The sequence below is a fragment of the Pseudomonas citri genome, assembly GCF_025336485.1.
In the GTDB taxonomy this organism is placed as follows: Bacteria; Pseudomonadota; Gammaproteobacteria; order Pseudomonadales; family Pseudomonadaceae; genus Aquipseudomonas; species Aquipseudomonas citri.
Genome location: NZ_JAODAB010000020.1, coordinates 57,672 through 111,893, shown reverse-complemented (window position 1 = coordinate 111,893; position 54,222 = coordinate 57,672). Strand labels below are relative to the sequence as shown.

Below are 54,222 nucleotides of genomic sequence, written 5' to 3'. Positions count from 1 at the left end.
AAGCGGTTTCTTTTTGGTTGGCATACATGCACCTCTTACTCATGTTATGCCCGAACACAAAATTTCTGACACCCTCCCAAATCAGAAAAAGGAGACCATCAACCTCGCTACCAAACGAAGGTGGCGGCCATACGCGGGTTGGTAGACCGGTGACTTGGAGAACCGGCGCGTCCGAAGACGCCCTGCGCATGACCACCATAAAACAGATACCGAAACGGCTTCTGTTACAGGGGGCTGTGCGACAAGTCAAAAGCCGGGCTACCAAACCCGGTCGCTGATTCATCAGCGACCCGGAAACGATAGAACCGGCCTCCCAGACGCACAAGCCGGAGGATTCTGGCGTAGTTGTAGGCAATGGCGCAAGGCAACGTAGCCCGATACAGAGCACTCCTACATCCGGATAAACACCCATTCATTTTGTGAGTGCTTCGCACTGGAGCGCCAGCCCGGTCAAGCGGGAGCAAGCTCCCTCGCCACGGGGTTAGCGCACTTGCCCGAGTTGTATTCATCGCAAGCAAGCCTCCACGATGTTTCCGAGCCGATCACAATTGTGCACACCTGATCAAAATCCCGTTAGTCGCCACCCCCCGCGATGCATTAAAGTATTGCCCCCAGCCCCGGCATTATCCGAACGCCCTGGGCCACCTTTTCCAGGAACAGTCACCGATGGAACATCGTGAAGCGCTGCTGGCGCTGCGAACCTTTCTTTCCACGCAGATTCTCGGCCAGGAAAAACTCATCGAACGCCTGCTCATCGCGTTGCTCGCCGATGGCCACATGCTGGTGGAAGGCGCGCCGGGGCTGGCCAAGACCAAGGCCATCAAGGAGCTGGCCGAAGGCGTCGAAGCGCAATTCCATCGTATCCAGTTCACCCCCGACCTGCTGCCGGCCGACATCACCGGCACGGAAATCTATCGCCCGGAAACCGGCAGTTTCGTGTTCCAGCAAGGGCCGATTTTCCACAACCTGGTGCTGGCGGATGAAATCAACCGCGCCCCGGCCAAGGTCCAGTCGGCGTTGCTCGAAGCCATGGCCGAGCGACAAGTCAGTGTCGGGCGCAGTACCTATGAGCTATCGCCGCTGTTCCTGGTGATGGCCACGCAGAACCCGATCGAGCAGGAGGGCACCTACCCGCTGCCAGAGGCCCAGCTCGACCGGTTCCTGATGCACGTCAAGATCGGTTTTCCCGACGCTGCCGTGGAGCGTCGCATCCTGCAACAGGCCCGAGGCGAGGCGCTGAATGGCGAAGCCCTGCCCGAGCGGCGGGTGAGCCAGCAGGCGATTTTCTCCGCGCGCAAGGAAATCCTCGGGCTGTACATGGCCGATGCGGTGGAGGAGTATCTGGTTCAATTGATCATGGCCACCCGAAATCCGGCCAAGTTCGACCCGGAAATGGCCGAGTGGATCGCCTACGGCGCCAGCCCGCGGGGTTCCATTGCCCTGGACCGCTGCGCCCGTGCCCATGCCTGGCTGGCCGGTCGCGACTTCGTCAGCCCGGAAGACATCCAGGCCGTGCTGTTCGATGTGCTGCGCCACCGCATCATCCTGTCGTTCGAGGCCGAAGCGGCCGGTATCGACCAGGACCGGGTCGTGCAGCGGATCCTCGACGTCGTCGCTGTCGCTTGAGTCATGACGCATGAATAACCCGCTCGCGCCCGCGCCGGGCATCCGCGTCAGCCTTTCGGAGCTGATCGAGATGCGCCACCGCGTGCGCGAAGTGCAGCTGTTCTCCACGCCGGGCCAGCGCAGCCCGTTGATCGGCCTGCACCACTCCAAGCTGCGCGGGCGCGGGGTGGACTTCGATCAGGTGCGGGTCTACCAGGCCGGCGATGACGTGCGCACCATCGATTGGCGCGTCACCGCCCGGACCCAGGAGCCGCACACCAAGCTGTTCCATGAAGAACGGGAACGACCGATCTTCATCATGATCGAGCAAAGCCACCGCCTGTTCTTCGGTTCCGGGCTGATGTTCAAGTCGGTGCTCGCCGCCCAGGCTGCCAGCCTGATCGGCTGGGCCGCCCTGGGGCACAATGACCGGGTCGGCGGACTGGTGTTCGGCAATAACACCCATTACGAGGTCAAGCCCCGGCGCAGCAAGCAGAGCCTGTTGCAGTTGCTCAACCGCCTGGTGCGGGTCAATCAGTCACTGCACAGCGAAAGCGAGCCGGACCGCGATTCGTTCGGCGTCGCCCTGCGCCGGGCCCGAGAGGTGCTGCGGCCGGGCAGCCTGGTGATCGTGATCTGCGACGAGCGCGCGCTGTCCGACAGCGCCGAGCAACAATTGAGCCTGCTGTCGCGCCATTGCGACCTGTTGCTGCTGCCATTGTCGGATCCGCTGGACCACGCCTTGCCCGCCGCCGGCCTGCTGCGCTTCGCCCAGCGTGGCGCACAGTTGGAGCTCGACACCCTGAATTTCGAGCTGCGCCAGGCCTATCGCGCCCAGGCCGAGGCACGCCAGGAGCGTTGGGAACTGCTGGCGCAGAAACTGCGAATCCTGATGATGCCCCTAAGCACCCAGGGCGATATGGTCGAGCAACTGCGCGAGTACCTGAACCCCAAGCGCGTGGGGGCAAGCCGATGAGCAACCTCGACCAATTGCAGCCCTTGATGGCACCGCCCTCCATCGGTTTCTGGCCACCCGCGCCCGGCTGGTGGCTGCTGCTGGTGCTGCTGCCGCTATTGGGGCTGGGCCTGTGGCAGTTGCGTCGGTTCATTCCCGCCCCGCGCAGCGCACCTCGCGCCGAGCAACCGCTGGACCCATTGCGACTGGCCGCCCTGGCCGAACTTGCCCGGCTGCCCAAGCCCTACGACGGCGCACCGGCCGGGGCCTGGCTGCAACAGCTCAACGGACTGCTCAAGCGCCTGTGCCGCAACCATTACCCCTATAGCCAGAGTCACACCCTCAACGGGCGCAAATGGCTGGCGTTCCTGGATAACCGCTGCCCGGCGGCCGGCCTGACCCGTTGGATGGTGCTGGTGGAAGGCGCCTACAAGCCTGAATGCAAGCTCGATGACAAAGCCATCGCCGGCCTGACTCAGGCCGTCGAAATCTGGATTCGCAAACATGTTTGAATTCGCCTGGCCGTGGGTGTTCGCCCTGCTGCCGCTGCCCTGGCTGATGCGCCTGGTGCTGCCGGCAGCCGACAGCGGCGAGCCGGCGCTCAAGGTCAGTTTCCTCGGCGACCTCGAAGGCCTGGTGGGACGTCGCGCCCGGGCCAATTTGCCCACCTGGCGCCAACAAGCGCCCTACATCCTGCTATGGCTGCTGCTCTTGATCGCCGCCGCCCGCCCGCAATGGCTGGGCGAGCCATTGCCCATTGCCGCCAGCGGCCGTGATCTGCTGGTGGCCGTGGATGTCTCCGGGTCCATGGACTTTCCCGACATGCAATGGCAGGACGAAGAGGTCAGTCGCCTGGCACTGGTCCAGCATATGCTGGGGGATTTTCTCGAGAGCCGCGAAGGCGACCGGGTCGGCCTGATCCTGTTCGGCAGCCAGGCCTACCTGCAAGCACCGCTGACCTTCGACCGCCACACCGTGCGGCATTGGCTCGACGAGGCGCGCGTCGGCATTGCCGGCAAGAACACCGCCATCGGCGACGCCATTGGCCTGGCTCTCAAGCGCCTGCGCCAGCGTCCGGCCCACAGCCGTGTACTGATCCTGGTCACCGACGGCGCCAACAACGGTGGCGAGATCGATCCGCTGACCGCCGCCCGCCTGGCCGCCGACGAGGGCGTGAAGATCTATCCGATCGGGATCGGTGCCGACCCGGAGCAAAGTGGCACGGCGGGCTTCCTGGGCGTCAACCCGAGCCTGGACCTCGACGAAGCGATGCTCAGGGAAATCGCCCAGGTCAGCGCTGGCCGGTATTTCCGCGCCCAGGATGGCGAGCAGTTGCAGGCCATCAAGGCCACGCTCGACCAGCTCGAACCGGTGACCCAGCAACCGACCCAGGCACGCCCTGCCCTGGCGCTGTATTCGTGGCCCCTGGGCGTTGCGTTGCTGTTGAGCGTATTGCTGGTGGCACGGGTCCGCTGGCCGGACAACCCGCTGCAACGCTTGTTCACCCAGCCGCTGTTCCAGCCGACCCAACACGCCGATTGGCGCCAGCGGCTCAAGCGCCTGCGCTTGCGGAGGCGTCGATGATCGCCCTCTGGCCGCATTGGTTGCGCCCCTGGTATGTGTTGCTGGTGCCGGTGCTGGGCTGGTTGCTCTGGCAGCTGTGGCATCGGCAGAAACGGATAGGCCGTTGGCAGATGATCCTGCCGCCGGCGTTTCATTCCGCACTGCTCAGCGGCGGCAACGGTCGTGAAAGCAGGCTGCCGTGGGTGGCGCTGGGCCTGGGCTGGTTGCTGATGGTGCTGGCGCTGCTCGGGCCGAGCTGGGCGCGAGTCGAACAGAGCAGCCAGAAACCCGCCGACCCGCTGGTGGTCGTGTTGGAGCTGACCCCGGAAATGCTCGCCACCGACGTCCCGCCCACCCGCCTGGAGCAGGCGCGGCGCAAGGTGCTCGACCTGCTGCATAACCGCAGCGATGCGCAGACCGCGATCATCGTCTATGCCGGCAGCGCCCATACGCTGGTGCCGCTGTCCGACGATCTGTCCACCAGCGCCAACCTGCTCGAAGCCCTCGCACCCTCGATCATGCCCCAGGGCGGGCACCGTGCCGATCTGGCGATCAACAAGGCCATGGCCCTGCTGGACCAGGGCGAACTGGGCCACGGCAAGATCCTGCTGATCGGTTCATCGCTGAACGAGCAGGAGCGCCAAGGTATTCACCAGGCGCTGGATGGAGCGGCCACACAGTTGCTGATGCTTGGCATCGGCACCCCCGAAGGCGCACCGGTGGCCCAGGATGACGGCAGTTACCTCAAGGATGCCCAGGGCGCGATTCTCGTCCCACGCCTGGACAGCCCGAGCCTCAAGTCCTTCGTCAACACGCTGGACGGCCGTTATCGTCCAGTGCGCCTGGACGACAGCGACCTGCGTGGCCTGGGGCTGCTGAACGGCCCACGTCACCTGCGCAGCAATGGCCAGACCTTACGCCTGGACACCTGGGCCGACCAAGGGTACTGGTTGCTCCTGCCCCTGTTGCTGCTCGCCGCCTGCGCCGGCCGCCGAGGCTGGCTGTTCTGCCTGCCGTTGCTGTTGATGGTGCCGCAGACCGGTCACGCTTTCGAATTCCAGGACCTGTGGCTGCGCCCCGACCAACAGGGTCAGCATCTGCTCAAGCAGAAACGTCCGGCCGAGGCCGCGACCCGTTTCGAAGACAGCCAATGGCAAGGTGTCGCCCTCTACGAAGCCGGCAACTACAGCGAAGCCGCCCGGCGTTTTGCCGAAGGCAACGATGCCCGCGCCCATTACAATCGCGGCAACGCCCTGGCCAGGAGCGGGGAACTGGAAGCCGCGCTGGACGCCTATGAGCAGGCCCTTGAGCTGCAACCCGACCTGCGCCCGGCACAAACCAACAAAGCCCTGGTGGAAAGCCTGCTGAAAGAACAGGCGCCGCCCGCGCAAGAGCCGGAGCCTGCCGAGAACGAGCCTGCGCCCACCGCCGAGCCATCACCGGATGCCGAGACGTCGTCCCAGGCGTCCGAGCCGGGGCAACCCGCTTCCGAGGCGACAGCGACGCCAGAGCAGACCCAGACGCCCCAGACCCAACCGGCCACGGCCCAGGACGTGCCAGGCAGCGAGCTGCCCGACGAGCAGACCACCACCCCACCGCTGCGCCCCGCCGCCGGGCAGCGCAACGAAGAAGAACAACGCCAGGCACTGGAACAGTGGCTGCGCCAGATCCCGGACAACCCGGGTGAACTGCTCAGGCGTAAATTCTGGTATGAACAGCAAAGCCATCAGGCCCAGGGAAAAACCCAATGACCCGCTTCACCGCCTACCTCCTCGTGTGGCTGCTCTGGGCCTCTGCAACCCAGGCGGCACAGCTGACGGCCAGTGTCGACCGCAGTCGCCTGAACTCCGGGGAAACCGTGGAGCTGACCCTGGAGTCCAACGACGCCACGCTGTTCGGCAAACCCGACCTGGGTCCGCTGCAGGCCTTGTTCGATGTACGGGGCACCCGCCAGGTCAACCAGTTGACCACCCTGGATGGCGAGAACCGCGCCACCACCCGCTGGATCATCACGCTGTTGCCGCGCCAGAGCGGCACCGTGATCATTCCACCGTTGCAGTTGGGTGAGGTGACCAGCCAGCCGATCACCCTGCAAGTGGTCGAAAGCGAGACCCGCAACGCCTCCGGCACCCTGGCGCCGGTGTTCATCGAGGCCAGCCTCGACCAGACCCACGTGTACGTGCAGGCCCAGGCGATCCTGACCCTGCGCATCTACCACTCGGTGTCGCTGTACGACGACAGCAGCCTGACGCCGTTGCACATTCCCGATGCCCGCACCGAGCAACTGGGTGAGTCACGCACCTATGAAAAGGTCATCAACGATGTCCGCCATGGCGTGATCGAACTGCGTTATGGCATCTACCCGCAGCGCAGCGGCGAACTGACGATCCCGGCCCAGACCTTCAGCGCCACCCTGGTCGAACCGGTGGCCCAGGACGCCGCGCCATCGGGGCCCAAGCCCGGCCAACTGATGCATGTCAGTTCGCCGCAACTGCGCCTGACCGTCAATCCCAAGCCTGCCAGCTACCCTGCCGATGTGCCCTGGCTGCCGGCACGCAGCCTTTCCCTGAGCGAGAGCTGGAGCCCGGAACCGACCCACAGCCAGGTCGGCGACTCCCTGACCCGCAGCCTGACCCTGGAAGCCGAAGGCTTGGCCAGCGCCCAACTGCCACCCCTGCCCGCTACCGAAATCAATGGCCTGCGGCGCTATCCGGACCAACCGGTACTCAGCAGCCGCAACGGCGAACGGGGCCTGGTGGGCAGCCGCGAGGACCGCGAAGCCCTGGTGCCCAACCGCAGCGGCACCATCGAGCTGCCGCCGGTGGAAGTGGTCTGGTGGAACACCCTGGAGGATCACCTGGACCGCACCAGCCTTCCAGCACGGACCCTGCAAGTGGCGAACAACCCGAGCCTGATGGTGGACACACCGACGGGCACGGCACAGATCGTGACGACCGTCGACACTGACAGCCTGTGGTATTGGCAGTTGAGCACCCTGCTGCTGAGCTGCACCACGCTGCTGGGCTTCGGCCTGTGGTGGCGGGCCCGCTCACAGCCGGCCGTACTGCGCGCGACCCAGACCGGACCGAGCCCGCGTACCCTGCTGGACGACCTCAAGCGCGCCTGCCTCGCCAACGACCCCCACGCCACCCGCCAGGCGCTCGACGCCTGGGCCCGCCAGCAACCGGAGACCCTGGCCGACATGGCGGCCCGCTTCGTGCCCCTGTCCGACGCCCTGGACGGCCTCAACGGCGCCCTCTACAGCGAGAGCGGCCAGCACTGGCAAGGCGAGGATTTGTGGCGGGCCATCCGCACCATTCCGCCCACCGAAGGGGCGTTGGAGGCGGGTGGTGAGGCGGGATTGCCGCCGCTTTACCCCAAGTAGCCTGCGCTGTTTTTTGCAGCTTTTGTAAAGACAATATTTGTCTGCAAGCAAAATGGGTGGGAGCAAGGCTTGCCCGCGATGAAGACCATGCGGTCTTTCAGGAATCGAGTCGCCTTCATCGCGGGCAAGCCTTGCTCCCACGTTATCTCCCTCGCCACAGGATCTCGCTGGAGCAGAACCTGCAAAGGGAACAAGTCCTCTCCCCCATTTCCCAGTAAACTCGGTTTCTTTTAGCCGCCTCTCTCTTCACAGCGGCCATCATCTGTTTTCTGGAGTTCGCCTTGCGTCTGTTTCACACCTCCGACTGGCACCTGGGGCAAAACCTGCACGGCCAGGAACGCGACTTCGAGCACGCCTGCTTCCTGGAATGGTTGCTGCGCCAACTGGCTAGCGAAAAGCCTGACGTATTGTTGATCGCCGGCGATGTCTTCGACACCGTGAACCCACCGGTCAAGGCCCAGGAGCGGCTGTACGACTTCATCGTCAGCGCCCACGAACAAAACCCCAGCCTGACCATCGTGATGATCGCCGGCAACCACGACTCCGGCTCGCGGATCGAGTTGCCGGCGCCCTTGATGCGGCGCTTGCGCACCCATGCCCTGGGCCGAGTGCTGTGGCTGGACGACGGTCAGCTGGACGTCGAGCGCCTGTTGCTGCCGTTGCCCGACGCCAAGGGCAAGGTCAAGGCGTGGTGCCTGGCCCTGCCGTTCCTGCGCCCCGCCGAAGTGACCGGCGCGCAGTTGGGAGACGACTACCTGCGCGGCATCGGCCAGGTGCATGAATGGCTGATCGCCGCCGCCCACGACAAACGCAAGAAAGGCCAGGCGCTGATTGCCGTCAGCCATGCACACATGGCCGGCGGCTCGGTGTCCGAGGACTCCGAGCGCAGCCTGATCATCGGCAACGCCGAGGCCCTGCCCGCCAGCCTGTTCGGCCCGAGCATCAGCTACGTCGCCCTCGGGCATTTGCATAAGCCACAGAAGGTCAACGGCGAAGAGCGCATCCGCTACAGCGGCTCGCCGATCCCCCTGTCATTCTCGGAAATCGGCTACCAGCACCAGATCCTCGACATTACCCTGGACGGCGAAACCCTGGTCAAAGTCGAACCGCGCCTGATCCCCCGCGCCGTCAATCTGCAACGTTTGGGTCCCGCGCCGCTGGCCGAAGTGCTTGCGCAACTGAAGGACCTGCCCGACATCGACCTGCTGGCCGACATCCAGCGCCAGCCCTGGCTGGAAGTGCGGGTGCGCCTCGACGAACCGCAGCCCGACCTGCGCAACCAGGTGGAAAGCGCATTGCAAGGCAAGGCCGTGCGGCTGGTGCGGATCGCCGCCGAATATGCCGGCAATGGCGCGGCCAGTACCGATGACAGCGCCGCACTGATCGAGCTGGACCAACTGAGCCCACAGGAACTGTTCAGTCGCGCCTGGCAGGACACTTACGGCAACGATGTGGACGAACAGACCCTCAAGGACTTTGCCGTGCTCTTGCAGGACGTGCAGATGGAGGGCGAGCAGCCATGAAGATCCTCGCGATCCGCCTCAAGAACCTCGCGTCCCTGGCCGGGCCTTTCGAAATCGATTTCACTACCGAACCCTTGGCCAGCGCCGGCCTGTTCGCCATCACCGGCCCTACCGGGGCTGGCAAGAGCACCCTGCTCGACGCCTTGTGCCTGGCGTTGTTCGGCGCCGTGCCGCGCCTCAACAACACCGGCCGGGATGCCAAGGTGCCGGACGCCGACGGCGAAATCGCCACGGGCGATCCCCGCACGCTGTTGCGCCGGGGGACCGGGGACGGTTACGCCGAAGTGGATTTTCGCGGCATCGACGGTCGTCGCTATCGGGCCCGCTGGGAAGCCAACCGCGCCCGGGAAAAGGCCGGCGGCAAGCTGCAAGCCAGCCGCCAGAGCCTGCGGGACCTGGACAACGATCAATTGCTGGCGAGCCAGAAAGGCGAATACAAGACCCAGCTCGAAGCCGCCCTGGGCCTGAACTTCGAACAGTTCACCCGCGCCGTGCTGCTGGCCCAGAGCGAGTTCAGTGCGTTCCTCAAGGCCGACGACAACGACCGCAGCGAGCTGCTGGAAAAACTCACCGACACCGCCCTGTACACCCGCCTCGGTCGCCGGGCCTTCGACATGGCCAAGCAGGCCAGGGAAGCCCACAAACAGTTACAGGACCAGGCCACCGGCATCACGCCGCTGGCCCCCGAGGCCCGCGCCGAACTGGATCAACGTTTCAACGAAGCCCAACAGCAGCTCAGGACCCAACAGGCCCAGCTCAAGCAACTGGAACAGCAACACACCTGGCTCAAGGACCTGCGCCAGTTGCAGGACGAACAGGCCAGTACCGCCGAGCAGTTGCAACGGGCCCAAGCCGATGAAGAGACCCTGGCGGACGAACGGGTGAAACTGGCCCGCCTGGAGCAACTGGCGCCGCAGCGGCATCAGTTCATCCGTCAGGCCGAACTGGCCCGGCAACTCCAGCCCCTGGCCGTGCAGATCCAGCAACTCAGCCAGCAGCAGATCGAGCTGCACGAACATCAGGCCAAACGGGAAAAGGACCTGCAAGCGGCACAACAAGCACTGGCGGCGGCCCGGCAACAGAGCAGCGACAGCGCCCCCCTGCTACGCCAGGCCTTCGAAGAACAAAACACCCTCGCCCGCCTCGCCAAGGAGACCAGCCAGGGCGCCGAACGCCAGGAACAGGCACAACAGGCCTGCCTCGAAGGCCAGCGCACGATTGACATCCTGCTCGACCAAAAAAAGCAGGTGGCCGAACGCCTGGAGCGAATCGCCGGCGCTCTTGAACAAAGCGCCGATCTCGCGCCGTTGAGCGATGCCTGGAACGCCTATCGCGATCGCCTCCAGCAATTGATGCTGATCGGCAATCGCCTGAACCAGGGCCAGGCCGAACTCACCACGCTGGAGCAAAGCGCCGCCCACGCCGCCGAAACGCTGGCCGCCCGCAGGCAGGACCTGGAAGTGCTCTACAAGGAAGCCGGCGCCGAACCCGAGGCGGTGGCCGAGCAGATCCAGTTGCTGGGCAACCTGCTGCACGACAACCGCAAGCAACTGCGCGCGTTCGAAGACCTGTCGCGGTTGTGGGCCAGCCAGCAGCAATTGGACAAGCGCGGCGCCGAGCTGGGGCAGCGCCAGCACCAGGCGCTACAGGAACGCGACCGCCTGATGCGCGAAGGCAGCGAAGCCAAGGCCGAACTGGTGATCGCCGAACAGACCTTGAGCGTCACCCGCGAGCTGTTACAACGCCAACGCCTGGCCCGCAGCGAAAGCGTCGAACAGTTGCGCGCACAATTGCTTGACGACCAACCCTGCCCGGTGTGCGGCAGCGTCGAACACCCTTACCATCAACCCGAAGCGCTGTTGCAAAGCCTCGGGCAACACGATGAAACCGAAGAGGCCAATGCACGCAAAGCCGTCGACCTGCTCAACGAAAAAGTCATCGACCTGCGCACCCAGTACAGTGCGGTCATCGCCCAGCTCAAAGAGCTGAAACAGCAGCAGGAACAACTCGCCGAACAGCACCAGAGCCTGGCACCCAGCCTGGAGGCGCACCCCCTGGCGGCACAACTGCTGGCCCAGGATACGAACCGGCGCGACGCCTGGCTGACCCAACAAGACGACCAGTTGAACCTGCGCATCCGCCAGGACGAGCAACGGCAAGCCGCCCTGCTGACCTTGCAACAGGACGCCGCACGCCTGGGACAACAATTGCGCCAGGCCGAAACAGCGAGCCAGCAGGCGTCACAGCATCTGGACCAGCAACGCCAGTCGCTGGCGCGGGATCGCCAGCGGTTGGACGAAGAACTCGAACACTTCAATGCCCTGTTGCCGGCAGATACCCTGAAGGCCCTGCGTACCGAGCCCGCTGCGACCTTCATGCAGCTCGACCAACGGATCGCCCAACGCCTGGAGCAACTGGAACAGCAACGCGATGAACTGGGCGAACAGCTTCAGCTCCAACAGACCCTGGAGAAAGAACAGGACCGGCAACAGACACGCCTGGAGCAACAGGCGTCGGCGCAACAGCAGCTGCAAACGCTGATCGAACAACAGCAGGCTTGCCAGCAAAAACTCTCGCAACTGTTGGGCGCGCACACCAGCGCCGAACAGTGGCAGCAACAACTCGACCAGAGCTCGGAACAAGCCCGCAGCGCCGAAACGACGGCCAACCAGCAGTTGCAGCAATTGCGTCACGACCTGGTGCAACAGGCGGCCGAACTCAAGGCGCGGTTGGAGCAGAGCCAGTCCCTCGAGGCCGAACATCACGCGCTGGCGGCCGCTATCGGCCAATGGCGGGCGTTGCACCCAGCGCTGGACGACGCTGCGCTCGACAGCTTGCTCGGCCTGGATGAACAGCAGGTCAGCCAACTGCGCCAACGCTTGCTCAACAGCGAAAAAGCCATCGAGCAGGCCCGCGTGTTGCTGGCCGAACGCGAGCAGCGCTTGCACAACCATCAGGCCCAGCACAACGGTAACCTGACACCCGAACAACTCGCCGAAGCCCTCACCGGGCTGCAAGCGCAATTCGCCGCCAGCGAACAACGTTGCGCCGAACTGCGCGCCGAACAGGCCGAGGACCAGCGTCGACAGAACGCCAATCAGGCCCTGGCCCAACAGATCGAACAGGCCTACCTCGAATACCAACGCTGGGCCCGCCTGGACGCGCTGATCGGCTCGGCCACTGGCGATCGTTTCCGCAAACTGGCCCAGGCCTACAACCTCGACCTGCTGGTGCACCACGCCAACGCCCAGTTGCGGCAACTGGTGCGCCGCTACCGGCTCAAGCGCGGTGGCAGCATGCTCGGGCTGCTGGTGCTGGACACGGAAATGGGCGACGAACTGCGCTCGGTGCATTCCTTGTCCGGCGGCGAGACCTTCCTGGTGTCCCTGGCCCTGGCATTGGGCCTGGCTTCGATGGCGTCCAGCACGCTGAGCATCGAATCGCTGTTCATCGACGAAGGTTTCGGCAGCCTCGACCCCGAGTCCCTGCAGCTGGCAATGGACGCCCTCGACGGGCTACAGGCCCAAGGGCGCAAGGTCGCGGTGATTTCCCATGTGCAGGAAATGCATGAGCGGATCCCGGTGCAGATCCAGGTCCAGCGTCAGGGTAATGGGTTGAGTACGGTGCAGGTGAAGTGAGTTGTGCGGGGAGATTCCTGTGGGAGCAAGGCTTGCCCGCGATGGGAGCAATGCGGTCCCCCAGGAATCGAGTCGCCTTCGTCGCGGGCAAGCCTTGCTCCCACAAAGTCTCGCATCGGTCCTTGATGCCGAGCTGATCGATCAGTCGCTAAGCAAGCTCAACAAGCGCTCACGCGCCATGTCAGGCTCGCCGGGAACCGGCTGGGCAGCAGAAACAATCGGGGTGGAATAGAGGAAAAGCAGCATCATCGCCAGACGCATCGCCATGGTCTCGGTCCTTATTGGAGCGGGAGTCAATTAACCAGCGTCAAATTTAAACACATGGCGATGTGATATTACAGCGCGATTTTCACAAGTACCGGCGAAGCCTGCGATCTTTTCTCTCTCACCAGGGGACTGTGGAGATGAAAAGATCGCAGGCTTCAGGCGTCTTGAAGGTTTTCAGTGTGGGATCTTGTGATCCAGCGCCGCATAGAAGTTGGCGCTTTGTTGCAGGTATTTTTCGGTGTAGCTCTGGGTGCGGTTTTTCTTGTCGCTGATCTCGATGCTGGCACTGGCAGGCAGCGCCACGGTGGCAGAGATAGCGGACGCGGCGATCACGGAGAAGAGATTCAGGTTCATGGCGGTAGACCTCGGATTCAGTTGGCTGATTTGCCCGGTTGGGCCGTGAAGCAAACTTACGCGCCGAGGCGTCCTGCCTTGAAATGCTTTGCACTGCTAGCGAATATCAGTCCCGTTGATACAACGGCGCAGCCCTCGGAAAACGAGGGCTGCGGGTCTATTGACGGAGCATGAACTTCAGATCGCTGGGTGCGTCCATCGACACTTTCTGCACGGTTTTACCCAGCAGGCCGGTCTTGGGATCTCGGGCAACCACCACGATCTGGTTGCTCTTCTGGTTGGCGATCAGCAGGAATTTCCCGCTCGGGTCGAGGCTGAATTCCCGTGGGTGGTCACCGTCGACGGAACGGCGCTGGAGCTCCTTCAGCGTGCCCGCCGCCGGGTCGATGGCAAACACCAGTACTTCGTTGGTGGTGCCACGGTTGCTGACATACAGGAGCTTGCCGTCGCTGGAGGCATGCAACGCCGCTGCCGCCCTGCCCGGCTGCGGCTTGCCGGCCGCCAGATCGACCAGTTGGCGCTGGGTCAGGCGCCCGCCCCGATAATCGAACACCGCCACCTGGGCGGCCATTTCCAGCGTCAGCCAGGCGTGCTTGCCGTCAGCGCTGAACAGCAGGTGACGCGGGCCACTGCCGGGCGGCAGTTGCACGAAGGCAGGCTCGGCGGCAACCAGCGGTCGCTCGGGATTGGCCTTGGGGTCGTAGCGATAGACGAACACCTTGTCCGCCCCCAGGTCGTTGGCGAACACGAACTGGCCATCGGGCGACGACACGGCGGCGTGCACATGGGCCGACACCTGCCGTTCGGGGTTGACCCGGCTCGGCTGATGGCTGCTCAACTGCACCGGGGGCGACAGCTTGCCATCGGCGCTCACCGGCAACACCGCGAGGGTGCCGCCGGGGTCTTCCACCACCGAATAGTTGCTGACCAGCAGATGCCGGCCGTCGCCGCTGAGGCTGGAGTGGGTTGGCTCGTTGCCCAGGGATTGCACCTGGTTGATCAGGCTCAGCGCGTGAGTCTTCGGGTCGATGGCGTAACTGCTGACCTTGCCCACCGGATCTTTCTGCCCGGGGCCGTTTTCGTTGACCACGAACAACCGGCTCATGTCCTTGGATAGGGTCAGCCATGACGGGTTATCGGTCTTGATCACTTGCAAAGGGTTGGTATCGAGCTGGCCGGTGTGGCTGTCGAATTGCAATCGGTAGATGCCTTGGCTCTGGCCCGCCGTGTAGGAGCCCACCAACAATTGATGACGGTCTTCAGTGCCCGCCTGGACACCCATGGCGGCCACGCTGGCGGCCATCAACAGCGGCCAGACACTGCGCATTTTCATTGTTCGTCATCCTCATCGTCATGGCCGCTGACCGCCTCCACGCACTCCAAGTGGTGAAGTCCCGAATCACTGGCAATGACCCAGTGATTCAGGGCCGGATCGAACGTCGCGGCCTGCATTTGCGCCGGGGTAAAACGCCAACGCTCGAGGGTGCGGCCATTCATGCATTCGATGTGCAACTGATCCTGCTCATCGAGGGAAAAATCGAAGGCGTGCAGACCGTCGATGATCAGCATGTCGCAGGTTTCCAGGGCGTGCAGCAAGGTGTCGGTGGTCATGGCGGTCATACCCCCTCACGCCCCGGTACCCCGTCCACCAGCCGCAGGACTCCCAGCGGGTTGGCGTTCTTCAACGGCTCCGGCAGCAGGTTGTCGGGGTAGTTCTGGAAGCACACCGGGCGCAGGAAGCGATCGATCGCCAATGTGCCCACCGACGTGCCGCGGGCATCGGACGTCGCCGGGTACGGCCCGCCGTGGACCATCGAATCACACACCTCGACACCGGTCGGGTAACCGTTGAGCAGGATGCGGCCGACCTTCTGTTCCAGCAGCGGCGTCAACTCGCCGAAGCGCTCGAAATCCTCCGGCTCGCCGATCATCGTCGCGGTCAACTGGCCGTGCAGGCCGTTCAGCGCGGCGCTCAGTTGCGCCTGGTCCGCCACTTCGACAAACACGGTGGTCGGGCCGAAAACTTCTTCTTGCAGCGCCTCGTCGCCGTCGATCAACAGGCTGGCATCGGCCTTGAACAACTGCGGCTGGGCCTGGTTGCCCTGCTGCTCGCGCCCGGCCAGGTGCTCGATGCCCGGATGAGCCAGCAACTTGCTCAGGCCCTTGCCGTAGCTTTGCAGTGTGCCGGCGTTGAGCATGGTCTGCGGGGCCTGGTCGCCGATCAGCGCGGCGACCCGCTGGGTGAAGGCGGTGAACTGCGGCGAACGAATACCGATCACCAAACCCGGATTGGTGCAGAACTGGCCGCACCCCTGCACCACCGAGGCAGTCAAGTCGCGAGCGACGCTGTCAGCGCGTTTTTCCAGCGCGTGCGGCAACACGATCACCGGGTTGATGCTCGACATCTCGGCGAATACCGGGATCGGCTGGGGCCGTGCGGCGGCCATGTCGCACAAGGCACGTCCGCCCCTCAGGGAACCGGTGAAGCCGACGGCCTGGATCGCCGGATGCTTGACCAGCCATTCGCCGACGCCACCGCCATAGATCATGTTGAACACACCGGCTGGCATCGCGGTTTTCTCCGCGGCGCGGATGATCGCGTCGGCCACGTGCTCGGCCGTCGCCATGTGGCCACTGTGGGCCTTGAACACCACCGGGCAACCGGCGGCCAGCGCCGAAGCGGTGTCGCCGCCGGCCGTGGAAAACGCCAGGGGGAAGTTGCTGGCGCCGAAGACGGCCACTGGGCCGACACCGATGCGGTACTGGCGCAGGTCCGGACGCGGCAGCGGCGTGCGCTCGGGCAACGCCCGATCGATGCGCGCGCCGTAGAAATCACCGCGCCGCAAGACCTTGGCGAACAGGCGCATCTGGCCACTGGTGCGACCGCGCTCGCCCTGGATCCGCGCGGCCGGCAACGCCGTTTCACGGCAGACCACGGCCACGAACTCATCACCCAGTGCGTCCAACTCGTCGGCGATGGCCTCGAGGAACTCGGCCCGGCGCACGGCGCTCAGGCTACGGTAGGCCGGGTAAGCCGCCGCGGCTGCCCGGGCGGCGGCGTCGACTTCTTCCGCCGTGGCCTGAATGAACGCATGGGGCAAGGCTTCGCCGGTGCTGGCGTCGACGCTTTGCAGGCGAGTCTGGCCCGCTGCGCTGCGCGTGCCAGCGATGTAGTTGTGGCCAAGGATCTGGTTCATCGCAAGTCTCCTTTAAAGTGTGCCGATAGTACCCGGTTTGAACACCGCGTCCACCGGGGCTATGCCGTTGACCAGCGGTGCGCCGAATTCAGCCTGGCTGATTTCGAACACGTCTCCCGGCTGGGTGCGGATGCCGTCGGCGAACGACAGCGTGGCGGTGCCAAAGAAGTGCACGTGTACATCCCCCGGACGCAGGAACTGACTGTACTTGAAATGGTGGAATTCCAGGTTTTCGAGGCTGTGGCACATGTTCGCCTCGCCGCTGAGGAATTCGTTCTGCCACAGCACTTCACCGTTGCGCAGAATACGACTGGTCCCGGACAGATGTGGAGGCAGTTCACCCAGGCGAAGTTCCGGGCCAAAACTGCAACTGCGCAGTTTCGAATGGGCCAGGTACAGGTAATTCTTGCGCTCCATCACGTGATCGGAGAATTCGTTGCCCACCGCAAAGCCCAGGCGATACGGCTTGCCGTCGTGGCCGATGACATACAGGCCGCTGATTTCCGGCTCTTCGCCGGCATCCTCGGCGAACGGTGGCAGCGGGAACGGATGACCCGGAGGCACCACGATGCTGCCGTCGCCCTTGTAGAACCACTCCGGTTGCACGCCGGCCTGCCCGGCCTGGGGCTTGCCGCCCTCCACGCCCCATTTGAAGATGCGCATGGTGTCGGTCATGGTCGCTTCGTCGCCGGCCTGCTGGTGCATCTTGTCCCGCGCCGAGGCGCTGCCCAGGTGCGTCAAGCCGGTGCCACTGACCAACAGGTGCGCCGGGTCCGGGTGATCCAGCGGCGGCAGGATACGCAGCTCGCCGAGCAATTGCGCGTAGTCATGGCTCGCCCCCAGGCCCAGGTCGTTGACCTGCCGCTCCAGCTTCACGCCGGCTTCGATGGCCGCCAGCGCCAGGTCCCGCACGGTTCCGGCGCCCTGTACTTCACGCACCTGGTCGCCGTCGACCACGCCAACGCGGCGCTCGCCGTTTTGCAATTCGAACTGAACTAGACGCATGGATTTCTCCCTGTAAACAAAACTTGAATAGGCGTAGCAGGCTTTTGTGGAATGACCTCAGGTCCGCGTCGCACCCCGGGCACTGGCCGCGAACTGATCCGCCGGCAGCACATGCTTGCGCTCCAGCAAGCGATAGACCACGCCGGTCAACACCAGGCCGAACACCATCACACAGGACAGGAAATACAGCCCCGAGGCCAGGTTGCCGGTGTATTCCTTCAGCGCGCCGATCACGAACGGGCCGATGTAGCCACCCAGGTTGCCCACCGAGTTGATCAGCGCAATGCCCGCCGCCGCGCTGGCACCGGCAAAGAACCGCCCCGGCAAGGTCCAGAACACGGCAGTGCAGGAAAACAGCGCGAACGCCACCAGGCACAGCGCCGCCAATTGCAACACCGGCACCGACAACCAGGCACTGAAGAACAGGCCCAGGGCACCCAGCACGTACAACACGGCCAGGTGACCGTAGCGATCGTTCAAGCGGTCGGAACTGCGGGGGATGATCAACAGACCGATGATGCCGAAGATGTAGGGCACCGAAGACACGAAGCCAGTCACCAGGTCGCTGCCGCCGAACTGTTTGATCAGCGTCGGCAACCACAGGCCCAGGCCGTAGATGCTCAAGGTCACCGGCAGGTAGAACAGCGCCAGCAACAGGACACGCTTGTCCTTCAAGGCATGCAGCGGGTTGCCATGACGGGTCTGGCCGTATTCCTGCAAATCTTTCTTCAGCTCACCGGCTAGCCAGTCCTTCTCGGCCTGGTCCATCCATCGCACCTGTTGCGGGCCATCGGGCAGGTAGCGCAGCACCGGCCAGGTCAACAGCACGGCCGGCAGGCCGATGACGATGAACAACCACTGCCAGCCATGCAGGCCAAGCACGCCATCCATGCCCAGCAAGCCACCGGACACAGGGCCGGTGATCATCATCGCGATGGGTTGGGAAAGGATGAACAGGCCGAGGATCTTGCCGCGATGGCGCACCGGGAACCATTGGGTGATGTAGTACAGCACGCCAGGAAAGAAGCCGGCTTCGGCGGCACCGAGCAAGAAGCGCATCACATAGAAGCTGTAGGGCCCCTGCACGAACGCCATGCCGATGGTGATGGCGCCCCAGGTGATCATGATCCGGGCGAACCAACGGCGCGCACCGAAACGTTCGAGCATCAGGTTGCTCGGGATTTCCAGCAGGAAATAGCCAATGAAGAACAACCCGGCCCCCAAACCATAGGCCGCGTCGCCAATGCCGATGTCGGCGCCCATGTGCAGCTTGGCGAAGCCCACGGCGGAGCGGTCCACGTAGGCGATCAGGTACAGCAGGATCAGGAAGGGAATCAGTTTCAGCGTGATGCGACGAATCAGCCGCAATTCCTGGCTCATGGGACCGGTCTCCGATTGTTTTTATTATGGAACCTGAGGGGGATTTCTCTGGCGAATGACCACCAGGACAATCCCTCCGTTGCACCGGACTATATAGTAATACTATTTATGCAACAACACTTCCAAAGCACACAATTTGCGCTTATGTTACCCTCAAGCTAGAACAATATAGTCATACAATAAGAGAATCGATCATGTCTGATAAGAAACCCTCCCTGCGCTCGGCCCAATGGTTTGGCACCGCCGACAAGAACGGCTTCATGTACCGCAGCTGGATGAAAAATCAGGGCATCGCCGACCATCAGTTCCATGGCAAGCCGATCATCGGCATCTGCAACACCTGGTCGGAGCTGACGCCGTGCAACGCGCATTTCCGGCAGATCGCCGAGCACGTCAAGCGCGGTGTGATCGAGGCCGGGGGATTCCCGGTGGAATTCCCGGTGTTTTCCAACGGTGAATCGAACCTGCGCCCCACGGCCATGCTGACCCGCAACCTGGCGAGCATGGACGTGGAGGAAGCGATTCGCGGCAACCCGATCGACGGCGTGGTGTTGCTCACCGGTTGCGACAAGACCACCCCCGCCCTGCTGATGGGCGCGGCCAGTTGCGACGTGCCGGCCATCGTCGTCACCGGCGGGCCCATGCTCAATGGCAAGCACAAGGGCCAGGACATCGGCTCGGGCACCGTGGTCTGGCAACTGAGCGAACAGGTCAAGGCCGGCACCATCACCCTCGACGATTTCCTCGCAGCCGAGGGCGGCATGTCCCGCTCCGCCGGCACCTGCAACACCATGGGCACGGCCTCGACCATGGCCTGCATGGCCGAAGCCCTCGGCACTTCCCTGCCCCACAATGCCGCGATCCCGGCGGTGGATGCGCGGCGTTATGTGCTGGCCCACATGTCCGGCATGCGCGCCGTGGAAATGGTCCGTGAAGATCTCAGGCTGTCGAAGATCCTCACCAAGGAAGCCTTCGAAAACGCCATTCGCGTCAACGCCGCCATTGGTGGCTCGACCAACGCGGTAATCCACCTCAAGGCCATTGCCGGACGCATCGGTGTGCAACTGGAGCTGGACGACTGGACCCGCATCGGTCGTGGCATGCCGACCATCGTCGACCTGCAACCCTCCGGGCGTTTCCTGATGGAAGAGTTCTACTATGCCGGCGGCCTGCCTGCGGTGTTGCGTCGTCTCGGCGAAGCCAACCTGATTCCCCATCCGAATGCCTTGACCGTCAACGGCAAGAGCCTTGGCGAGAACACCCGGGAGGCACCGATCTACGGCCAGGACGAAGTCATCCGCACCCTCGACAACCCGATCCGCGCCGACGGCGGCATCTGTGTGCTGCGCGGCAACCTGGCGCCGCTGGGCGCGGTGCTCAAGCCGTCCGCCGCAACGCCTGAACTGATGCAGCACCGTGGTCGCGCGGTGGTGTTCGAAAACTTCGACGAGTACAAGGCGCGGATCAACGACCCGGAACTGGACGTCGACGCCGACTCGATCCTGGTGATGAAAAACTGCGGACCGAAGGGTTATCCGGGCATGGCCGAAGTCGGCAACATGGGTTTGCCGGCCAAGCTGCTGGCCCAGGGCGTGACCGACATGGTGCGGATTTCCGATGCACGCATGAGTGGCACCGCGTACGGCACCGTGGTCTTGCATGTAGCACCGGAAGCCGCCGCTGGCGGCCCCCTGGCAGCGGTGAAGGAAGGCGACTGGATCGAGCTGGACTGCGCCAGCGGTCGCCTGCACCTGGACATTCCCGACGCCGAACTCGCCGCCCGCCTGGCCGACCTCGCACCGCCGCAAAAACTGCTCGTGGGCGGCTACCGCCAGTTGTACATCGATCATGTGCTGCAAGCGGACCAGGGCTGTGACTTCGACTTTCTGGTGGGCTGCCGCGGCGCCGAAGTACCACGACATTCCCACTGATCCCAGAGGTGTTCGCAAATCCGGTGTTCAGCTCAGATCCCTGTGGGAGCTGAGCTTGCTCGCGATGGCGGTGGATCAGCTTGCCTCGATGTTGAATGTTCCGCCGTCATCGCGAGCAAGCTCAACTCCCACAGAAGGTCTGCATGACTCTAACGCCCACCCTCGCCGCGCCTGCTATCATGCGCATCATTCCCCCCGCACAGGATCGCGCCGCGTCCCATGGATTACCGTAGACCTTCCGACCGCAAAAGCATGCACGCCCGCATCGTCCAGGAGCTGGGCATGCAGATTGTCTCAGGTCGGTTCCAGCCCGACGATAAGCTCCCAGCCGAAGCCTTGCTGTGCGAAGAGTACGCGGTCAGCCGCCCGGTGCTGCGCGAAGCCACGCGGGTGCTGGTCGCCAAGGGCCTGGTGTATTCGCGCCCGCGCGTGGGCACGGTGGTCAAGCCACGTCGCGAGTGGCACATGCTCGACCCGGACGTGCTGCACTGGCTGATGCAGAGCAGCCCGCAAAATGAGTTCTTCGGGTTGCTGACCAGCGTGCGCAGCATCATTGAGCCAGCGGCAGCCGCCCTCGCCGCGCAATTCGCCACCGACAGCGACATCGCCGCCATCCGCGAAGCCTACCAGCGCATGGAAGCGGCACCGACCCCCGAGGCCGTGCTGCAACCGGACCTGGACTTCCACAGCCGCATCGCCGACGCCACTCACAACGACCTGCTCGCCAACCTGTGCAACATGTTGTCGGTGGCCATCGCTGAAGCGCTCAAGCACTCCAATCAACGCCCCAACCTGCATGAACTGGCGATGCCGCGGCACAAGGCGATCCTCACCGCCATCGAGAACCGCGACGCCCTCGGCGCCCGCCATGCCACGCTGGTGCAACTGGACGATGCCCGCAGCGCATTGAATGTGGTACTGGGTTCCGATCCCACCTGACACAAACGCCATCCGCCGCGGTGGTATCTATGTACCACCCGCGCGCACCCCAGAGGTCGATACTTTTCCAGGCGTCATTCAGCGCCCCATGAAAAGGATTTCCCATGACCTCGCCCTCTCCGGCTGACAGCCCCTCTGCGCTGGCACAAAGCGTCAGCCTGCAATTTGCCGATCGCCCGACCTTCGAGCAGTTCGTATCACGCATGCTCGAACAAGCGATCACGGAAAAGTACCCCTCGCTCACCTTCGACCTCTCCAAGACCCGGCTGGCGACGCCCGATGAGGCATCCAGCGGCTACCGGCTTGAACCGTTCATGTCGCGGGTCCTGGATTACCTGGCCCTCGGTATCCCCGTGCAATTCAAGGATCGCAACGGGCGGCGCAGCTTTCTGTCCGACGCGCCACCGCGCCTGCTGTCGCCAGACAACGGAAAGCTGGACATGAAGGTCATCGAAAAACTGTTGCTGGAACTGCCCTGGAGCGTGCCGATCGGGCTGGAGGATGCGCTGACCCGTTATTGGAACGCCAGCATCGACACCGGCCCACAAACCGACAAGCAGCTCGGCACCAACCGCTGGCAGTGGCTCAGCGATGTGCTCAGGAACCTGTTGCATATCCGCAGCCTGCAGCAAGACCTCCCCAGACAGGCCCAGGACGCCCTCGATCAGATGGTCCGGTGGCCCGACCGCGAGCAACGTTTTGGACGCCATGGTCAATCGGGCGTCTATGCCTACAGCCTGCAGACCCGGCTCACCCGGGACGGCGCCAGCAGGGTACTGACCGGCAGCGAGATTCTGCTGATCCACCACAAGAAAAACACGGCGGTGGTGCTGCTGTGCAGTCCTGCCGGCGCTGTCCAGGCCTTCGAATCCCTGGAGGCTTTCACGCGGGACTGGGGCGCCCGGATCGCCCGCCGGTACGTCGTCGACACCGTGACTTGCCAGCGTTACGAGATCGATGGCAATGCCTTCGAGACCCAGGCGGCCATGATCCTGGAGCAGCAGTTGGGCGACCTCGATGCCGTGCAGTTGCCCTCGTCCATTGGCCTGCCAGGCCTCAGGGCACTCTATGACGAGTTGAGCGACCCCGCCCGCTACCTGCTCGACGCGCCGCGCCCGATGCCGGCCGAGTCGACACGGATCGCCCCGTTGATTCCCGAGTGGCTGCAACAAGCCTCCATGCTCGACAGGACGAAGCTCCAGCAATACACCCTGGCGTTGGCCAGCGCCAAGAAACGCAATCAGGGCCGCACCTTCCTCAGCGACATCCAGGACATCAAAGCCTTCACCGCCGACGCCTTGCTCAAGCACCTGCGCCAAGCCAACGACAGCAGCCCCGCCAAGGCCCAAACCAACCAATTCCAGCCTGACGATGTGGAGCTGACCTTCAGCGTGGCGGCGGGCTACCCCGGCACCATCGGGCTCATCGAGAAAAGAACGATGAGCCTGACCGAACTGGCCATCCACAACCTCGTCGCCCGACCTGGCGCCGGTCCGGTGCTCAGCCATCGCCTGGGCTTGGCGCTTCCGCTGTGGCTGACGGCGGACGTCATCACCCGCCAAGGCGGGCTGATCGAACAGGTGGACATCGGCACCACCTACCCACGCTATCTGCAACAAAAACTGCTGGACGATGCATCTCAAGCCCATGAACGCCAGCGCATGTTCGCCGAAGCGCTTCCCGCGCAGCTACCGCTCGAGGCCCTCAAGCAACTGCTCAATCACGAAAATGGCATGACCCGCCAGGGCCTGGCCCTGATCGAAGCCCTCCTCAAGCCCAACGCCGACGAACAACGGGTCGCGGGCCGCTCCGTGGTCATGCGTCACCTGGCGTTGCTGCGCACGCCCCAAGCCCACCCCGATACCGTGACGAACATATTCATCATCGAGCCGGAGGACGTCGCGGCGGGCCCGCATGTGCTGTATCGCCCGCTCTACACGCCGTCATTGCAGGAGTATCCGACGCGCGAGGCATTGTTGCAGGCCATCGTCGCGCCGGGGGACTTGCAGCAAAGTGTCCTGACCTGGATGTCCGACGCCGCCCGTCCGATCTACGCCAATGGCGGCTTCCAGGAGCCACATATCGTGCGTTTCTACCAGGGCGATGAGTTCAGCCTGCCCGCGAAACCGACGCCGGCCACCCTGGCGGTCGACAGCGTCAACGACGAACTGCGGCAGTTCCTGCACAACGGCGAGCTGATGCAGTATCTCTACGGCAGCAACGCGAGGGCCCTGGTCACCCAGGCGGACCGGGGCTCGGTTTCCAACAGCGAAAGCCGTTGGGCCGTCCTGCTCCATGGCGGCAGCCTGCTGTTCAACACGTTGCTGTTGCCTATGCTGCGCGGTCCCGCCATGGCCACGGCCTGGCTGTGGAACCTGATGGCCAGCGCCAACCAGGACATCCCGGCCCTGAGCAGCGAGGACCCCGTGACTCGGGAGCTCGCCGCCGTCGATCTGCTGCTCAACCTCGGCATGCTGCTGGTCCAGTTCCCCTCTATCAGCGCGCCCCCTCGCCCCCCCTTGTCCGAAGCGCTCAAGGAACAGGCGATGCGTCCTCCGGTGCCGCGCATCGTCCCGGAACAGTGGCCCGCGCCCGCGCCGCCGAGCATCCATGAAGGGCCCGTGGCCTTGCCAGGGAAACACTTCGAGAACAGCGGCGCGAACCTTGACCTCAGTTTCGCCAGCGCGCGCCGTCGCCTGACGCCGGAGCAGCTCGCTCGTCTGCAGCGCTTCGAGGTAAGCCCTCCGGCATCCCTGCCCGAACCGATAGAATATGGCCCTTATGCGGGCCTGTACGTCATCCGGAACACATGGCATGCCTTGGTGGATGGAAAAACGTACCAGGTGACCCCGGAGTCGGACGGCACCGCGATCATCGTCAACCCCCTCGCCCCAAGGGATCCGACCCAGAACGGTCCGGTGCTGCAACCGGATGCCCGAGGCAACTGGTCCATCGACCTGCGCCTTCGCCTGCGCGGGGGCATGCCCCCCAAGCGCCTGGCCGAGATGCGTCGCCTCAAGACCCAGCGTGCGGCCGAATTGAGCCAGCACCTGAAGGACTACTACGCACAGGAAGCCGATCAACAACGGGCGCTGGACATTGCCCAACAAGTGATGACCAAGGCCCAGGAAGGCAACTTTACCCAGGAGCAACGCGCGCAAAAACGGGCGCAGTTCTACTCGCTGCTCCAGGCGCAGACGGATGACTATTTGAAACTGCTGGACGCCGTGACCGAATATGCCGGCCTCGATATGCAGCTACCTCCCAACATCATTCGTCTCTTGATGGAAAATGTGGTCAACAACGCCCGCAAGGCTTTCTTGATCAACGAATTCGAATTAACCGCCCTGGATGCCACCTATAGCCAATTCACCCAAAGTGCCTCGGCCCTGGAAGCGACGGTCGCCAGCAACATTCCCGCTTACTTCAAATACCTTGACGCCTTGAGCGACATCAACGATCGCGCGATCCATTGGCTGGAACTCAAGGACCGCTACCTGGACGCGCTACTGAACCTGGATGCCGCCGGCGCGCAAGCATTCGAGCGCCTGACCCGGGACCGCCCATTGGGGGAGCGAACAGCACTGGCCACCAAGGCCTTGCAATTACCGACGCTGGCGGCGCTGATATTCAAGGACCCCGACTCGGACCTTCCCGCCAACTTGCACAACATCACCAAGTTATTGATGGAGCAGGCACGCTCGCAATCCGACCTGAGCACGTACGAGTTGCCGCCATCGGAACAGCTTGAGGTACTGGAAAGCCTGACCGAGCACTATGGCGCAGCCCTCGACGCCATGCAGGGCATGAAAGCCCTCAATGCCGATAACATGGACACGTCCTATTTCGGCAGGCTGTTCCGACTGGTCGAGAGCCTGTACGAAGACGCATCTGCAAAGCTGGCGGCCGAGATCAAGCCCGAACCGCAACCGCGCAAGCGCCCGCCCAAACGCAGCAAGGCACCCGCTGGACGTCCGCAGAAAAAGGTGATCAAGACCCGCAAGAGCGGCGTGCTGATCGGCGACCTGAAGCCGGCCGGCACTTCGCTGCCGATCGACGTCGTCGAGCTGCGCTCCGAAGTCGACGACAAGTTGCTCGCCACGTACTCACAACATGGCGACGTCTGGGACGTGGTGGAAGTACAGCGACCGGCACCGCAACCCCGAACCCGGTCGGTCAAGGCAATCAAGGGTGATGCGCGAACACTGCTCGGACAGTTGGAAAACAGCCTGCTCAACACCGAGCACTACAAGACCCGGTGTCGTTTCCCGCAGGAAATCGAGGAAATCCTGAACAACGAGGCGAACCGCTTTCGTAAGCTCAATGAGGAACTCGACAGGGCTCTGCAGGCCTCACAAAAACCGGCCACGACAGCCGAACAGGCCTTGATGGCCCAACTGTCAGAGGCTGTCATCCGCCTGAGTACCCAAGGCAGTGCCCTGCGCACCGAATTGAGTTTCAAATTGCCGCCCACCGACAGCAACCTCCGCTATCTGTTCGAAAAGAACCTGATACAGGTCGCGCGACTCGGCGAACGCAAGGCCTTGAAAGGCGAACGCAAGGATTTCCTACAGGAATATGCCGTCAACGACCGCGACGGCTGGCCGCTCTGGTATGCGCATTTTCACTACGAAACGGCCGACACGCCGAAAGCCGATTTCAGCGTCGCGCACCTGAAAACCAGGGAGCAACGTCGGGAACACTACTATTCCATGCTGGCCAAGGCCAAAAGTCCCTACGCGGTTGTGGATGTGTATCGCGGGCAGATCGGCAAGTCCCTGGCACAGAGCAGGTTCTTGCCGCTGGCGCCCTGATTGCATCACAGCATCCCGTGGCGAGGGCGCTTGCTCCCTCGCCACAAGGTTCTGTAATGCTCCACTCCATCAATGAGCAAACAACGAATTGCCCTTCTGCCCCGCCAGCTTCTCCGGCCTGATCAGGAACCGCGCCAGCGCCGGCAGCAGCCAGAGTGCGCCGAACATGTTCCACAGCAGCATGAACGTCAGCATCAGGCCCATGTCCGCCTGGAACTTGATGGCCGAGAAGATCCAGGTGCACACACCGATGGCCAGGCACAGGCCGGTGAACAGCACGGCCTTGCCGGTGGACTTCAGCGTCTGGTAGTACGCTTCCTGCAACGGCAGCCCGGCCCGCAGGAAACTTTCCAGGCGGCTGTAGATATAGATGCCGTAGTCCACGCCGATCCCCACGCCCAGGGCCACCACCGGCAGCGTCGCGACCTTCACACCGATGCCCATGAAGGCCATCAGGGCGTTGCCCAACACCGAGGTCAGCACCAGCGGCAGCACGATGCACAGCGTCGCCGCCCAGGAGCGGAAGGTGATCATGCACATGGTCGCTACGCAGATGTACACAAGAATCAGGATCGTCAGCTCCGAGGCCTTGATCACCTCATTAGTGGCCGCCTCGATACCGGCGTTACCGGCGGCCAGGATGAATTCCAGGCCGTCCCGATTGTTTTCCTGGGCGAATGCCTGCACCGCCTTCACCGCCCGGTCCAGGGTCTCGGCCTTGTGGTCGTTGAGGAACACCAGCACCGGCGCCAGCGAGCAGCTGTTGTTGTACAAGCCGTCCGCCCGGGCGATGGAGTTGTTCAGCACGTCAGGGTTGCGCGACAGGGTCTCCCACTTCAGGTTGCCCTCGTTCATGCCCTTGATCATCTGCTTGGACACGGTCACCAGGGAAATCGCCGACTGCACGCCCTCGGTGTTCTGCATCTTCCACATCAGCTCATCGATGGGCGCCATGGCTTCATAGCGCGAGCAGCCTTCGGCCTTGGTCTTGACCATCACCACCAGCACGTCGGAACTGGTGGAGTAGTTGCTGATGATGAAATTGTTGTCCTGGTTGTAGCGCGAGTCCGGACGCAGTTCCGGCGCGCCCTGGTCCAGGTCGCCGATCTTCAGGTTCTGGCTGTACCACAGGCCACCGCCAAAGGCGATCAGCGCCAGGGCGATGGACACCGGCGCGACCTTGGCGCTGGCGAAGTTCGACAGTACGCGCCAGAACGGGTGCTCGCGGGTCGCATCTTTCTTACTGCGCTCGATGGCCCGCTTGCTGATGCCGACGTAGGAAATCGCCACCGGCAGCAGGATCAGGTTGGTGAACACGATCACCGCCACGCCGATGGACGCGCCGATGGCCAGTTCACGGATCACGCCGATGTCGATGATCAGCAAGGTGATGAAGCCAACCGCATCCGCCAGGATCGCGATCATCCCCGGCAGGAACAATTGGCGGAAAGTCCGGCGGGCCGCGGTCAGGGCGTTGTCCGCCTCGCTGGATTGCAAGGCGATGCCGTTGATCTTCTGCACGCCGTGGGAAATACCGATGGCAAAGATCAGGAACGGCACCAGCATGGAATACGGGTCCAGGCCGAAACCGGCGGCATGCATCAGCCCCAGTTGCCAGACCACCGCCACCAGCGTGGTGCTCAGCACCGCGATGGTGCTGCGCATGCAGTGGGTAAACCAATACAACAGCACCAGCGTGATGACAAAGGCCACGCCGAAGAACAGCACCACCATGATCAGCCCGTCGATCAGGTCACCGACCTTCTTGGCGAAGCCGACGATGTGGATCTGCACGTTGGGGTTCTGGGCTTCGAACTTGTTGCGGATCTTGTCTTCAAGTTCGTGGGAGAACTTCTGGTAGTCCAGGGCGAGCAATTTGCCCTGGTCCTGCGGGTCCGGGTAGGACTCCAGCAGCGGGATGTCGATGATGCTCGACTTGAAGTCGTTGGCCACCAGGCGCCCGACCTGGCCGGACTTGAGCACGTTGTTGCGCAACAGCTCCAGGCTGTCCGCCGAGCCGTTGTAGCTCTGCGGGATCACCTCACCGCCAGCGAACCCCTCTTCGGTGACTTCGGTCCAGCGCACGCTCGGGCTCCACAGCGACTTGAGCCCGGAGCGGTCGACCCCGGAAATATAGAAAACTTCATCGTGGATCTGGCGCAGGGTCTCCATGTAGTCCCGGGAGAAGATGTCGCCGTTGGTGGCCTCCACGGAAATGCGCACCGTGTTGCCCAGGTTCGTCAGGTCGTTGCGATGTTCGAGCATCTTCTCGATGAAAGGATGCTTGAGGGGAATCATCTTTTCGAAACTGGTGGACGGTCGGATCAGCGTGGCCTGCCAGAACAGGAACAGGCTGACCAACAGGCAAATGACGATCACTGCCGGGCGGTTGTTGAAAATCAGGCGCTCGAGGAACGTCGCCTTGTCTTGGTGATGACTGCTCATGGGGGTCCGCCTTCTTGTTATTGTGCCCGGCTCACTTGCTCAATTCGGCGCCGGTGGGCGTCGTGGCGCGCACGCCACCCTGCCCGGCCAGGATCAGGTTGCCGTTGCCTGCCGCCGTGACGGCCGATACCGAAATCCGATCCGGGCGGTTGAACACGCTGAAGGTCACGCCGTCGTCGGTACTGCGGATGACGCTGCCGCCATTCCCCACGATCACGATGGAGCCATCCGGCAACAGCGTGGCCCCGGACAGGCCGAATTCCAGGGTGCCACGGGTGGCCTTGAGCTCGACCGGCTCCCACGTGCCGCCAAAATCGGTGGAACGATACAGGTTGCCGCGCAGGCCGTAGGCCAGCAGGGTCGAAGGCTCGGCGGTGCCGATGACCCCGAACAGCGAGCCTTCGTACGGGCCTTCGACCTTTTCCCAGGTCTGGCCCCAGTCGGCGGAGCGGAACATGCTGCCAGCCTCGCCGACGATGAACAGCCCGGCGTCCTTCACGGCAGCGATCGCGTTGAGGTGGAACTGGTCTTCGTTGTCGAGACGATCGCTGGCGTCTTCCCAGTGCTTGCCGCCGTCGGTGGTCTGCAACAACACGCCATAGGCGCCCACCGCAAAGCCGTTGCTGGCATCCTTGAACCAGACGTCCAGCAGCGGTGCTTCACGGTTGAGGTCTTCGAATTGCTTGGTCCAGGTACGACCGCCGTCGTCGCTGGCAAGGATCTGCGCATCATGCCCCACGGCCCAGCCGTGCTGCTCGTCGACGAAAAACACTGCGGTCAACAGCTGGCGGGTCGGCACCTTGGCCTGGATCCAGGAACGGCCCTGGTCGTCCGAATAGACAATGTGCCCGCGATCACCGACCGCCACCAGGCGCTGACCGGCATGGACGACATCGAGCATCAGGGTCTTGCTGGCCTTGGCCGATTCGACGGCATAGATGACATCGGACGTCGACGCTGCAACGGCCATCACTGGCGCCGACAACCCGGCAGAGCCCAGCAGCAGCGAAAGCGCCGAGGCCAGCAACGCCGCCCTGCGCAGCATGGGCGGGCGACAGCGGCCCACCGCCATGACCGGCTCATTCATAGACCATTCCCCCATTATTATTGTCAGGTCATTCAACCCTTAAGGGCACCGCAAGCAGGCTCCTGCAGATTACGGGTGATCGGGCATGGCCCGAAAACATGGCCCGCAAACCTGCAATCTAGAGCCTCTTGCAAGCGGACCTATCCTATCGGGCTTTCGAAAGGTCTGACAATCGACGGCACGTTATCTTTTGTTAACCATAGGGGGATCGGCCAAAGGTGAATCAGCAGACATTCGCGGGAATGATAAATGTGGCGAGGGAGCTTGCTCCCTCGCCACGACGGGTTATTTACGCCAGGCTTTTGCTCACCACCTCGAACACATCGCTGGACAGCCCGCCGGACGCGAGGATGCGCTCCAGCTCGGCTTTCATCAGCGCCTGGCGGGCGCTGTCGTATTTGCGCCAGCGGGTCAATGGCGCCAGTTGCCGCGAGGCGATCTGCGGGTTGAAGCCGTTGAGCTGGATGACCAGGTCCGCCAGGAAGCGATAGCCCGAACCGTCGGCCGCGTGGAAGTTGATCAGGTTCTGCCCGGCGAACGCACCGATCAGCGCCCGCACCTTGTTCGGGTTCTTGATGTTGAACGCCGGGTGCTCCATCAGCGCCTTGACCCGCGCCAGGCCGCCCGGCAACGGGCTGCCGGCCTGCACGCTGAACCACTGGTCCATGACCAGCGGGTTGCTCTTGAAGTGTTCGGCGAACGCTTCCAGGGCCTTGGCTTTCTCGGTTTCGAACGGCGAGTTGACCAGCACCGCCAGCGCCGTGAGGCGCTCGGTCATGTTATCGGCGCTGTCGAACTGGTCCAGGGTCGCGTTCAACACTTCAGGCTTGTCGGTGAGCATCAGGTACGACAGCGCGATGTTTTGCAACGCGCGGCGGGCGAAATGCTCGGCCTCGGCCACGTACGGCGTGCGCTTGGACAGGTCGCGGTTGGCCTCGTAGCGCAGCCACAGGGCTTCGAACAGGTTGTCAGCCAACTGCTGGCGAGCGAACTCGCGGGCGGCATGGATCGCCTCGACGTCCGCCACTTCGCTGATTTCCGTCAGATAGGCTTCGCTTGGCAGCGAGAGCATTTCCGCGACCATGGCCTGGTCGAGGGATTCGTCCGACAGCACAGTGCGCAGCGCGCTGACCAGGCGCGGGTCCAGCACCAGCGGCTCGCCCTGCTGATGCTGGGCGATCAATTCTTGCAGTACCTGCACCGACAACTGTTGGCCGGCGTCCCAGCGGTTGAAACCGTCGCTGTCGTGCTGCATGAGGAACATCAACTGGTCGAGGTTGTACGGGAAGCTCAGCTTCACCGGCGCCGAGAAACCGCGCAGCAACGATGGCAACGGTTTTTCAGCGATGTCGACGAAGGTGAAGGTCTGCTCGGCCTCGGTCACCGAGATCACCCGCGACGTGCAGCTGGCCGCCGTTTCACCGGCCAGGCGCAGCGCGATCTCCGCGCCTTTGCCATCCAGCAGGCCCAGCTCCACGGGAATCACGAACGGCAGTTTTTCCTGCTTGTCCGGGGTCGGCGGGCAGGTTTGGCTGAAGGTCAGGCTGTAGGTCTTGGCCGCGGCGTCGTAGGACTCGGTCACTGCCAGTCGTGGCGTACCCGCCTGGCTGTACCAGCGCTTGAACTGGGACAGGTCGACCCCGTTGGCATCTTCCATGGCCTTGACGAAGTCATCGCAGGTCACGGCCTGGCCGTCATGGCGCTGGAAGTACAGGTCGCTGCCCTTGCGGAAACCTTGCGGCCCCAGCAGCGTGTGGATCATGCCGACCACCTCCGAACCCTTTTCGTACACGGTCAAGGTGTAGAAGTTGGAGATCTCGATGAAGCTGTCCGGGCGCACCGGGTGGGCCATGGGACCTGCGTCTTCGGCGAACTGGTGGGTGCGCAGGTAGGCCACGTCCTGGATGCGCTTGACGGTGGCAGAGTTCATGTCGGCGGAGAAACCGGCATCGCGGAACACCGTGAAGCCTTCCTTGAGCGACAGTTGGAACCAGTCGCGGCAGGTCACGCGGTTGCCCGACCAGTTGTGGAAATATTCGTGGGCAACGATGCCCTCGACGCGCTGGTGCGCGGCGTCGGTGGCGGTTTCGGCGCGGGCCAGCACGGCGCTGGAGTTGAAGATGTTGAGGCCCTTGTTCTCCATGGCGCCCATGTTGAAGTCGTTGACCGCGACGATCATGAAGATGTCCAGGTCGTACTCGCGGCCGTACACCTGCTCGTCCCAGCGCATCGACTTCTTCAGGCTGGTCATGGCGTGCTGGCACTTGTCGATGTTTTCCGGCTCGACGTAGATGCGCAGCGCCACGGTGCGTTCGGTCAGGGTGGTGAAGGTGTCTTCGACGCACCACAGGTCACCGGCCACCAGGGCGAACAGGTAGGCGGGTTTCTTGAACGGGTCTTCCCAGGTCGCCCAGTGCCGGCCATCTTCGCCGGGACCGCTGGCGATCGGGTTGCCGTTGGACAGCAGCACCGGGTAGCTGTGCTGCTCGGCCACCACGGTGGTGGTGAATTTGCTCATCACGTCCGGGCGGTCGAGATAGTAGGTGATCTTGCGGAAGCCTTCGGCCTCGCACTGGGTGCAAAACATGCTGCCGGACTTGTACAGGCCTTCCAGGGCGGTGTTGGTTTCCGGGTGGATCCGCACGCTGGTGTCAACCGTGAAAGCCTGGGCCTTGGGCTGCAAGGTCAGGTGGTTGGCATCCAGCAGGTAATCGCCCTGCGCCAGGTCGACATCGTCGAGCTTGACCGAAATCAGCTCCAGGTGCTGGCCGTCGAGCACCAGCGGCGGCAGCCCGGCGCCACGCTCGGGATTGCGGCGCATCACCAGTTGCGCGTGGACCAGACTATGGTCCTCGAACAACTCGAAGGTCAGGTGCGTCTCGTCGATCAGGTACTCGGGCGCCTGATAGTCCTTGAGGTAAATCATCTTCGGTTGTTCGGTGCGCATGGGTCGAATCCTTCTACTGATGCACGGCGAGCTGGTAGGCCGTGTACTTACGAATGTTGATCACGCCGGTGTCGAAAATCAGGTATTGGCCCTTGATTCCCAGCAGCGTGCCTTCGGCGATCGGGTGCTTGTCCAGGTTGAAGCTGACGATCTTGGTCGGGTAGCGCTCCACCGGATAACGGATCTCGATGGGCTCGACGTCCGCCAGGGTCTGGATCGCTTGCAGGCCGAATCGTTCCTGCAAACCCTGCAATCCCTCGGCGCAGCTTTCGAACAGCGCGTCGCGGATCGCGGGCAGGTCCACCGCCTCGGCGTCGCCCTTGAGCAAGGCGCGCCAGTTGGTCTTGTCCGCCACCTGGCTGCGAAACAGGTCTTCGACGAACCCCGACTGCTGGCGCGTGCCGACCCGCAGGATCGGCAACGCCTGGCTGGCACCCTGGTCCAACCAGCGGGTGGGCAGTTGCGTGGCGCGGGTGATGCCGACTTTCACGCCCGAGGAGTTGGCCAGGTAGACCACATGATCGGTCATGCAGAACTGCTCGCCCCACGCCGGCTCACGGCACGTACCCGCGTCGAAATGGCAGCGCTCGGGGCTCATGATGCACACATCGCATTGGGCCAGCTTGGTCATGCACGGGTAGCAATAGCCCTGGCTGAAGCTGGTCTTGGTCCGCCGCCCGCAATGGGTACAGTGGATCGCACCGAGAAACTCCAGGCGCACCGTGCTACCGATCAACGGGTTGACCGGCACCTCGGCATCGCCCAGGCGAAAAGCGTACTGAACGGTTTGCCCATCCAGGCGCGCCGACATCTTGCTGATTGCACCGCGACCAAGCTCGATCAATGGACAGCATCCGACTTGAACAGGACGTTCGGCACTTCGATCGACTTCGAATGGCACTCCTGGGTGCCCATATAGCCGGTGCGTTCGTCTTCGGGCAGGTTCTGGATCTCCCAGGCGATCATTGCCTGCAACGACAGCTCACGCTGTTCGGCGGTGAGCTTGTTGCCATCGGCCCATTTACCGATTTCCACCGCCAGTTTCAGGTTGCGGTAGATGTCGGGGGTGATGTTGTTGATCATTTCGTTGAACGAGGACATGGATTCTCCGCGCAATCGCGCATTTTCAAAAGGCACAGGCGCCAGTCAAGGGGCCATTCTACGGCGGGCGAACAGCCCGCCCAACAAGCCCGTGAAGCAACCGACGAGCAACCCGCCGACGTGGGCCGCATTGGCAATTTCACCAAAGCCGATCATCGAGACCAGCCCGGACAGACACAAAAGCAACCACACCAGCATCATCACCAGCACCCCTCGGGGCAAGTGATAGGCCGGGTTCGGCGCCAACAGTTGATAGATCCAGCAATGCCCCAGCAGGCCGTACAGCACACCGGACAAGCCGCCGAACAGGGTCGCGCCGCTGAAGACATACTGGGCGAAATTGGACACAAGGCTGAACAACAACGTCAGCCCCAGCAGGTTGATGCCGCCCTGGCGCGCCTCGATCCGCCGCCCCAGCTCCCAGTACCACATGCCGTTCATGGCGATGTGCAGGAAACCGAAGTGGATCAGCATCGGCGTCACCAGTCGCCACCACTGGCCGGCCGCCAGGCTGTCGGCCAACGGCGTGAACTGGATGTAGTCGCCGACGACGCGAAACTCCAGGAAGGTCAGCCAGCGCAGGGTTTCCAGGTTTTCCCCCAGCAGCGTCACGGCGCCCACGACAAGGCTGAGCAACAACACCAGCGCGGTGACCGGGCTGAGCCGTAACTGCTCGACGAAACCGGGGCGCCGGGATGTGCTGCCGATAGCCGGCAATTCCAGTTGCTGCTCGGGATCGCCGTGTGGAAAACGTGCGTACAGCGAACGCACGTCCTCGCTGATTTCGTCGGGCACCCAAAGCACCTGCTCGCCCGCCTCTTCGCTGACCCGATGGGGCACCTGCATGCGCTGCAACAGCTTGACGAAACCGCTCAGATCCGCCGCCAAAGGCAGGCGCAAGGCCGCGACGGCGCTCACCGCACCACCTCCGGCCGCTCGACATCGACCCAGACGAATTTGTGCGGGTCCAGACGGGTTTCCTGATCGAGGCGATAGGCCACCAGCTTGCCGTAGAGCACCGCGCTGTAGTCCAGGCAGGCCAGGTTGGAGCGGATCGGGGCGGGCTTGCCGTTGCGCCAATAGTGGCCGACAAACAGCATCGGCTCATGTTCGCCGTAGCGCAGCAGGTTGTTCTTCTCGTCCGGCGACAGCGGCGTGCGGGCCACCGGCTCCGGCAAGGCGTCGGGCTGGAACACGATGTCGCCATAGGTCTGCGGGTCGTCTTCCCAGAACTTGGTGCGGAAGAACGAACGGGTCAGGCCATCGCCGCCAGTCAGGGTCATGCCGTGAGGCAAGCGCATGTCCGTGCCGCGCAGCAAGCGGTCGAACACCGTGCAGGCGAAGCTGCCCGACTGCGCCGAGGCCTGGAGAAAATGCTCATCGACACAACCGTTCGGGAACAGGCCGCGCAACGGTTCGATCAGGCTGGCGTCCCAACAGGCGTGCACCACGCGGAAACGACCGGCATCGACAAACAGCGGCAGTTCGTAGAACCACTCGAGGAAGTCGTGCCAGTCGCCAGGGTGCTGCTCGAATTGGGTCAGGGTTTCGTGGAGCAGGCGGGCATGGCGCGGCGTGTGTTCGCGCACGTAGCGCTGGCCGCTGCCGGGCAAGGCCGGCGTGCTCCAGCCCAGGGCGTTGAACTCGTGGTTGCCCATGATGCACAGCGCCTGGCCGGCCACGACCATGTCGTGGACGATGTGCAGCGCCTCGCGGATGCGCGGGCCACGGTCGATGATGTCTCCCAGGAACACGGCCATGCGCGACGGATGCCGCCAGACCCCACCCTGCTTGTGGTAACCGAGCCGCTCCAGCAAGTGTTCCAGGGTCAGGGCGCATCCGTGCACATCGCCGATCAGGTCGTAACTGCGCGCAGGATCGAGCATCAGTCGCCTCCACCCCCCAACCGGCTGCCCCAGCCAAGCTTGGTCCGGCAGACTTCGTAGTAATTGTGATCCAGCGGATGGATCAGGCGCAGCTTCTGCGCTTTTTTGCTGACGGTGATGGTGTCACCCGGCGCGCAGGTGAAATGGTTCTGGCCGTCACAGGACACTTGCGGGTAGATCTGCATATCCTTGGACACGACGATTTTCAGCTCACTGTTGCCATCGACCACGATCGGTCGCCCAGACAAGGTATGGGGATACATGGGCACAACTACAATAGCGTCGAGCTTGGGGTGCATGATCGGGCCACCGGCGGAGAGCGCGTACGCCGTGGAGCCGGTGGGCGTGGCGACGATCAGGCCGTCGGCCTTCTGGCTGCAAACGAACTGACCGTCGATGTACAGCTCGAACTCGATCATGCGCGTGGACTTGCCGGGGTGCAGCACCACGTCGTTCAGCGCGTCGCCCTGGCCGATGGCCTCGGCATGGCGGCGGACCTCGGCTTGCAGCAGGAAGCGGTTTTCCACCAGGTAGTGGCCGTCCAGCACCTCGGCGACCTTGGTCTCCAGCTCGTCGGGGCGGATATCGGTCAGGAAGCCCAGGCTGCCGCGGTTGATCCCCAGCACCGGGATGTTGTGCCGCGCCAGGGCCCGGGCCGCGCCCAGCAGGCTGCCGTCGCCGCCGACCACGATCACCATGTCGCAGACTTCACCGAGCATCTTGCGCGACGACGTCTGCAGACCATGGCCCGGCAATACTTCGGCGATGGTGTCTTCGAGGATCACATGCAGGTGCCGCTCCAGGAGAAAACGTTTGAGACGGCGAACGGTCTCCAGCACCTGGGAACTGCCCAGGCGACCGATGATGCCGATATTGCGAAATTGCTCCATGAGGCTCCTGCGAGGGTCTGCGGCGGGCGAAAAACACGATTATGGGCGAAAGCGCTCCATAGACAAAATTCTTTAAGCCTTGCGCGTAACAGCTATGCTCGGCACATGATCCTGTTCCCTGATTTGCTGGACCTACCCCGCCGCCTGCGCCATCCCGCCGTGCGCGACCTGGCGTGGGCGATACTGGCCCCGCCGATGCTCATCGACACGCCCTGGCCGCAGCGGCATCCCTTGAGCGGCAGCACCTGGATGCGCGAGCCGGATCGCCTGGAACACTGGCTGCGACAATTGGACCGCGACAGCGACCCGCTCCTGCATTGGCTGGCCCAGGGTCGGACACGACGCCTGGGCCTGTATTACGAAAAACTGTGGCAATTTGCCGTGCAGCACGCACCGGGCATCGAGCTGATCGCCGCGAACCTGCCGATCCGGCACCAGGGGCATACGCTGGGCGAGCTCGACCTGCTGCTGCGCGACGGCGAAGGCCTCCATCACCTTGAACTGGCGATAAAGCTGTACCTCGGCCCCCAGGCGGGTAACGGACAGGATGCCGCGCAATGGCTCGGCCCCGGTTGCCATGACCGGCTCGACCGCAAGTTGGCGCATCTGCGCGAACACCAACTGCCGATCTCGGCCCGCCCGGAGAGCCGCGAGGTCCTGGCGAGCCTGGGCATCGAGCCCGCGGGCCTCGAACAGCTGCGCTCCGAACTCTGGCTCGGCGGGTATTTGCTTTATCCCTGGCCGGGCCTGGCCGAGCCGCCGGCCGGCGCACACCCCAGGCACCTGCGTGGCAGTTGGCTGCATCAACGCGATTGGCCGGCGTTCATTGCCCAGCGCCCGCCCGGTCGCTGGCAACCCCTGCCCCGCGCCGCCTGGCTGGCCCCGGCACATTACCCGGCGGAACAAACCTGGAACGCCGCGCAACTGGAGGCCTGGCGACAAGCCCTCGACCCTTTGGCGCCGGCGCAATTGATGGTGCGCCTGACGGAAAATGCCGACGGTGAGTGGGAAGAGGCGGAGCGAGTGTTCCTGGTGGCGGATCGTTGGCCGGATGTGCCGGGGAATCCCTGAGCTTTAGGCTCTGTACGAAATGTGCCTGCACGACGACTTTAGAAAGACAACCGCAAAGCCAACGCCGCCAACGTCACCAGCAACACCGGCACCGTCAGCACAATCCCGACCTTGAAGTAATACCCCCAACCGATCCGGATGTCCTTGCGCTCCAGCACATGCAGCCAGAGCAAGGTCGCCAGGCTGCCGACCGGGGTGATTTTCGGGCCCAGGTCGCTGCCGATGACGTTGGCATAGACCATCGCCTCCTTCACCACGCCGGTGGCCTGGCTGGCGTCGATGGACAGGGCACCGACCAGCACCGTCGGCAGGTTGTTCATCGCCGACGAGAGCAACGCCGTCAGCACCCCGGTGCCCATGGCCGCGCCCCACACACCATATTCGGCGAAAGCGTCGAGCCAATGCGCCAGGTAACCGGTGAGCCCGGCGTTGCGCAGACCATAGACCACCAGGTACATGCCCAGGGAAAAAATCACGATCTGCCACGGCGCTTCCTTCATCGCCTTGCGGGTGGAGATCTTGTGCCCGCGGGCTGCGACAGCCAGCAGCAGTGCCGCGCAAACCGCCGAAATCGCGCTGATGGGGATGCCCAGCGGCTCAAGGGCAAAGCATCCCAGCAACAAAATCACCAGCACCACCCAGCCGGCGTAGAAGGTGGCCGTGTCGTGGATCGCACTGGCCGGGTCATCCAGTTGATGCGGGTCGTAGTCACGCGGAATATCGCGCCGGAAGAACCACAACAGGATGGCCAGGCTGGCGGCGACGGCCACCAGGTTCACCGGCACCATGACCGCCGCGTAGCGGTTGAAGCCGATGCCGAAGAAATCCGCCGAGACAATGTTCACCAGGTTCGACACCACCAGCGGCAGGCTCGCGGTGTCGGCGATGAAACCGGCCCCCATGACGAAGGCCAGGGTGGCCGCCGGAGAGAAACGCAAGGCCAGCAACATCGAGATCACGATGGGCGTCAGGATCAGCGCAGCCCCGTCATTGGCGAACAGCGCCGACACCAGGGCGCCCAGCAATACCATGAACGCGAACAGCTTGTGCCCGCTGCCTCGGCCCCATCGAGCCACATGCAGCGCGGCCCAGGCGAAGAACCCCGCCTCGTCCAGCAACAGACTGATGATGATCAACGCGACAAATGTACCGGTGGCATTCCAGATGATGTGCCACACCAAGGCAATGTCACTGACCTGCACCACCCCGCTCAGCAGGGCCAGCAGTGCGCCGAGCGTCGCACTCCAGCCCACGCCCAGCCCTTTGGGCTGCCAGATCACCAGGGTCATGGTCAGCAGGAAAATCAATGACGCGATCAGCATTTACGGCAGCCTTGAAGACATCGACGCGCTATCAGGGCGTCGAAGACGGAGAACGGAGGTGTGGTCAAGCGCAGGAAGATAGGGATTTTCGATGGTCGGGTAAAGCCCCGGGGCTGCTTACCCGTGCGGGGACGGGCCATGGCAAGAGAATCCCGCCCTCTCGCCATGGCCCTTTGCCCGACGATTCGGGACCTCAACTCTTCTTGTGTTGCTCGACCCACTTGGCATAGGCATTGATGAAGGTCTGCAAAAACGGTTTCACCGTGTCCGACGGATTGCCGGCTTCGTCGAACGCCGTTCCGGCACCGCTGAGATAGGCTTCCGGCTGCTGCATGCAAGGCACATCGAGGAACACCAGCGACTGGCGCAGATGATGGTTGGCGCCAAAGCCGCCGATGGCGCCCGGAGAAGCACTGAACACCGCGCCCGGCTTGCCGCTCAGGCAACTCTTGCCGTAAGGGCGCGAACCGACGTCGATGGCATTTTTCATCGGCGCGGGTACCGAGCGGTTGTACTCGGGGGTGACAAACAACAGCGCGTCCGCCGCACCGACACGCTGGCGGAATGCGCTATAGGCCGCAGGAGGCGAGACATCGAGGTCTTCGTTGTAGAGCGGCAGCTCGCCGATTTCGACAATTTCCAGCTTCAAGTTAGACGGTGCCAGCGCGGCCAGCGCCAACGCCGCCTTGCGGTTGATCGAGGCCTTGCGCAGGCTTCCCACCAAAACGGCCACCGTATAGACATTACTCATGGGCTGCATCTCGACTATGGATTCAAGGGAGCCTGTAGGCTCTGTACGAAAAGCCTTGATACTCGTTCATGCTGCGTTGAAAACAGCCTCGCAATGCTCATGTACTCCAGTACACTGCGCTTGCTCGGCTGTTTTCGCCTTGCCTGACCTTCGTCTCAAGACTTTTCGTACAGAGCCTAGTTATAGATGATCGGCTGGACTATTGGACCAGCGGAACGCCGAAAACCCATCCGCTGGACTATTTTTTTCTTGTAGGAAAACTTACCGCGCTTGGACAGGGTCTACAGAACCGCAAATCGAGTGATCTATTTCCAGAGGTTCTAAGCAATGGCAGCAGTACTTGTCGGACAATTTCATGCGCGGGATGCCGAAGGTCGCGTCTATTCGGTGCATGAATTCCAGGAATCGACGCTGGACGAACACGGCAAGGAGCCTCTCACCACCTATCGACTGGCTATCGGCGACCGGGTCAGCAAGCTCGACGAAGAGCGGTTCCTGCTGGTGCAATCAGGCATCGAATTGATCCGCGAACCTGAAACGCAGATCGCCTCGTAACGGTGGTTATGAGCAGAAGTCAGACTTGGGTTAGGATTCGGCCACTCAATGGCTCATCCGCCGAACATGGACTTCTCGCATGCGTTTACGCCACATCGAAGTGATCCAGGCGTTGCTGCAGACCGGGCACCTCGGCACAGCGGCCGAATGGCTGCAACTACCAGTGGCGGAGGTCGAGGCGATCCTGCGCGATGCCGAGACTCAACTGGGCTTCATGCTGTTTGCCAGCGTGCGCGGGCGTTTGCAGGCCACGCGGGAAACCCTTGAACTGCGCGACGCCATGACGCGGGTGTACGACGCCCTCGAACCGGTGCAACGACTCGCCAGCAGCCTCAGGCACTACCAGGCACCGCCCTTGCGCATCATCTGCGCCCCACCCCTTGCCCAGCACTTGCTTCCCCGGAGCATCACGGCCCTGCGTCGACGCTGTCCGGATGTGCCTTGCACCCTCCTCAGCCAACCGACTCGCCACATCGTCCAGAGCCTGCTGTTGCGTGAAAGTGACCTGGGGCTGAGCCTGCACGACCCCGAACACCCCGACATTCACTGCCAGGTCATCGCCCAGGGCAAGCTGCAATTGCTGGCGCCCCACGGCTGGCTGCAACCCCGGCAGAAATACATTTCGCTTCAGGACCTGGCCGGCCAGTCGCTGTTGGGCCTCGAAGGCCATGACCCGTTGAGCCCCGCGTTCGACCACAAACTGGCAGCGCTGCGTCCGGCCCCCGTGGTCCAGATCCGTGTGCAGACCCATCAGATGATGCGCGCCATGGTCGAGGCCGGCGAAGGCCTGGCCATCGTCGACCCGTTCACCGCCTCGGGCGCCAAGGGTGGCGGGCTGGACGTTTGCCCGGTGTCACCCGCCGTGCCCATCAACCTCTACGCCTTGAGCCTGAAGGGTACGCCTGCGGCGCCCGCCATCCAGTCGCTGCTGGAGTTGGTTACGGAACAAGCCGAGGCGTTGCTGAGCCACTGATCGACATCCCCAGCGGATCGTCGAACAACCGGTACCAGAACAACGCCACTTCAGCGGTATGCCGGTCAATGCCGCGATAACGCAGGTGGTCGATACCGCCCAGCACATAGCCACAGCGCTCATAGAGCCGACATGCCCCCAGATTATTGTTCTGGGTTTCAAGCATGATCCCCGGCAACTTTTTCTTGCGGCTCCAGAACTGGGCTACGTCGAGCAGGGCCTTGGCCACCCCATGGCGACGGGCCGGGGCATGCACCGCCAGCTCGTCGATGTGGGCGAAACCGTTCCAATTGGTGCTGACCACCAGATGCCCGACGGGCAGGTCGTCGAGGTAGGCCATGAAAATCTCGCTGTCGGGCGCACCGTGGAAGCTGCTGAACTCCTCGGGATCGATGCCGTAGCACTTGCTGTACGGGACAATGGGCGTGACTGGCCATTGATTCACGGGCTTGCCGATCTGTGCCGCGCCATAGGCGTTGACCTCGAAACTGAAATCACTGCCCCAGATGTAATCAGCGAAGCCATCATCGACGACGCGCACCGACAACCCGGGGTGCTTGGGATTCATGACCGGCTGCATACTGGAAAAAATCCTCACTCCTTGAGGCAACCAACGGCAGGTTGCCCTCCATTGCCCTTTCTTCACATCAGATGCCTTCGGATATCGAGCGGCATCCGTTGGCCTGCCACCTCAGGTTAGAAGGTCGTGGCGATTGTCGCGAGAAATGAACACTGGATAAAAGGTTTCGCCCTCAAGGGTCTCAGCCATTCGTGCCGGCCTGCGCCTCGGCCAGTTGTGTCCACAATGCCGGGGCGCCGGCGGACTTGGCAATGGCCTCAAGACGCGCGACGTGGTCGGCCAGCTCGCTTTCGCTGGCGCGGATGATCCGCGAAGGCTGGCGCCCAGCCGGCAAGCGGCGGATTTCCGAAGCCTGGTTGCTCGAGCCTTCGCTCGCGCCATCCGAAGCATTGCCAGCCAGTGACAGGCTGGTCTGGCCGCCCGTCATCGCCAGGTAGACGTCAGCCAGGATCTCGGAGTCGAGCAACGCGCCGTGCAGTTCGCGACCGGAGTTATCGACGCCGTAGCGCTTGCACAGTGCGTCGAGGCTGTTGCGCTGCCCCGGATGCCGCTCCCGGGCCATCATCAGGGTATCGAGGATGCTGCAATGTTCGGTGATGTCGGCCCGGTGCTGCTGGCCCATCAAGGCGAATTCGTTGTTGATGAACCCCACGTCGAACGCCGCGTTGTGGATGATCAACTGCGCGCCCTGGATGAATTCGAAGAACTCATCGGCCACTTCGGCGAAACGCGGCTTGCCCACCAGAAACTCGTTGGTGATGCCGTGGACACCGATCGCGCCCTCATCGCTTTCGCGATCAGGTTGCAGGTAGACGTGGAAATGGCGGCCGGTCAGGCGCCGACCGATCAGTTCGACACAGCCGATTTCGATAATCCGGTGACCATCGGTCACCGGCATGCCGGTGGTTTCGGTATCCAGTACGACAGATCTGTTGGCCATCAGTGTTCAGCTCTCAACGGGCAGTCATGCAAAGGCGCGGATCTTAACACGCTCTGGTGGCAAGTAGATTTACCTGGGAACCATGCTTGTGCAAGCGAATGAAATGTGAAGGTAAACACTGTGGGAGCAAAGCTTGCTCGCGATGAAGCAATGCGCCCCCCCAGGAAAACCAAGGCGCCTGTGTCGCGAGCAAGCTTTGCTCCCACACAAGCGCCCTCACCCCAAGGACAACCTGAACTGAATCAACCCTGCTTGAAGCCACGCACCTCATCCACCCCACGGTTGGCCAGCTGGTCGGCCCGTTCGTTGCCGTGATGGCCGATATGGCCACGTACCCATTTCCAGGTAACGTTGTGACGGTTGACCTGTTCATCCAACTGCATCCACAGATCGGCGTTCTTCACCGGTTCTTTCGCGGCAGTCTTCCAGCCACGCTTCTTCCAGTTGGCCATCCACTCGTTGATGCCCTTCATCACGTACTGCGAGTCGGTCACCAGCAGCACATCGCAAGGCCGCTTGAGTTCTTCCAGGCCACGGATGGCGCCCATCAATTCCATTCGGTTGTTGGTGGTGTTGGCTTCGCCGCCCCAGAGCTCCTTCTCCACGCCCTTGTAGACCAGCAACGCGCCCCAGCCGCCCGGGCCAGGGTTGCCCTTGCAGGCGCCGTCAGTGAAGAGTTCTACGCTATCGCTCATGCCAGTCCATCCAGAAAAAATGCACAAGCCTGCCGGGCGGGACCGACAAGCCCGAAGCCGAAATGCCGGCCAGATTCAGAAAAGGGTTACGGCTCGATGTGGCGACGATTGACCTTGGCCATCGGCAAGGGAATCAGCTTGCCCATCGGCTCGCGTCGCGCCTGACGCACCGGGCGCAGGCCGACCGCGATCTTGCGCGCCACCAACAGGTAGAAACCGCCACCGGACAATTGCCAGTCGCCGGCCCTGCGCTCCCAACCAGCCAGGCGGGCCTGCCACCGGGGTGATGCAAGCGGCGGACGATAGCACCCGAAGCGGCGTTTCTCCAGCGCGAAACCCAGCAGGTTGAGCCAGTCGCCCACCCTGGAGGCCGAGATGCAACGGGCCTGGCGCAAGGCGTCATGGGCGAATACATGCCGCAACCCCCAACTGCTCCAGGGGTTGATGCCGATGATCAGCAGATGCCCGCCGGGACGCACGCTACTGGCAGCCTCTCGCAGCAGACCGTGGGGGGACAGGCAGAAATCCAGGCCATGCTGCAGCACCACCACGTCAGCGGCATGCTCGCTCAATGGCCAGGCCTGTTCCTCGCAGACGATCTCGACGCCCGGCAGTGGCGCCCCCAGCCGTACATTGCGCTGGACTTGCGGGGCCGCCGGCGGCGTCTGTGCCGAGGGCCCGTAATGCACCAGGTAGCCACCGAAGAAACGCCCCAGCTCGTCCTCGAGCATGCGCCGTTCTTCCTCCAGCAAAAATTGCCCGATGGGGCCGGACAACCATTCACGGGCCGCACTGATCAACGCCAGCCAGTCAGGATCAGCCTGAGCGAACGCTTCATCGGTCATTGCATTCTCCAACGCGCCAGGAAGTTCTAAGATGCGCCTTTGTTTTGAGCTTGGCGAATTTTGCGATGATACAGATCAGTGCCCTGCCCGCGTTCACCGATAACTACATCTGGTTGTTACAGGACCACTCGACCCAGCGCTGTGCCGTGGTCGACCCGGGTGACGCCGCCCCGGTGCAAGCCTGGCTCGAAGCCCATCCGGGCTGGGTCCTGAGCGACATCCTGGTCACCCACCATCACCATGATCACGTAGGCGGCGTCCAGGCGTTGAAAAACGCGACGAACGCCACCGTCTACGGCCCCGCCAGCGAGAACATCCCGGCGCGGGACCGGGCGCTCGGAGACCACGACCGGATCGCCGTGCTGGGCCTGGACTTCGATGTCCATGCCGTGCCCGGCCACACCCTCGGGCATATCGCCTACTACCATCATGGCCTGCTGTTCTGTGGCGACACCCTGTTCGCCGCCGGTTGCGGCCGCCTGTTCGAAGGCACACCCGGGCAAATGCACCATTCCCTGAGCCGACTCGCCGCCCTGCCGGAAGACACCCTGGTCTACTGCACCCACGAGTACACCCTCAGCAATCTCAAGTTCGCCGCGGCGGTGGAACCGGACAATCGGGACATTGCCGCTCGTCTGGAAAAAGTCAGCCGCCAACGCAGTGAGGGGGTCATCACCCTGCCGTCGACCCTGGCCCTGGAAAAGCTCACCAACCCCTTCCTGCGTACCGCTGAAACATCCGTTAAACAAAAAGCAGACGAACGGAGCGCCAAGCGTAACCAGACGCCGAGTGAGGTTTTTGCGGCCTTGAGGGCTTGGAAAGATAAATTCTAAGACCGCTATGGACTGATACAAAATTTCTGAATGGTTGACCTGTTGGGGTGCGCTTTCTAGAATCGCCCGACATTTTTGCCCGGAACTTACTTCCAGCCAATGTCGTCCTCTATACGCAGGTCCGCCCAGTCCGACACATTGACCCGCCTGGCTCAAGCCATCGCGGTGGCTGTGTCCGCCACGCTGGCGGGTTGCCAAAGCACGAGCCAGGTGTCGCCCGACGCGGCCCACACGCCCAATATCGCCGCTCGCGCCAAGCAGAAACCTGTGTGGCTCAGCCAGAAGCCCAGCCCCCAGGCGCCCCAGGATATCTGGGAGCGCATGCGCCAGGGCTTCCAGCTCCAGGAGACGGCCGGCGTCAACCCACGCATCGAGCAACAGCGCCTGTGGTTCGCCAGCAACCCGTCCTTCCTGGAAAACGCCGGCGAGCGCGGCAGCCTGTACATCCACTACATCGTCGAGCGCCTTGAAGAGCGCAACATGCCGCTGGAGCTGGCCCTGCTGCCGGTGATCGAAAGCGCCTACAACCCCATGGCCTATTCCCGGGCCAACGCCGTAGGCCTTTGGCAGTTCATCCCGTCCACGGGGCGCTACTTCAACCTGCGCCAGACCCGTTTCTATGACGGGCGTCGCGACATCACCGCCTCCACCACGGCCGCCATGGACTACCTGACGCGCCTGCACGACATGTTCAACGGCGACTGGCTGCTGGCCCTGGCGGCCTACAACGCCGGCGAAGGCACGGTCAGCCGGGCCATCGAACGCAACGAGAAACTCGGCCTGCCCACCGACTACTGGAACCTGCCGCTGCCCGCCGAGACCCAGGCCTACGTGCCCAAGCTGCTGGCGCTGTCCCAGGTGGTGCTCGCCCCCGATGCCTATGGCGTGAACCTCAACCCGATTGCCAACGAACCCTACTTCCAGGTCGTCGAGATCAACCAGCGCATGGACCTGTCCAAGGTCGCGGCGGTGGCCAACATCGACGAGGACGAGTTGTTCCAGCTCAACCCGGCCTTCAAGCAGCGCACCACCATCGACGGCCCGCAACACCTGCTGGTGCCCACTTCCAAGGCCCAGTTGCTGACCGCCAGCCTGTCGACCATGCGTCCGGAAGAACTGATCAGCCCCCGCTCGCTCAAGCCGGTGTTCGAAACAGCCGACGACAGCGAACCGGAAGACGTCAAGCGCACCTACCGGGTCAAGCGCGGCGACAGCCTGGCCCAGATCGCCAAGGCCAACAAGGTCGAGACCAAGGACCTGCAACGCTGGAACAAGCTCAGTGGCAACAAGCTCAAGGTCGGCCAGACCCTGGTGATGCAGGACACCAGGGCGCCAAAGGCCAGCGGCAAGCGCATCAACACCGTCGTGGCCGCCAACAGCAAGGCCAGCCAAACGAAACAAACCCAATACAAAGTCCAGCAGGGCGACTCGCTGTACGTCGTGGCCAAACGCTTCAACGTGGAAATGCAGCACCTCAAGCGCTGGAACCCACGGATGGGCAAGGCCCTCAAGCCTGGGCAGATGCTGACGGTCTACTCCCCGCACTGATCGGCCATGATCTGTAGGAGCAAAGCTTGCTCGCGATAGCGGTGCAGCAGCCAATAAAGTTGTCGACCGCCCTCCCCAAATCGCGAGCAAGCTTTGCTCCCACAGGTTTGCGGCTTAACTGACCGGCATACACCCCAGGCCTCCTTTTTCCTGCCGATACAAGCTGTTACTGTACAGGCCATAAAGCCCAAGCCGCCTGGATCGGATCCCAGATTTGATACGCTCCCTCCTCCTGCTCCTGATCAGCCTGGCCTTGAGCTCTCCCGCCAGCGCAACCATCAGCGAAAGCCATGGCTATGCGCAATTCGGCACGCTCAAGTACCCGGCCCGATTCACCCACTTCGACTGGGTCAACCCGCAAGCGCCCAAGGGCGGCGTCTTGCGGGTCATGGCATTCGGCACCTTCGATACGCTCAACCCTTATACCTTCAAGGGCAGCAGCCCGGTGTCCACGCCGAACTTCCTGCAGTACGGCATCAATGAGCTGAACGAGCCGCTGATGGTCGGCACCGCCCAGTACGCACCGTCCGGCGATGAGCCGACGTCCAGCTATGGCTTGATCGCCCAGTCGGTGGAGTACAGCGAAGACCGCAGCTGGGTGGTGTTCAACCTGCGACCCGAAGCGCGGTTTCATGATGGCGTGCCCATCACCGCCTATGACGTGGCCTTTTCCTACCGGACGCTGCTCAAGGACGGCCACCCGCAATACCGCACCAGCTTGCAGGAAGTGCTGCGGGTCGACATCCTCAACCCGCTGAGAATCCGCTTCGTCTTCAAGCGCGCGGGCAATCCGCTGTTGATCTTGCGCCTGGGCGAGTTGCCTGTCCTGCCCCAGCATTACTGGAAGGACCGTGATTTCAAGGCGACCACGTTCGAGCCGCCCCTGGGCAGCGGGCCCTACCGCATCACCAAAGTGCAGCCGGGTCGCCAACTGGTGTTCGAACGGGTCAAGGATTATTGGGGCAAGGACCTGCCGGTCAATCGCGGCAAGTACAACTTCGACCGCATGGACGTGGAGTTCTACCGCGACAGCGACGTGGCCTTCGAAGCCTTCAAGGCCGGTGAATTCGACATCTATATCGAACACCAGGCCAAGAACTGGGCCAATGGCTACGACTTCCCGGCAGTCACCCGTGGCGATGTGATCAAGGCGCAGATTCCCCATCAGATCCCGACCCAGACCCAGGGCCTGTTCATGAATACCCGACGCAGCACCTTTGCCGACGTCAAGGTGCGTGAAGCCCTGGGGCTGATGTTCGATTTCGAGTGGACCAACCGCACCCTGTTCAGCAGCGCCTACAAGCGCACCCTCAGTTACTACCCCAACAGTGAATTCTCCGCCAGCGGCGTGCCGGTGGGACACGAGTGGTTGCTGCTCAAGCCGTACCGTGACCAATTGCCGCCCCGTCTGCTCACGGAACCCTTCAGCCTGCCCGCCACCGACGGTCGCGGCATTCCCCGGGAAACCTTGCGCAAGGCCCTGGGCTTGTTGAAAGAAGCGGGCTGGACCCTCAATGGCCAGCGCCTGTTCAACGCCGACAGCAAGCCCCTGAGCTTCGAGATCCTGCTGGTGAACCCGAACCTGGAGCGCATCCTGCAGCCCTACGTGGAGAATCTCGCCAGCATCGGCATCCAGGCCCGGCTGCGCACGGTGGACCGCGCCCAATACAAACAGCGGCTGGACCAGTTCGACTTCGACATGATCCTGTTGACCTTGAACCAGACCCTCAGCCCGGGCCTGGAGCAATGGCAGTACTTCCACTCCAGCCAGGTCGCCGTCAAGGGCAGCAAGAACTACGCAGGCATCGCCAATCCCGTAGTCGACCACTTGCTGGACAAACTGCTGGCCGCGCAGACCCGCGACGAACAGGTGGCGGCCGGCAAAGCCCTGGACCGCGTGCTGCTCTGGCAGCATTACTGCATTCCCAACTGGTACCTCAATTATCATCGCCTGGCGTACCGCAACCGGTTCGCCTTCGTCACCACGCCGCCCTACACCCTGGGCTTGAGCGCATGGTGGCTGAAATCTTCGGAGAAAGATCAATGACGCCTTTTCGCGCCCTGCTCCTGCAGGCCAGCGGCCTGTTATTCGCCGGGCTGGCCTGTGCCGCACCGCAGCACGCGGTAACGCTGTATAACGAACTGCCCAAGTACCCGGCCGACTTCAAGCATTTCGACTATGTAAACCCCGACGCTCCCAAGGGCGGAATATTCCGCCAAGGCGGGTTTGGCGGATTTGACAGCCTCAACCCGTTCATCAGCAAAGGCGTACCGGCCGATGACATCGGCCTGATCTATGACACGCTGACCAAGCAAGGCCTGGACGAGCCCTTCACCGTGTACGGGCTGATCGCCGAAAAAATCGAGAAGGCCCCGGATAACAGTTGGGTACGCTTCTACCTGCGCCCCCAGGCCCGCTTCAACGACGGTCACCCGGTGCGCGCCGAAGACGTGGTCTTCAGTTTCCAGACCCTGACCAAGGACGGCGCCCCGATGTTCCGCGGCTACTACAACGACGTCGCCGAAGTCATTGCCGAAGACCCGCTCAAAGTCCTGTTCAAGTTCAAGCACACCAACAACCGCGAATTGCCGTTGATCCTCGGCCAGATCCCCGTCCTGCCCAAGCACTGGTGGGCCAACCGCGATTTCAGCAAAGGCAACCTCGAAATCCCCCTGGGCAGTGGCCCCTACAAGGTCACCGAAGTGAAGGCCGGACGTTCGATCCGCTATGAACGGGTGAAGGACTACTGGGGCAAGGACCTGCCGGTCAACCGTGGCTTCTACAATTTCGACGTGCTGACCACCGACTACTACCGCGATAACACCGTGGCAGTGGAAGCGCTCAAGGCCGGGCAGTTCGACTACTGGCTGGAAATGTCCGCAAAGAACTGGGCCAACGCCTACAACATCCCGGCCGTCACCGAAGGCCGGTTGATCAAGGAACAGATCCCCAACGGCAACCCCACCGGCATGCAGGGTTTCGTCTACAACCTGCGTCGGCCGATCTTCCAGGACGTGCGGGTGCGCAAGGCCCTGAGCCTGCTGCTGGATTTCGAGTGGACCAACAAGCAACTGTTCAATGGAGCCTACGCCCGCACCCGCAGCTATTTCGAGAACTCGGAAATGGCCGCCACTGGCCTGCCGGGCGAAGACGAACTGAAGATCCTCGAGCCCTTGCATGGCAAGATCCCCGAGCAAGTATTCAGCGAAGCCTTCCAACCCTCGATGTGCGATGGCAGCGGCATGATTCGCGACCAGCAGCGCAAGGCTTACCAACTGTTGCAGGAGGCCGGCTGGCGGATCGTCGACGACAAGATGGTCGATACCCAGGGCAAACCGGTGGTACTGGAGTTCCTGCTGGCCCAGACCGAGTTCGAGCGGGTGCTGCTGCCGTTCAAGCGCAACCTGAGTGACCTTGGCATCGATCTGGTGATCCGCCGCGTGGACGTGTCCCAGTACATCAACCGCGTACGCTCCCGGGATTTCGACCTGGTGGTTGGCAGCTTCCCGCAGTCCAGCTCGCCGGGGAACGAACAGCGCGAGTTCTGGATGTCGGCCGCCGCCGACAAGCCCGGCAGCCGCAACACCATGGGCCTGAAGGACCCGGCCGTCGACCAGTTGGTGGAAGAACTGATCAACGCCGATTCGCGCAAGAGCCTGGTGGCCCACGCCCGGGCGCTGGACCGGGTGCTGCAATGGGGCTATTACGTGATCCCCAACTGGCACATCAAGACCTGGCGCGTGGCCTACTGGAACCACATCGGCCATCCGAAGGTGACGCCGACCTATGACATCGGCACCAACACCTGGTGGGTCAAGCCGGAGATCAAGCCGGCCGATGAAGTAGTGAAGCAGGTCATCGAGCAGCAAATCGCCGCCCCTGCGAGCGTGGAGTAACAAGATGCTGGCTTATATCTTCCGGCGGTTGCTGCTGATCGTCCCGACCCTGTTCGGCATCCTGCTGATCAATTTCGTCATCATCCAGGCCGCGCCCGGCGGGCCGGTGGAGCAGATGATCGCCAAGCTCGAAGGCTTCGAAGGAGCCACCAGTCGCATTGCCGGCGGTGGCGCCGAGGTCTCGGTGGCCGGCTCCTCCTATCGCGGCGCCCAAGGCCTGGACCCGGCGCTGGTCAAGGAAATCGAGCGCATGTATGGCTTCGACAAGTCGGCGCCCGAACGCCTATGGATCATGATCAAGAACTACGCCCACCTGGATTTCGGCGACAGTTTTTTCCGCGACGCCAAGGTCATCGACCTGATCAAGGAAAAGCTGCCGGTGTCCATTTCCCTCGGGCTCTGGAGCACGCTGATCATGTACCTGGTGTCGATCCCGCTGGGGATCGCCAAGGCCACCCGGCACGGCAGCCACTTCGACGTATGGACCAGCTCGGCGATCATCGTCGGCTACGCGATCCCATCGTTCCTGTTCGCCATCCTGCTGATCGTAGTGTTTGCCGGCGGCAGTTATTTCGACTGGTTCCCGTTGCGCGGGCTGACCTCCAACAACTTCGACGAACTGACCCTGGGGGGCAAGATCCTCGATTACTTCTGGCACCTGGCCCTGCCCGTGACTGCCCTGGTGATCGGCAACTTCGCCACCATGACCCTGCTGACCAAGAACAGCTTCCTCGACGAAATCAACAAACAGTACGTGGTCACCGCCAAGGCCAAGGGCCTGACCCGCAATCGCGTGCTCTACGGCCACGTGTTCCGCAACGCCATGCTGCTGGTGATCGCCGGCTTCCCTTCGGCGTTCATTGGGATCTTCTTCACCGGTTCGTTGCTGGTGGAAGTGATCTTCTCCCTCGACGGCCTCGGGCTGATGAGTTTCGAGTCGGCCATCAACCGTGACTATCCGGTGGTGTTTGGCACCTTGTTCATCTTCACGTTGCTGGGACTGGTGGTGAAGCTGATCGGCGATTTGACCTACACCTTTGTCGATCCGCGCATCGATTTCGAAAGCCGGGAGCATTGAGATGAACCTGTCCCCACTCAATCGCCGGCGTTTCGAACTGTTCAAGGCCAACAAGCGCGGCTGGTGGTCGCTGTGGCTGTTCCTGGTCCTGTTCATCCTGAGCCTGGGCGCCGAACTGATCGCCAACGACAAGCCACTGGTGGTGCATTACGACGGCGGCTGGTACTTCCCGGCCCTCAAGCGCTACCCGGAAACCACCTTCGGCGGCGAATTCCCGCTGGAAGCCAACTACAAGAGCCCGTACATCCGTGAGCTGCTGGCCGCCAAGGATGCCTGGGTGGTGTGGGCACCGATTCCGTTCAGCTACCAGAGCATCAACTACGACCTGAAAGTCCCGGCGCCCGCCCCGCCCTCGTCAGTGAACTGGCTGGGCACCGACGACCAGGGCCGCGATGTCCTGGCACGGGTGATCTACGGCTTCCGGATTTCGGTGCTGTTCGCCCTGACGCTGACCCTGCTCAGTTCGATCATCGGCGTGATCGCCGGCGCGCTGCAGGGCTTCTACGGCGGTTGGGTCGATCTCGCCGGGCAACGCTTCCTGGAGATCTGGTCCGGCCTGCCGGTGCTGTACCTGCTGATTATCCTGGCCAGTTTCGTGCAGCCCAATTTCTGGTGGCTGCTGGGCATCATGCTGCTGTTTTCCTGGATGAGCCTGGTGGACGTGGTCCGTGCCGAGTTCCTGCGCGGGCGCAACCTGGAATACGTGCGCGCCGCCCGGGCGCTGGGCATGCAGAACGGAGCGATCATGTTCCGCCACATCCTGCCCAATGCCATGGTCTCGACCATGACCTTCATGCCGTTCATCCTCACCGGTGCCATCGGCACCCTCACCGCCCTGGACTTTCTCGGCTTCGGCTTGCCACCTGGCGCGCCGTCCCTGGGCGAGCTGGTGGCCCAGGGCAAGTCCAACCTCCAGGCCCCGTGGCTGGGCATCAGCGCGTTCGCCGTGCTGGCGATCATGCTGAGCCTGTTGGTGTTCATCGGCGAGTCCGCTCGCGACGCGTTCGATCCGAGGAAGTGAAATGAACCAGGACAATCTGATCGAAGTACGCGACCTCTCGGTGGAATTCATCGTCGGCGAACGCCGCCAACGGGTGGTCGAGGGCGTCAGCTTCGACATCAAGCGCGGCGAAACCCTGGCCCTGGTCGGCGAAAGCGGCTCGGGCAAATCGGTGACCGCCCACTCGATCCTGCGATTGCTGCCCTATCCGCTGGCCCACCACCCCACCGGGAGCATCCGCTACGCCGGGCAGGATTTGCTGGGGCAGAAGGAAAAAACCATCCGTCATATCCGCGGCAACCGGATCGCGATGATTTTCCAGGAGCCGATGACCTCCCTCAATCCGCTGCACTCCATCGAAAAGCAGATCAATGAAGTGCTCGGCATCCACAAGGGCCTGAGCGGCAAGGTCGCGACCCGCCGCACCCTCGAGCTGTTGGAGCTGGTGGGGATTCCCGAACCGCACAAGCGCCTGAAAGCCCTGCCCCATGAGTTGTCCGGTGGCCAGCGCCAGCGAGTGATGATCGCCATGGCCCTGGCCAACGAACCGGAACTGCTGATCGCCGACGAGCCGACCACCGCCCTGGACGTCACCGTCCAGCTGAAAATCCTCGATCTGCTCAAGGATCTGCAGGCCCGATTGGGCATGTCGCTGCTGCTGATCAGCCACGATTTGAACCTGGTGCGAAGAATTGCGCATCGCGTATGTGTCATGCAGCGCGGTTGCATCGTCGAACAAGCATCGTGCGCAGAGCTGTTCCGCGCGCCGCAGCATCCGTACACTCGCGAACTGCTGGGCGCCGAGCCCAGCGGCGGCCCGGCGAGCAACGTTGCCGGCCCGCCGCTGTTGCAGGTCGAGGACCTGAAGGTCTGGTTCCCGATCAAGAAAGGCCTGTTCAAGCGCACGGTGGACTACGTCAAGGCCGTGGACGGTATCCGCTTCAGCCTGCCCCAGGGCCAGACCCTGGGCATTGTCGGCGAAAGCGGTTCCGGCAAATCCACGCTGGGGTTGGCGATCCTGCGGTTGATCGGCAGCCAGGGCGGGATCCGCTTCGAAGGCAAACAGTTGGACAGCCTGTCGCAGCAGCAGGTCCGGCCGCTGCGCCGGGAGATGCAAGTGGTGTTTCAGGACCCGTTCGGCAGCCTGAGCCCACGGATGTGTGTGAGCCAGATTGTCGGCGAAGGGCTGCGGATCCATAAGATCGGCAGCCCAGCCGAGCAG

Annotated in this window: 42 protein-coding genes (1 of these 42 cut by a window edge); 21 read left to right on the top strand and 21 right to left on the bottom strand. The window is 63.0% G+C overall.

Annotated features, from left to right (window positions below; genetic code table 11):
- Window positions 1–666: 666 nt before the first annotated feature.
- From N4Q37_RS20330 to N4Q37_RS20295, 8 genes are all read left to right on the top strand, one after another.
- Window positions 667–1,626, top strand: coding sequence for an AAA family ATPase (locus N4Q37_RS20330; protein WP_260961365.1), 960 nt, complete (start codon window positions 667–669; stop codon window positions 1,624–1,626).
- Between the two features lie 10 nt (window positions 1,627–1,636).
- Window positions 1,637–2,581: a DUF58 domain-containing protein gene (locus N4Q37_RS20325; RefSeq protein WP_260961364.1), complete on the top strand. Its 945-nt coding sequence runs from the start codon at window positions 1,637–1,639 to the stop codon at window positions 2,579–2,581.
- Window positions 2,578–3,072 (top strand): DUF4381 domain-containing protein, encoded by a 495-nt coding sequence (locus tag N4Q37_RS20320; RefSeq protein WP_260961363.1) that lies wholly within the window; start codon window positions 2,578–2,580, stop codon window positions 3,070–3,072. The genes N4Q37_RS20325 and N4Q37_RS20320 overlap by 4 nt, the downstream gene beginning before the upstream one ends.
- The gene (locus N4Q37_RS20315; protein WP_260961362.1) at window positions 3,065–4,144 is read left to right on the top strand and encodes a vWA domain-containing protein; all 1,080 of its coding nucleotides are present in this window, start codon (window positions 3,065–3,067) and stop codon (window positions 4,142–4,144) included. The genes N4Q37_RS20320 and N4Q37_RS20315 overlap by 8 nt, the downstream gene beginning before the upstream one ends.
- Window positions 4,141–5,874, top strand: coding sequence for a tetratricopeptide repeat protein (locus N4Q37_RS20310; RefSeq protein WP_260961361.1), 1,734 nt, complete (start codon window positions 4,141–4,143; stop codon window positions 5,872–5,874). The genes N4Q37_RS20315 and N4Q37_RS20310 overlap by 4 nt, the downstream gene beginning before the upstream one ends.
- Window positions 5,871–7,508, top strand: coding sequence for a BatD family protein (locus N4Q37_RS20305; RefSeq protein ID WP_260961360.1), 1,638 nt, complete (start codon window positions 5,871–5,873; stop codon window positions 7,506–7,508). Before N4Q37_RS20310 ends, N4Q37_RS20305 begins: the two co-directional genes overlap by 4 nt.
- A gap of 281 nt (window positions 7,509–7,789) precedes the next feature.
- The gene (locus N4Q37_RS20300) at window positions 7,790–9,031 is read left to right on the top strand and encodes an exonuclease SbcCD subunit D C-terminal domain-containing protein (RefSeq protein ID WP_260961359.1); all 1,242 of its coding nucleotides are present in this window, start codon (window positions 7,790–7,792) and stop codon (window positions 9,029–9,031) included.
- Complete coding sequence (locus N4Q37_RS20295; protein ID WP_260961358.1) at window positions 9,028–12,669, top strand: SbcC/MukB-like Walker B domain-containing protein; 3,642 nt, start codon at window positions 9,028–9,030, stop codon at window positions 12,667–12,669. The genes N4Q37_RS20300 and N4Q37_RS20295 overlap by 4 nt, the downstream gene beginning before the upstream one ends.
- Window positions 12,670–12,810: 141 nt before the next feature.
- On the opposite strand, the gene N4Q37_RS20290 is transcribed toward N4Q37_RS20295, so the two are convergent.
- From N4Q37_RS20290 to N4Q37_RS20260, 7 genes are all read right to left on the bottom strand, one after another.
- A complete protein-coding gene (locus N4Q37_RS20290) occupies window positions 12,811–12,936 on the bottom strand; it encodes a hypothetical protein (protein ID WP_260961356.1) in 126 nt (41 codons plus the stop codon).
- Between the two features lie 174 nt (window positions 12,937–13,110).
- Entirely contained in the window at window positions 13,111–13,290 is a 180-nt protein-coding gene (locus tag N4Q37_RS20285) for a hypothetical protein (RefSeq protein ID WP_260961355.1), read from the bottom strand.
- 157 nt (window positions 13,291–13,447) lie between these two features.
- Window positions 13,448–14,623: a lactonase family protein gene (locus N4Q37_RS20280; protein WP_260961354.1), complete on the bottom strand. Its 1,176-nt coding sequence runs from the start codon at window positions 14,621–14,623 to the stop codon at window positions 13,448–13,450.
- Window positions 14,620–14,910 (bottom strand): DUF5629 family protein, encoded by a 291-nt coding sequence (locus N4Q37_RS20275; RefSeq protein WP_260961353.1) that lies wholly within the window; start codon window positions 14,908–14,910, stop codon window positions 14,620–14,622. The genes N4Q37_RS20280 and N4Q37_RS20275 overlap by 4 nt, the downstream gene beginning before the upstream one ends.
- A complete protein-coding gene (locus tag N4Q37_RS20270) occupies window positions 14,907–16,487 on the bottom strand; it encodes an aldehyde dehydrogenase (NADP(+)) (RefSeq protein ID WP_260961352.1) in 1,581 nt (526 codons plus the stop codon). The genes N4Q37_RS20275 and N4Q37_RS20270 overlap by 4 nt, the downstream gene beginning before the upstream one ends.
- A gap of 12 nt (window positions 16,488–16,499) precedes the next feature.
- Window positions 16,500–17,492: an AraD1 family protein gene (gene araD1 / locus N4Q37_RS20265; RefSeq protein ID WP_260961351.1), complete on the bottom strand. Its 993-nt coding sequence runs from the start codon at window positions 17,490–17,492 to the stop codon at window positions 16,500–16,502.
- Between the two features lie 57 nt (window positions 17,493–17,549).
- Window positions 17,550–18,872 (bottom strand): MFS transporter, encoded by a 1,323-nt coding sequence (locus tag N4Q37_RS20260; protein ID WP_260961350.1) that lies wholly within the window; start codon window positions 18,870–18,872, stop codon window positions 17,550–17,552.
- A gap of 194 nt (window positions 18,873–19,066) precedes the next feature.
- Between N4Q37_RS20260 and N4Q37_RS20255 the strand changes: the two genes are divergently transcribed.
- The 3 genes from N4Q37_RS20255 (at window position 19,067) to N4Q37_RS20245 (ending at window position 26,556) form a co-directional block, all read left to right on the top strand.
- Window positions 19,067–20,803: an IlvD/Edd family dehydratase gene (locus N4Q37_RS20255; RefSeq protein ID WP_260961349.1), complete on the top strand. Its 1,737-nt coding sequence runs from the start codon at window positions 19,067–19,069 to the stop codon at window positions 20,801–20,803.
- 219 nt (window positions 20,804–21,022) lie between these two features.
- Window positions 21,023–21,742: a FadR/GntR family transcriptional regulator gene (locus N4Q37_RS20250; protein WP_260961348.1), complete on the top strand. Its 720-nt coding sequence runs from the start codon at window positions 21,023–21,025 to the stop codon at window positions 21,740–21,742.
- Between the two features lie 104 nt (window positions 21,743–21,846).
- A complete protein-coding gene (locus N4Q37_RS20245) occupies window positions 21,847–26,556 on the top strand; it encodes a hypothetical protein (RefSeq protein ID WP_260961347.1) in 4,710 nt (1,569 codons plus the stop codon).
- A 69-nt stretch (window positions 26,557–26,625) separates the two neighbouring features.
- Here N4Q37_RS20245 and N4Q37_RS20240 read toward each other — a convergent pair whose 3' ends face one another.
- The 8 genes from N4Q37_RS20240 to N4Q37_RS20205 all read right to left on the bottom strand — a co-directional run bounded on the left by N4Q37_RS20240 (window position 26,626) and on the right by N4Q37_RS20205 (window position 36,912).
- Window positions 26,626–29,001: an efflux RND transporter permease subunit gene (locus N4Q37_RS20240; protein WP_260961346.1), complete on the bottom strand. Its 2,376-nt coding sequence runs from the start codon at window positions 28,999–29,001 to the stop codon at window positions 26,626–26,628.
- A 31-nt stretch (window positions 29,002–29,032) separates the two neighbouring features.
- Entirely contained in the window at window positions 29,033–30,088 is a 1,056-nt protein-coding gene (locus N4Q37_RS20235; protein WP_260961345.1) for a WD40/YVTN/BNR-like repeat-containing protein, read from the bottom strand.
- A 289-nt stretch (window positions 30,089–30,377) separates the two neighbouring features.
- Entirely contained in the window at window positions 30,378–33,035 is a 2,658-nt protein-coding gene (gene pepN / locus N4Q37_RS20230) for an aminopeptidase N (RefSeq protein ID WP_260961344.1), read from the bottom strand.
- Window positions 33,036–33,048: 13 nt separating this feature from the next.
- Window positions 33,049–33,879 (bottom strand): DUF2797 domain-containing protein, encoded by an 831-nt coding sequence (locus N4Q37_RS20225; protein ID WP_260961343.1) that lies wholly within the window; start codon window positions 33,877–33,879, stop codon window positions 33,049–33,051.
- Entirely contained in the window at window positions 33,876–34,136 is a 261-nt protein-coding gene (locus N4Q37_RS20220; protein ID WP_260961342.1) for a YeaC family protein, read from the bottom strand. The genes N4Q37_RS20225 and N4Q37_RS20220 overlap by 4 nt, the downstream gene beginning before the upstream one ends.
- Window positions 34,137–34,181: 45 nt before the next feature.
- Entirely contained in the window at window positions 34,182–35,054 is an 873-nt protein-coding gene (locus N4Q37_RS20215) for a rhomboid family intramembrane serine protease (RefSeq protein WP_260961341.1), read from the bottom strand.
- Window positions 35,051–36,022 (bottom strand): metallophosphoesterase, encoded by a 972-nt coding sequence (locus N4Q37_RS20210; protein ID WP_260961340.1) that lies wholly within the window; start codon window positions 36,020–36,022, stop codon window positions 35,051–35,053. Before N4Q37_RS20210 ends, N4Q37_RS20215 begins: the two co-directional genes overlap by 4 nt.
- Window positions 36,022–36,912, bottom strand: coding sequence for an NAD(+) kinase (locus N4Q37_RS20205; RefSeq protein ID WP_260961339.1), 891 nt, complete (start codon window positions 36,910–36,912; stop codon window positions 36,022–36,024). The genes N4Q37_RS20210 and N4Q37_RS20205 overlap by 1 nt, the downstream gene beginning before the upstream one ends.
- A 105-nt stretch (window positions 36,913–37,017) precedes the next feature.
- Here N4Q37_RS20205 and N4Q37_RS20200 point away from each other — a divergent pair, with 105 nt between their 5' ends.
- Window positions 37,018–37,983 (top strand): DUF1853 family protein, encoded by a 966-nt coding sequence (locus N4Q37_RS20200; RefSeq protein WP_260961337.1) that lies wholly within the window; start codon window positions 37,018–37,020, stop codon window positions 37,981–37,983.
- A 38-nt stretch (window positions 37,984–38,021) separates the two neighbouring features.
- On the opposite strand, the gene N4Q37_RS20195 is transcribed toward N4Q37_RS20200, so the two are convergent.
- Entirely contained in the window at window positions 38,022–39,305 is a 1,284-nt protein-coding gene (locus N4Q37_RS20195) for an arsenic transporter (protein ID WP_260961335.1), read from the bottom strand.
- A gap of 193 nt (window positions 39,306–39,498) precedes the next feature.
- Complete coding sequence (locus N4Q37_RS20190; RefSeq protein WP_260961333.1) at window positions 39,499–40,056, bottom strand: NADPH-dependent FMN reductase; 558 nt, start codon at window positions 40,054–40,056, stop codon at window positions 39,499–39,501.
- 327 nt (window positions 40,057–40,383) lie between these two features.
- Here N4Q37_RS20190 and N4Q37_RS20185 point away from each other — a divergent pair, with 327 nt between their 5' ends.
- Window positions 40,384–40,611 carry a hypothetical protein gene (locus tag N4Q37_RS20185; protein WP_260961332.1) on the top strand — a complete coding sequence of 76 codons (228 nt, stop codon included), beginning with the start codon at window positions 40,384–40,386 and terminating at the stop codon, window positions 40,609–40,611.
- Between the two features lie 79 nt (window positions 40,612–40,690).
- Window positions 40,691–41,584: a LysR substrate-binding domain-containing protein gene (locus N4Q37_RS20180; protein ID WP_260961331.1), complete on the top strand. Its 894-nt coding sequence runs from the start codon at window positions 40,691–40,693 to the stop codon at window positions 41,582–41,584.
- Here N4Q37_RS20180 and N4Q37_RS20175 read toward each other — a convergent pair.
- The 4 genes from N4Q37_RS20175 to N4Q37_RS20160 all read right to left on the bottom strand — a co-directional run bounded on the left by N4Q37_RS20175 (window position 41,550) and on the right by N4Q37_RS20160 (window position 44,644).
- Window positions 41,550–42,164 carry a GNAT family N-acetyltransferase gene (locus N4Q37_RS20175; protein WP_260961330.1) on the bottom strand — a complete coding sequence of 205 codons (615 nt, stop codon included), beginning with the start codon at window positions 42,162–42,164 and terminating at the stop codon, window positions 41,550–41,552. The two genes, N4Q37_RS20180 and N4Q37_RS20175, sit on opposite strands and share 35 nt — an antisense overlap.
- Before the next feature lie 181 nt (window positions 42,165–42,345).
- Window positions 42,346–43,104, bottom strand: a complete 759-nt coding sequence (dnaQ, locus tag N4Q37_RS20170) for a DNA polymerase III subunit epsilon (RefSeq protein WP_260961329.1) — start codon at window positions 43,102–43,104, stop codon at window positions 42,346–42,348.
- Window positions 43,105–43,346: 242 nt separating this feature from the next.
- Window positions 43,347–43,799, bottom strand: coding sequence for a ribonuclease HI (gene rnhA, locus N4Q37_RS20165; protein ID WP_260961328.1), 453 nt, complete (start codon window positions 43,797–43,799; stop codon window positions 43,347–43,349).
- A gap of 86 nt (window positions 43,800–43,885) precedes the next feature.
- The gene (locus tag N4Q37_RS20160) at window positions 43,886–44,644 is read right to left on the bottom strand and encodes a class I SAM-dependent methyltransferase (protein WP_260961327.1); all 759 of its coding nucleotides are present in this window, start codon (window positions 44,642–44,644) and stop codon (window positions 43,886–43,888) included.
- A 65-nt stretch (window positions 44,645–44,709) separates the two neighbouring features.
- Between N4Q37_RS20160 and gloB the strand changes: the two genes are divergently transcribed.
- The 7 genes from gloB to N4Q37_RS20125 form a co-directional block, all read left to right on the top strand.
- A complete protein-coding gene (gloB, locus tag N4Q37_RS20155; protein ID WP_260961326.1) occupies window positions 44,710–45,477 on the top strand; it encodes a hydroxyacylglutathione hydrolase in 768 nt (255 codons plus the stop codon).
- A gap of 99 nt (window positions 45,478–45,576) precedes the next feature.
- A complete protein-coding gene (locus tag N4Q37_RS20150) occupies window positions 45,577–47,025 on the top strand; it encodes a transglycosylase SLT domain-containing protein (protein ID WP_260961324.1) in 1,449 nt (482 codons plus the stop codon).
- A gap of 214 nt (window positions 47,026–47,239) precedes the next feature.
- Window positions 47,240–49,072 (top strand): extracellular solute-binding protein, encoded by a 1,833-nt coding sequence (locus N4Q37_RS20145; protein WP_390897949.1) that lies wholly within the window; start codon window positions 47,240–47,242, stop codon window positions 49,070–49,072.
- Window positions 49,069–50,922, top strand: coding sequence for an extracellular solute-binding protein (locus N4Q37_RS20140; protein ID WP_260961323.1), 1,854 nt, complete (start codon window positions 49,069–49,071; stop codon window positions 50,920–50,922). The genes N4Q37_RS20145 and N4Q37_RS20140 overlap by 4 nt, the downstream gene beginning before the upstream one ends.
- A gap of 4 nt (window positions 50,923–50,926) precedes the next feature.
- Window positions 50,927–52,000, top strand: coding sequence for a microcin C ABC transporter permease YejB (locus tag N4Q37_RS20135; RefSeq protein WP_260961322.1), 1,074 nt, complete (start codon window positions 50,927–50,929; stop codon window positions 51,998–52,000).
- Window position 52,001: 1 nt separating this feature from the next.
- Complete coding sequence (locus N4Q37_RS20130; RefSeq protein ID WP_260961321.1) at window positions 52,002–53,021, top strand: ABC transporter permease; 1,020 nt, start codon at window positions 52,002–52,004, stop codon at window positions 53,019–53,021.
- Window position 53,022: 1 nt separating this feature from the next.
- On the top strand, window positions 53,023–54,222 hold the 5' portion of the coding sequence (locus tag N4Q37_RS20125) for an ABC transporter ATP-binding protein (RefSeq protein ID WP_260961320.1). Its footprint extends 411 nt past the window's final position; the window shows 1,200 of its 1,611 coding nt (coding positions 1–1,200); it begins with the start codon at window positions 53,023–53,025; the stop codon falls past the right edge of the window.

Bases quoted from the DNA above. Each gene is read 5' to 3' on its own strand.
- N4Q37_RS20330 (WP_260961365.1), top strand. From the start codon at position 667: ATGGAACATCGTGAAGCGCTGCTGGCGCTGCGAACCTTTCTTTCCACG.
- N4Q37_RS20260 (WP_260961350.1), bottom strand. From the start codon at position 18,872: ATGAGCCAGGAATTGCGGCTGATTCGTCGCATCACGCTGAAACTGATT.
- N4Q37_RS20290 (WP_260961356.1), bottom strand. From the start codon at position 12,936: ATGGCGATGCGTCTGGCGATGATGCTGCTTTTCCTCTATTCCACCCCG.
- N4Q37_RS20295 (WP_260961358.1), top strand. From the start codon at position 9,028: ATGAAGATCCTCGCGATCCGCCTCAAGAACCTCGCGTCCCTGGCCGGG.
- N4Q37_RS20250 (WP_260961348.1), top strand. From the start codon at position 21,023: ATGGATTACCGTAGACCTTCCGACCGCAAAAGCATGCACGCCCGCATC.
- pepN (WP_260961344.1), bottom strand. From the start codon at position 33,035: ATGCGCACCGAACAACCGAAGATGATTTACCTCAAGGACTATCAGGCG.
- N4Q37_RS20135 (WP_260961322.1), top strand. From the start codon at position 50,927: ATGCTGGCTTATATCTTCCGGCGGTTGCTGCTGATCGTCCCGACCCTG.
- N4Q37_RS20325 (WP_260961364.1), top strand. From the start codon at position 1,637: ATGAATAACCCGCTCGCGCCCGCGCCGGGCATCCGCGTCAGCCTTTCG.
- N4Q37_RS20160 (WP_260961327.1), bottom strand. From the start codon at position 44,644: ATGACCGATGAAGCGTTCGCTCAGGCTGATCCTGACTGGCTGGCGTTG.
- N4Q37_RS20220 (WP_260961342.1), bottom strand. From the start codon at position 34,136: ATGTCCTCGTTCAACGAAATGATCAACAACATCACCCCCGACATCTAC.
- N4Q37_RS20280 (WP_260961354.1), bottom strand. From the start codon at position 14,623: ATGAAAATGCGCAGTGTCTGGCCGCTGTTGATGGCCGCCAGCGTGGCC.
- N4Q37_RS20210 (WP_260961340.1), bottom strand. From the start codon at position 36,022: ATGCTCGATCCTGCGCGCAGTTACGACCTGATCGGCGATGTGCACGGA.
- N4Q37_RS20240 (WP_260961346.1), bottom strand. From the start codon at position 29,001: ATGAGCAGTCATCACCAAGACAAGGCGACGTTCCTCGAGCGCCTGATT.
- N4Q37_RS20195 (WP_260961335.1), bottom strand. From the start codon at position 39,305: ATGCTGATCGCGTCATTGATTTTCCTGCTGACCATGACCCTGGTGATC.
- N4Q37_RS20185 (WP_260961332.1), top strand. From the start codon at position 40,384: ATGGCAGCAGTACTTGTCGGACAATTTCATGCGCGGGATGCCGAAGGT.
- gloB (WP_260961326.1), top strand. From the start codon at position 44,710: ATGATACAGATCAGTGCCCTGCCCGCGTTCACCGATAACTACATCTGG.
- N4Q37_RS20200 (WP_260961337.1), top strand. From the start codon at position 37,018: ATGATCCTGTTCCCTGATTTGCTGGACCTACCCCGCCGCCTGCGCCAT.
- N4Q37_RS20180 (WP_260961331.1), top strand. From the start codon at position 40,691: ATGCGTTTACGCCACATCGAAGTGATCCAGGCGTTGCTGCAGACCGGG.
- N4Q37_RS20270 (WP_260961352.1), bottom strand. From the start codon at position 16,487: ATGAACCAGATCCTTGGCCACAACTACATCGCTGGCACGCGCAGCGCA.
- N4Q37_RS20275 (WP_260961353.1), bottom strand. From the start codon at position 14,910: ATGACCGCCATGACCACCGACACCTTGCTGCACGCCCTGGAAACCTGC.
- rnhA (WP_260961328.1), bottom strand. From the start codon at position 43,799: ATGAGCGATAGCGTAGAACTCTTCACTGACGGCGCCTGCAAGGGCAAC.
- N4Q37_RS20255 (WP_260961349.1), top strand. From the start codon at position 19,067: ATGTCTGATAAGAAACCCTCCCTGCGCTCGGCCCAATGGTTTGGCACC.
- N4Q37_RS20285 (WP_260961355.1), bottom strand. From the start codon at position 13,290: ATGAACCTGAATCTCTTCTCCGTGATCGCCGCGTCCGCTATCTCTGCC.
- N4Q37_RS20190 (WP_260961333.1), bottom strand. From the start codon at position 40,056: ATGAGTAATGTCTATACGGTGGCCGTTTTGGTGGGAAGCCTGCGCAAG.
- N4Q37_RS20175 (WP_260961330.1), bottom strand. From the start codon at position 42,164: ATGCAGCCGGTCATGAATCCCAAGCACCCCGGGTTGTCGGTGCGCGTC.
- N4Q37_RS20205 (WP_260961339.1), bottom strand. From the start codon at position 36,912: ATGGAGCAATTTCGCAATATCGGCATCATCGGTCGCCTGGGCAGTTCC.
- N4Q37_RS20315 (WP_260961362.1), top strand. From the start codon at position 3,065: ATGTTTGAATTCGCCTGGCCGTGGGTGTTCGCCCTGCTGCCGCTGCCC.
- N4Q37_RS20320 (WP_260961363.1), top strand. From the start codon at position 2,578: ATGAGCAACCTCGACCAATTGCAGCCCTTGATGGCACCGCCCTCCATC.
- N4Q37_RS20235 (WP_260961345.1), bottom strand. From the start codon at position 30,088: ATGAATGAGCCGGTCATGGCGGTGGGCCGCTGTCGCCCGCCCATGCTG.
- N4Q37_RS20150 (WP_260961324.1), top strand. From the start codon at position 45,577: ATGTCGTCCTCTATACGCAGGTCCGCCCAGTCCGACACATTGACCCGC.
- N4Q37_RS20310 (WP_260961361.1), top strand. From the start codon at position 4,141: ATGATCGCCCTCTGGCCGCATTGGTTGCGCCCCTGGTATGTGTTGCTG.
- araD1 (WP_260961351.1), bottom strand. From the start codon at position 17,492: ATGCGTCTAGTTCAGTTCGAATTGCAAAACGGCGAGCGCCGCGTTGGC.
- N4Q37_RS20305 (WP_260961360.1), top strand. From the start codon at position 5,871: ATGACCCGCTTCACCGCCTACCTCCTCGTGTGGCTGCTCTGGGCCTCT.
- dnaQ (WP_260961329.1), bottom strand. From the start codon at position 43,104: ATGGCCAACAGATCTGTCGTACTGGATACCGAAACCACCGGCATGCCG.
- N4Q37_RS20130 (WP_260961321.1), top strand. From the start codon at position 52,002: ATGAACCTGTCCCCACTCAATCGCCGGCGTTTCGAACTGTTCAAGGCC.
- N4Q37_RS20140 (WP_260961323.1), top strand. From the start codon at position 49,069: ATGACGCCTTTTCGCGCCCTGCTCCTGCAGGCCAGCGGCCTGTTATTC.
- N4Q37_RS20245 (WP_260961347.1), top strand. From the start codon at position 21,847: ATGACCTCGCCCTCTCCGGCTGACAGCCCCTCTGCGCTGGCACAAAGC.